Source organism: Cryobacterium shii (genome assembly GCF_004402595.1).
GTDB classification, from domain to species: Bacteria; Actinomycetota; Actinomycetes; order Actinomycetales; family Microbacteriaceae; genus Cryobacterium; species Cryobacterium shii.
This window is the reverse complement of sequence record NZ_SOFY01000013.1, coordinates 57,092-114,218: the sequence shown is the minus strand read 5'-3', so window position 1 is coordinate 114,218 and position 57,127 is coordinate 57,092. Positions and strand designations below refer to the sequence as shown.

Below are 57,127 nucleotides of genomic sequence, written 5' to 3'. Positions count from 1 at the left end.
CCACGGAGGCCGGCGCGAGCTACACGCTCGACCACGGAGCGGTCGCCGTCGCGGCCATCACGTCGTGCACGAACACGTCCAACCCGAGCGTCATGCTCGCCGCGGGCCTGCTCGCCCGCAACGCGGTCAAGAAGGGCCTGACCAGCAAGCCGTGGGTCAAGACCACTCTGGCTCCGGGGTCGAAGGTCGTCACCGACTACTACGAGAAGGCCGGCCTCACCGGCGACCTGGAGGCCCTCGGCTTCTACACCGTCGGCTACGGCTGCACGGTCTGCATCGGCAACACCGGTCCGCTGATTGACGAGGTCACGGCCGCGATCAACGAGAACGATCTCGCCGTCACCGCGGTGCTCTCGGGCAACCGCAACTTCGAGGGCCGGATCAGCCCCGACGTCAAGATGAACTACCTGGCGAGCCCGCCGCTGGTCATCGCCTACGCCCTCGCGGGTTCGATGAACTTCGACTTCGAGACGGATTCCCTCGGCACCGGTTCAGACGGCAACGAGGTGTTCCTCAAGGACATCTGGCCTGACTCCGCCGAGGTGCAGGCCACGATCGACAGCTCGATCGACACCGCCATGTTCACGAAGCAGTACGGCGGCGTCTTCGAGGGCGACGAGCGCTGGCGCTCCCTGCCGACGCCGAACAGCGAGGTCTTCGAGTGGGACCCCGAGTCCACGTATGTGCGGAAGCCCCCGTACTTCGAGGGCATGACCATGGAGACCACCCCGGTGGTCGACATCGTCGGCGCCCGCGTTCTGGCCAAACTGGGTGACTCGGTCACGACCGACCACATCAGCCCCGCCGGTTCGATCAAGGCGGACAGCCCGGCCGGCGCCTACCTGCTCGAGCACGGCGTCGAACGTGGGGACTTCAACTCCTACGGCTCGCGCCGCGGCAACCACGAGATCATGATTCGCGGAACCTTCGCGAACATCCGTCTGCGCAACCAGCTGCTTGACGGCGTCGAGGGCGGCTACACCCGCGACTTCACCGTCGACGGGGCTCCGCAGGCGTTCATCTACGACGCCGCCCAGAACTACCAGGCCCAGGGCACGCCGCTGGTCATCTTCGGCGGCAAGGAGTACGGCTCGGGTTCGTCTCGTGACTGGGCTGCCAAGGGCACGAGCCTCCTCGGGGTGAAGGCCGTCATCACGGAGAGCTTCGAGCGCATCCACCGCTCCAACCTGATCGGGATGGGCGTCGTTCCGCTGCAGTTCCCCGCGGGGCAGAGCTGGGCGACGCTCGGCCTGGACGGCACGGAGGTCGTCACGATCACCGGGCTCGACGAGCTGAACAACGGCACCACCCCGAAGACGGTCCACGTCACGGCCGTGCCGAGCGAGCAGTCGCCGGCCGGCAAAGCGACGGTCGAGTTCGACGCGGTCGTCCGCATCGACACCCCGGGTGAGGCCGACTACTACCGCAACGGCGGCATCCTGCAGTACGTGCTGCGTTCGCTGGTCGCGTAGCCTCCCTGAGTCGGCTTTCGGCTGGCTCTCGAAACCGGCGCGTAGACTCGGTCTGACCGAATCTATGCGCCGGTTTCTTTTTTTGGCGGCGGATGGCGCAACGCGAAAGGTGTTAACGATGGCACTGCTGGACACGATCTCCGGACCCAGGGACCTTGACGGTCTTTCGAAGGATGAACTGGTCCAGCTCGCGGCCGAGGTGCGGGAATTCCTCGTGCGCGAGATCTCGAAGACCGGCGGCCATCTGGGGCCCAACCTCGGCGTCGTCGAGCTGACCATAGCCATGCACCGGGTCTTCGACTCGCCCAGGGACGCGATCGTCTTCGACACCGGGCACCAGTCCTATGTGCACAAGCTGCTCACCGGCCGCCAGGACTTCAGCGGGCTGCGCCAGTCCGGCGGCCTGGCCGGCTACCCCCAGCGCCGGGAATCCGTGCACGACATCGTGGAGAGCTCGCACGCGTCCAGCTCCCTCTCCTGGGCCGACGGCATCTCCCGCGCGTTCGAGATGACGGGGCAGAGCGACCGCAACGTCATCGCCGTCGTCGGCGACGGTTCCCTCACCGGCGGCATGACCTGGGAGGCGCTCAACAACATCAGCGACGACAACACGCGCCGGCTGATCATCATCGTCAACGACAACGGGCGCTCGTACGCGCCCACCATCGGCGGAATGGCGCGGTTCCTCAACACGGTGCGCACCCGGCAGGCGTACCACAGCGCCTACCTGACCAGCCGCCAGGCCTTCGAGCGGATGGGGGCGCCGGCGCGGGCGTTCTTCCGCGGCGTTCGCGGCGGCATGCACGGCTTCCTGGCCCGGTTCTCCAACAACGAGGCCCTCTACTCGAACCTCGACATCAAGTACATCGGACCGGTCGACGGCCACGACCTGCAGGCCATGATCGAGGCCCTGCGGCAAGCGAAGGGCTACGGCGCGCCCGTGATCGTGCACGCCATCACCCAGAAGGGCAAGGGCTACGACCCGGCCGTCCAGGACGTCGCGGACCAGTTCCACGCGGTCGGGCAGATCGACCCGGAGACGGGGGAATCCACCGAATTCTCCAGCGCGCCGTCCTGGACGTCCGTCTTCGCCGACGAGCTGCTGCGGCTGGCCACCCTGCAGCCGAAGATCGTCGGCATCACCGCGGCGATGCTGCGCCCCACGGGCCTGCACAAGATGGCGGAGCGTTTCCCCGCCCGGGTGCACGACGTGGGCATCGCGGAGCAGCACGCCGTGGCCAGTGCCGCCGGGCTCGCGTTCGGCGGCCTGCACCCGGTCGTCGCCCTGTATGCCACGTTCGTCAACCGGGCGTTCGACCAGGTCCTGATGGACGTCGCCCTGCACCAGGCGGGCGTGACATTCGTTCTCGACCGGGCCGGGGTCACCGGACCGGACGGTCCCAGCCACCACGGAATCTGGGACCTGGCCATCCTGCAGGTGGTGCCGGGCATCCGTCTCGCCGCGCCCCGCGACTCGGTTCGCCTGTGCGAGGAGCTCGAGGAGGCCGTCGCGGTCGACGATGCGCCCACCGTGCTGCGGTTCCCGAAGGGGAGCGTCAGCGCCCCCCTCGACGCCGTGCGGCGGCTGGACGACGGGGTCGACGTGCTGCTTGAAACGGCCCAGAAAGATGTCCTGATCGTCACCGTGGGCCCGATGGCGGCCATGGGCCTGGATGTGGCGGAGCGGCTGGCGGCCCAGGGCATCGGCGCCACGGTTGTCGACCCGCGCTGGGTCGTGCCGGTGCCCCGGAGCATCATCTCCCTGGCCGCGGAGCACCGGATCGTGGTCAGCATCGAGGACGGCATCCGGGTCGGCGGCATCGGCACGCGCATCCGTCAGGACCTGCGCGAGGCGGGCGTGGACACGGCCGTGACCGAGCTCGGCCTGCCGGACGAGTTCCTCGACCACGGCACGCGCGCCGAGATTCTCGAACGGGTGGGACTCACCCCCCAGCACATCGCCCGCGACGTCGTCGCAATGGTCCTGGGCAGCAAGATCCCGCATGCCCGGGCTCTGCCGTCAGATCGTACCGACAGCGGCAGCATCCCCGCGAACCGGGCCGGCCAGGACTGACCCCGGCTGACCCCGGTCCTGACTGACCCCGGAGCGCGAAAAACCCCGCCGAACCGTGAGTTCGGCGGGGTTTTCCGGCCTGAAAAGCGGTAAAGCTCACGGCTCGGTGAACCGCGACTGCCGGGTTACTCGCGGACGGCGGACTGCACCGGGGCTGCCCCGACGCCGCGAATCAGCGGCGTGTGGAAGGTGCCGCCGAAGACCCGCTCGCTCGCACCGACACGGTCGAGATACGGGGTCACCCCGCCCATCTGGAACGGCCAGTTGGCGCCGAGGATCATGCACAGGTCGATGTCCTCGGCCGCGTGCACGACGCCGTCGTCCAGCATCCGCTTGATCTCGTCCGCGAGGCCGTCCTCGACCCGGCGCAGGATCTGCTCGCCGGTCATAGGGGCGGTTCCGCCCGCGACGATCTTGATCGCGCCCTTGTCGAAGCCCTTGGCCTTGCCCTTGGCGTCCCGCTCGATGACGGTGCCGTGCTCGGCCAGCCGGTGCAGGTTCTCGCTCTCGAAGAACCGGTCGGGGAAGGCGGCGTGGTGGGTGTCCAGCACGTGGGCGCCGACCTTGAGGCCAACGAGTTCGAGCAGCTCGAACGGGGTCATCGGCATCCCGAACTTGGCCAGGGACCCGTCGACGACCTCGAACGAGGTGCCGGTGTCGACGGCGTGCATGGCCTCGCCGAGCAGCTTAGCCAGCAGCCGGTTGACCACGAACCCGGGGGTGTCCCGGGTGATGACCGCGTTCTTGCGGAGCTTGGCCGCGACGACCATCGCCGTCGACAGGGTGACGTCGTTGGTCTCGGGTGTGTTCACTACCTCGATCAGCGGCATGACGGCCACCGGGTTGAAGAAGTGGAAGCCGACCAGGCGTTCCGGGTGGGCCAGCTTCGCACCGATCTGTTCGACCGAGAGCGACGAGGTGTTGGTGGCCAGGATCGCGTCGGGGGAGATGTGCTTCTCGATCTCCGCGAAGACGTCCTGCTTCACGCCGAGCTCCTCGAACACGGCCTCGATCACCCAGTCGGCGTCGGCGAACTGAGCCTTGTCCGTGGTGCCGGTGACCAGGGCGCGGAGCCGGTTCGCCTCGTCGGAGGAGATGCGCTTCTTGATCTCGAGGGCGAGGATCTCGCCGTGGATGTAGGCCACACCCTTGTCGACCCTGGCCTGGTCGAGGTCGGTGATGACTACAGGCACCCGCAGCCGACGCACGAAGAGCAAGGCGAACTGGCTGGCCATCAGCCCGGCGCCGATGACGCCCACCTTCTTGATCGGGCGGGCGAGGGCCTTGTCCGGAGCTCCGGCCGGCCGCTTGGCCCGCTTCTGCACCAGGTTGAAGGCGTAGATGCTGGCCTGCAGCTGGTCGCCGGCGATGAGCTCGGCGAGGGAATCGTCCTCGCGTTCGAATCCCTCCTGGCGGGTGCCGCTCTTGGCGGCCTTGACGAGATCGAGGGCGATGTAGGGCGACCGTGCGACGGTGCCGATGCGGCTCTCGAGCATCTTGCGCGCGATGCCGACGGCGACGTCCCATTTCACGAGCCGCTCGACCTTGCCGGGCAGGTTGGGCCGGGCGACCTTGATGGTGCCGGAGATGACCCCGTCGGCCCATTTGATGGACTGTTCGAGGAACATGGCCGAGTCGAACTGCACGTCGGCGATGCCGAGCTCGAGGGCATCCGCGGCCTTGAGCACGCGGTGCTTGAGCGGATTTTCGATGATCACCTTGAGCGCGTTCTCGATGCCGATCAGGTTGGGCAGCAGGTACGAGCCGCCCCAACCCGGGATCAGCCCGAGTGAGACCTCGGGCAGCCCGATCGCCGGAGCGGTGGCGTCGACGGTGCGGAAGTCGGCGTTCAGGGCGATTTCGAGCCCGCCTCCCAGGGCCATCCCGTTGATGAACACGAAGGAGGGAACGCCCAGTTCGGCCTGCTTGCCCAGCGCGTAATGGCCCAGCTGGGCCAGCAGCTTGCCCGTCGCGAGCGACGGGATCTCGCTGACCTTGCTCAGGTCGGCGCCGGCGGCGAGGTAGAACGGCTTGCCGGTGACGGCCACACCGTGGATGTCGCCGAGGGCGGCACGCTCCCGGAGCAGGTCCATCGTCATGCCGAACTCGAGCAGGGTGACCGGGCCGAGGGTGTTCGGACGGGTGTGGTCCCTGCCGTTGTCGAGCGTGACGAGCGCCAGGGTCCTGCCCCCGGACAGTGGGACATCCCGCACGTAGGAGTGGGTGACGACCTCATCGGCCGACAGCTCGACCAGCGGGGTGAAATCGAGTTCTGAATAGTTGCTCATCGCTTGCTTGCCTTCCGGTTGAAGTTCGGGTTCTCCCAAATCACGGTGCCGCCCTGGCCGAGGCCGATGCACATGGCCGTCAGACCGTAGCGGACCTCCGGGTGCTCGCTGAACTGGCGTGCGAGCTGGTTCATCAGGCGCACGCCGGAGGAGGCGAGCGGGTGTCCGATGGCGATCGCGCCGCCGTACTCGTTCACCCGCGGGTCCTCGTCGTCGATGCCGAAGTGGTCGAGGAACGAGATGACCTGAACGGCGAAGGCCTCGTTGAGCTCGAACAGGCCGATGTCGGTGATGCTCAGGCCTGCCTTGCGCAGCGCCTTCTCGGTGGAGGGGACGGGGCCGAGGCCCATGACTTCCGGTTCGACGCCGGCGAAGGCGAAGCTGACCATTTTCATCTTGACGGTCAGGCCGAGGTCCTTGGCGGCCTTGCCGCTGGCGAGCAGGCAGGCGCTGGCGCCGTCGTTGAGCCCGGATGCGTTGCCGGCCGTGACCCGTCCGTGGGGGCGGAACGGGGTCTTGAGGGACGCGAGGCCCTCCAGCGTAGTCTCGGGGCGGGGAGCCTCGTCCTGGGTCGCGAGACCCCACCCGGCGTCGCTCCGGATCGCCACCGACACCAGGTCGGGCTGGATCTTGTCGGCGGCGTAGGCTGCGGCGACCTTCTGCTGGCTGCGCAGGGCGAACCGGTCGGACCGCTCCTTGGTGTACGACGGGAACCGGTCATGGAGCCGCTCGGCCGTGGCGCCCATGTTGAGGGCGTCTTCGCTGACGAGCCGCTCGAGCAGGAAGCGCGGATTCGGGTCTGCTCCGGAACCCATCGGGTGGCGACCCATGTGCTCGACGCCGCCGGCGATGGCCAGGTCGTAGGCGCCGAAGCCGATTCCCGCGCCAAGGGTGGTGACGGCGGTCATGGCGCCCGCGCACATCCGGTCGATGGCGAACCCGGGTACCGACTTCGGCAGTCCGGAGAGAAGTGCCGCCGTGCGGCCGAGGGTGAGTCCCTGGTCGCCGGTCTGGGTGGTGGCGGCGATCGCCACCTCGTCGATCCGTTCCCCGGGGACCGACGGGTTGCGTTCAAGCAGCCCGATCATGGCCTTGACCACGAGATCATCCGCCCGGGTGTTCCAGTACATGCCCTTTTCGCCGGCGCGTCCGAACGGGGTGCGAACCCCGTCCACAAACACGACTTCTGCTCTATCGGCCACTTTGCCTCCATCAATCGATCAGGTGTCGGTCGATCCTAAGGGGGAGCAGAAGGGGGGTCGAATCCTTGGACGGTTTCTACGAATCCGTTTCCGGGGGGACCTCGATCGTTTGGTGGACTTCGACAAAGGCATCGGCGATCCGTTGTGCAGTCACGTCAATCTGCCAGGCGCGGGCGCCCAGCCTCCCGAGCGCCTCACCGATGGATTCGGGGTCGATGGTCTCGGGCGGCGTCCAGGCCACCCGGCGCACGTAGTCGGGCGTGATCAGGTTTTCGAGGGGGATCGCCAGCTGTTCCGAGACCTCGGTCAGGGCAGTGCGGGCGGCCTTGTAGCGCAGGTCGGCCTCCGGATTGCGATCGGCCCAGGCGCGCGGCGGCGGGAGCAGGTCCGCGTTGCCGCGCAGGGAGGGCAGGTCGGTCGAGGCCACCCCCTCGAGGATGGCGCCCCACCAGCGATCGAGTTCGCTTCGGCTGGCACGACCGCTGAACTCCCGGAGGTCGGCGAGGGCCTGTTTGGACGCGGGCATCGCGCGTGCGGCGGCGGTCAGGGATGCGTCCGGTACGAGCCGGCCGGGGGAGATGTCGAGCTCCTGGGCCAGACGGTCGCGGGCGAGCCAGAGCTCGCGGGCCACAGCAAGGCCTCGCTGGCCGCGGATCGAGTGCACGCCGGAGAGCCGCCGCCAGGGTTCGGGGCTGACGGCTTTGACCTCGCGGGCGAGCACGGCGGCGAATTCCTGGGCGGCGATGTCGGTTTTCAGGTCCGTTTCGAGCATCTCGGTCATGCGGTCACGCAGATCGGGGAGCAACTCGACGTCGAGCGCGCCGTACACCAACCAGGCTTCCGGCAGCGGCCGGGTCGACCAGTTGGCGGCGGAATGTTCCTTGGCCAGGTGGATGCCGAGCAGCTCTTCAACGACTGTGCCGAGACCGACCCTCGGAATGCCCAATAGGCGCGCGGCCAGCTCGGTGTCGAAGATGCGCTTCGGGTCGAGGCCGACCTCGCGCAGGCAGGCGAGGTCCTGGCTCGCGGCGTGGAAAATCCATTCCTCGCCGCCGAGGGCCTCGTTGAGTTCGCGGAAGTCGCCGATCGCGGGCGGGTCGAACAGGAAGGTGCCGGCACCCCTGCGGAAGATCTGGATCAGGTAGGCACGCTGGGAGTACGTGAACCCGGAGGCGCGCTCGGCATCGATGCCGATCGGTCCGGTGCCGCCGCGAATGGCTGCGGTCGCCGTCAAGTAGGCATCCCGCGTGTCGATCACTGTGTGATCAGCCACGACCGGTTCGGCGTGTGGACAACATGCTGACTCCTTCGCCAGTGGGGGGAAGGCCTGCGAGCATGCAGAGCAGCTCGCCCCATCCTTCGACGTGGGCGGCGAGATTGTGGTCCAGCGGCGTCCACGAGGCGCGCAGTTCGATCTGCGCACCATCGCCCTGCCTGGCAAGTTCGCCGAAGCCTGACGAAATAATCTTAGTCGCCGTGCCTGATGCCGCGGAATACCGAGCTCCGTGGGCGGCCAGTGCATCGACTAGCCACGCCCAGGCGACCTCGGCCAGGAACGGGTCCAGGCCGATGTCCGTCTCCAGGGGAGCCTGCGCAAAACAGACCACACGGAAGGGTCCGCCCCAGGCCTCGGGTTCCTCCGGGTCGTACAGCAGGATGAAGCGACCGGTGCCCAGGTCCGAGTTGCCGCCGTGGCGGGCCGGCGTGACGTCGGCCGAGAATGCCACCGCGTGTGGGGCCAGGCTTCCCGGGGCCGTGATCTCGTTCACCACGAGTTCCGCCCGGATGCGTGCGCGACGAATCGACGTCAGGGCAGCGGCAAACTCCGGGGGGAGCGTTTCCTGTGTTTCGGGCACGTGTGCAGACTAGAGTTTTTTCCGGGCGGTGTCTGCGAGGCACGCCGGGCAGGGGCAAGAGCTATGCGAGCATCACACGGGCGGGCCGAAAGTGCGGTGAAGGTCATCGCGACCGCCGGGTTGATCGTCGCGGGCGTCGGCGTCGCAGCCGGCGTTGGAATCAGCGCCCTGATGGCCGTGATGGCCCGCCGGATCGTCACGCCGTCGACGAAGAGCGACGAGGATGTGCGCGTGTACGCCGTCGACCTCGCGGCCGGGACCATCGCGTTGCAGTCGACTCCGGACTCCGTTCTTCGCGGGGACTACAGCTTCTGGTTCTCGGCCAGCAGCGGCCACGCCCACGTGGGGGAGATCCTGCGGCAGACGTCCGATCGGGTGACCCGGCGCATCCTGCGCGTCGACTACGGTGATCTCGCGGCGGCCGTGCGAGGCCGGCTGGCCGGGTACTCCTTCCTCGGCCCGTGGGACCTCGGCGTCGAGTTCGAAGACGTGAGCGTTCCCACCGGCGCGGGTGAGGCGCCGGCCTGGCTGGTGGTTCCGCCCGAGCCGGACGGTCGCTGGGTGATCCAGGTGCACGGTCGTGGCGTTCAGCGCCAGGAGACGCTTCGCGCGGTGCCGGTGTTCCGATCCCTCGGCTACACCTCTCTTCTGGTCTCGTACCGCAATGACGGGGAGGCACCCGGCAGCGCGGACGGCCGGTACTCCCTGGGCGACACGGAATGGCTCGACATCGAGGCGGCGATCGCGTTCGCCGCGGGCCGGGGCGCCACCGAGATCGTGCTGATGGGCTGGTCGATGGGAGGCGCCATCGTGTTGCAGGCCGCGACTCGATCGATGCTGCGCCACCTGGTGGTGGGCATCGTGCTCGATTCGCCCGTCATCGACTGGGCCGACGTCGCCCGGTTTCAGGGCGGCACCCTCGGGCTGCCCGCCGTTGTCGCCAGCGGGGCCCTGGAGGTTCTCGGCCGGCGTTGGGGCGGCCTGGTCACGGGCCAGGCCGGCCCGATCGACTTCGCCCGGCTGGACTTCGTGACCCGCGCAGCCGAGCTGGACCTGCCGGTGCTGCTGATGCACAGCGATGACGACGGATACGTGCCGGCGACCGGTTCCCGGGCCCTGGCGGAGCGGCGCCCCGACATCGTGACGTTCTTGCCCTTCGCCGTCGCCCGGCACACGAAATTGTGGAATTACGACCGCGAGGGGTGGAATCAGGCGATCACGAACTGGTTGGGCGAGATCTCTCCCACCGGGCGTACGTCGCACCCTGATCGTCCAGCAGGAGCTGCCGAAGGCTGAAACGGCTCGTAACGGCCTGATCCGACTCGAGCAGCGCGCGGCTGCCGAGCACGATCTGGGGGCTGGTGGACAGGCAGAGTTCGTCGACGAGGTCTGCGGCGAACAGACGCCCAGCCAGGACGGGCCCTCCCTCGCACACGATCCGGGTGAGGCCTCGGGAGTGCAGGGCGTCAACGATGGCGGCCGGGCGAAGGAGCCCGTCCACGTCGTCGACCACAACGATGGTGGCGCGGTTCGTCCCGTCGACGGCCTCCACCCGGCCGACCGCGGAGCGGGGGCAGAGGATGTACACCGGCCGGTCCGACGTGGTGGCTGAGGCGTGGAGTCGGTGCCCGCCGAGGTTTCCGGTGGACGTGACGACGGCGAGGGCAGCCCGGGCCGGCACGACGTAGCCTTCCGCCCGCACGCTGCCCGCGCCGACCAGGACGACGTCGGACAATTCCCGGATCACGCCGAGGATGCGGCGGTCCTGCTTGCTCGAGAGGGACTCCGAGGTCCCGTCCGCGCCGGCGACGCTGCCGTTCAAACTGCCGATCATATTGACTCGGAGGTAGGCATCCGTTTCAGGCGCGTAGCGTGCCAGCAGCCAGTCGCGGCCCGCGGGGTCGAGCCCGTCGACCGCGCCGGCGATGTCCTCGGCCGCGCGGGGCTCCGGGAAGACCCGGGTCAGGGTCACGCAGGGTCCTCACGCAGTCGCCGCTTGGTGCGGGCGAGCATGGCGGTCATGCCGCGGATCCGCAGGGGCGATACGGCCTTCGTCAGGCCGATCGAACTCGGGTAGTCGTCTGGAACCAAGAGCACTTCCGCCCGGCTCAGACCCGACAGCCCCTGGGCCAGGATCGACGCGAAGCCTCGGGTCGTCGGGGACTCCCGGGGTGCCGTGGCGTACAGGTGCACCGCGTCATCCTCCACCTCGACGAACATGAACACGGGGGACTGGCACTCCACGACGCGTTCGAGCAGGTCGGGGTGTTCCTCATACCGTTTGGGCAGCGCCGGCAGCGCATCGGCGAATTCGAGCAGCAGCAGCAGGCGGTCCTGCTCCTCGAGTGCGAGGAAGTCGTCGCGGATCTCGGCCAGTTTCTCAGGCAGTTCGGTGGAAGTCATCGAAGACAAGTCTGCCATGCGCCCGATTCAGCGGGGCCGGGCGGGGAGGTACACGAGGGTGCGGGGTTCGGCGACTTCCGTGCCGTCGAGGTAGGTCTCCCAGGGCGGACCCGTCGCTTCCGTCACAGTCTGGGAGCCGGCTTCCCCGAACGAATTCGACGGAGATTTTGCCCGTATCGGCCCGGAAGCTCCGTAAATCACTGTTTTAGGACAAGATCTCCGTCGAATTGGTTCTACGCCGGATAGTCCGCTCCGCTGTGGAACGGCGGCCCCACCTGGGCGCGGCGGGTCCGACTGTGCGTGGACCGCGCAATCGCCCGTCGGCTCCGGCGGGTTCAGCTCCTAGCGCGGGGCGGGGGCCGCGCCCGGCTCGGCGCCCACGGCGATCGGCACGTGCACGGCATTGCCCCACTCGGTCCAGGATCCGTCGTAGTTGCGCACGCCCTCGAATCCGAGCAGGTGCGTCAGGACGAACCAGGTGTGGCTGGACCGCTCCCCGATCCGGCAGTACGCGATGATGTGGTCGCCGTCGGTGAGGCCGGCCTCGCTGCGGTAGATCTCGTCCAGTTCGCTCCGAGCCCGGAATGTGGCGTCCGGGGCCGCGGCGCGGGCCCAGGGCACGGATGCCGCCGACGGGATGTGGCCGCCGCGGAGGGCGCCTTCCTCGGCGTAGTCGGGCATGTGGGTGCGTTCGCCGGTGTACTCCTCGGGGGAGCGCACGTCGATCAGGGGGTTGCCGAAGTGCGCGAGGACGTCGTCACGGAAGGCGCGGATGGGCGCGTCGTTGCGCTCCACCACCGGGTACTCCGCGGGAGTGATGACCGGACGGTCGCGGGTCAGTCCGCGTTCCTCCGCGATCCATTTCTCACGTCCGCCGTCGAGGAGGCGCACGTCCTCGTGTCCGAAGAGGGTGAACACCCACAGGGCGTAGGCCGCCCACCAGTTGCTCTTGTCGCCGTAGATGACCACGGTCGTATCGCGGGAGATTCCCTTGCCGCCGAGAATCGCGGCGAAGGCCTCGCTGCCCACGAAATCACGCTCAACGGAGTCGTTGAGGTCGGTGTGCCAGTCGATCTTGACGGCGCCCGGGATGTGTCCGGTTTCGTAGAGCAGCACGTCTTCGTCGGACTCCACGACGACCAGGCCGGGACTGCCGAGGTGGGCCTGCAGCCACTCCGTGCTCACCAGCCGCTCGGGATGGGCGTAGGCAGCGAACTTCGGTGCCGGATCGAGATCAACGGGCATGGGGAAACCTCCTGGCGAGCGTCCGAAGACACCGGAATGGATTGAGCGCGGTTTAGGCTGGTCAGCGGCCCGCGTTCGAATCTACGCGGTATGGGTTGTGATCGCATTCGCGCCGCAGTACTTCGACGCCGACGCTCCGACCGTGACGAATCCGACCAGAAAACGGGTATTCCAGCATGGCTCCACACGCCCTCCGTCAGGTGCACCGTTTGGCTGACCGCTCTCCGAGCATCACCGGGTCGGAGATCGTGGTGGAGCTCGTGCCGCCGCCCCAGTTCGAGCACGCCTCCTTCGAGTCGTACCGTCCGGACCTGAATTTCCCGTCGCAGCTCGAGGCGGTCGGACGCCTGAACACGTTCGCGGGGGCCTGGCTGCCCCAGCGGCCCAGCGGGTTCTTCTCCCGCACCCGCAAGGCCAAGCCCGAACTCCCGGGGATCTACCTGGACGGCGGGTTCGGTGTGGGCAAGACCCACCTCCTCGCCGCGCTCTGGCACGCTGCACCCGGCCCCAAATACTTCGGCACCTTCATCGAGTACACCGCGCTGGTCGGGGCCCTCGGCTACGCGGCGACCGTCAAGCAGCTGTCCGGCGCCAGACTGATCTGCATCGACGAGTTCGAACTCGACGACCCGGGCGACACGATGCTGATGACCCGGCTGCTGGGCGAGCTCGTCGCCTCGGGCACCCGGGTCGCGGCCACCTCCAACACGCCGCCGAACTCCCTCGGCGAGGGCCGATTCGCGGCGATCGATTTCCTGCGCGAGATCCAGGCGATGTCCGCCAATTTCGAAATCGTGCGCATCGACGGGCTGGACTATCGCCGCCGTGACATCGAGGGCCATGCCATCGCCGTGAGCCGGGACGAGCTGGACCAGATGGTGCCGGCGCTGGTCGAACGCGGCTCCGCGGTGACCCTGGACGATTTCGGCGCGTTGATCCGTCATCTCAGCACGGTGCATCCGTCGAAGTACATCAAGATGATCCACGGAATCGACGTCATTGCCCTGTCCGACGTCTACCTGCTGACCGATCAGACGGATGCGCTGCGCCTGGTGGCCTTCATCGACCGCGTTTACGACGCGGAGATTCCGATCATCGCCAACGGACAGCCCCTGAACGAGGTCTTCGACCAGGAAATGCTCTCCGGCGGCTATCGCAAGAAGTACCAGCGGTCCCAGTCGCGCCTGGTGGCGCTGACCACGGGAGAGCTTCCGCCGCACGACTGACCCGGGCCGGCCCGGTGGCCGTCTGGCGGGAAACGCGATGTTAACACCGTCGCACGGCGCGTAACGCGGCCGAAACATACCGGCGCACTTCCCGAAACCTGACAACTCCAAACTGACTCTGTACCCGCCGAGACACGATCAATGCTCACCCTGTGCACGTCGACGGCAATCACTGTTAGTTAGAGAGAGGTAACCATATCCATGGTTGAACTGTCAGTCCTGATGAACGCCACAACAGACGAAATAAGCCTGAACGTCAACTCCCTGTGGCTTCTCGTCGCGTCAGCCCTCGTGCTCCTGATGACTCCCGGTGTTGCCTTCTTCTACGGCGGCATGGTCAAGGCCAAGAGCGTCATCAGCATGATGATGATGAGCTTCGGCGCCATGGGCGTCGTCGGCGTGCTGTGGGTCGTCTTCGGTTACGGGCTCGCCTTCGGGCCTCCGCTCATCCCCGGCTTCCTCGGCGACCCGACCAGCTTCCTCGGCCTGACCGGCCTGCTCGGCGCCGGCGAAGACGGAACGCTGAACCCCGACCTGAACGGGCTGGCGTTCGCCGGCTTCCAGGCCACCTTCGCCATCATCACTGTGGCCCTGATCTCCGGAGCGATCGCCGACCGTGCGAAATTCGGCGCCTGGCTCATCTTCGCCGCCGTCTGGTCGACGCTGGTCTACTTCCCCGTCGCATACTGGGTCTTCAACCTCGCCGACGGCTGGGCTCCGGCCGCCCTCGGAGTCAACGACTTCGCCGGTGGAACCGCCGTGCACATCAACGCCGGTGCAGCCGGCCTCGCTCTGGCCCTGGTGCTCGGAAAGCGCGTCGGCTTCAAGAAGGGCATCTCCAAGCCCCACAACGTTCCGCTGACCCTTCTCGGTGCGTCGCTGCTGTGGTTCGGCTGGTTCGGCTTCAACGCCGGCTCGGAAGCTGCCGTCGACGGTGTTGCCGCCCTCGCCTGGGTCAACACGCTCGTCGCACCCGCCGCCGGCATCCTCGGCTGGCTGATCGTCGAGAAGATCAAGGACGGCAAGCCCACCTCGATCGGTGCGGCATCCGGTGCTGTTGCGGGACTCGTCGCCGTCACCCCGGCCTGTAACATCCTCACCCCAGGCTGGGCGATTGTCCTCGGCGTTCTCGTCGGCGCGGTGTGTGCGGTCGCCATCGACCTCAAGTTCAAGTGGGGCTTCGACGACTCCCTCGACGTGGTGGGCATCCACCTCATCGGCGGCATGATCGGCACCCTGTTCATCGGCATCGTCGGCTCGGGCATCGGCCTGCTCGACACGGGCAGCTTCGCCCAGCTCGGCGTGCAGGCGCTGGCCGCCTTCAGCATCGCGATCTTCTCCTTCGTGATGGCCTACGCCATCGGCTGGGTGATCCAGAAGACGATCGGCTTCCGCATCAACAACGAAGACGAGGTTGCCGGAGTCGACACGATCGTGCACGGCGAAGAGGGCTACGCGCTCGACACCGTGTAGCGGCAGCTCCACTCACCGCACCTGTCGTTCCACGGGCGGCGGCGCATCCGGTTCCTTCGGCTGCGCCGTCGCCCTTCTACACTCCTTGACTGGCTGGCAGAACTGAGCCATGCTCACGATGCTCGCACTGACCCGAACGGTGCGAGCGCTCCGCTCCGGTCCCGTTCAGTCGAGACCGGGGCGGGCCCTCTTTTTTCCCCGGCCCCCAGTTCCATTTTTGATCCGGATGCCGCCGGTGCCGATAGCGTGGACTCACGCACGTCACCGCCGCACCGCCCAGCTCATTCCCGTGCCCGCGCCCACCGGCGCCGGCACGAACGGAAGGATTCCATGTTCGAGTTCCTGCTCAGTCCCATCCCCGGCTTCATCGCCCTGGCGGTCGTCGTTTTCCTGATCGGACTGATCTACGCCAAGACCGTCTACAAGAACGCCGGGCCGGACGAGGCCCTCGTGATCACCGGCAAGAAATCCAAGAAGACCATTGTCGACGGCCAGGCCCTGGAGGAATCCGGTCAACGGGTCGTCCATGGCCAGGGCGTGTTCATCACCCCGTTCTTCCAAAAGGCGTTCAAGATCAGCCTGCGCAGCCGTGCGATCGAGATCACGGCCGTCGCCCAGGACCAGAACGGCGTCACCCTCACCGTCGAGGCCGTCGCGATCGTGAAGGTCGGCGACGACCCGGCAGCGATCCGGGCCGCCGCGCAGCGCTTCCTCGGTCAGGACAAGAACATCGACGGCTTCGCGCAGGAGGTGCTGTCGGGGTCGCTGCGCTCCTCGATCGGTGGCACGAACGTCATGACGATCATCCAGAAGCGGGACGAGCTCGGCTCCTCCGTGCTGGCGACCGCCCGTGAATCCCTCGCCAACCAGGGCGTCGACGTCGACTCCTTCGAGATCAAGGGCATCACCGACGAGAACGACTACATCCGTGACCTCGGCCGGGCCGAGCAGGCCAAGGTGCGGCGCCAGGCCGAAGTGGCCGAGCACCAGGCGAACCGGGAAGCTCAGGAGGCCGCGATCCTGGCCGAGCAGGCCATCGCCGAGGCGCAGAACACGCTCGCGCTGCGCAAGGCCGCCCTGCAGCTGGACACAGACAAGGCCTCCGCCGAAGCCGCCGCGGCCAAGCCGCTGGCCGAGGCCAAGGCCCAGCAGTCCATCGTGCAGCAGCAGGAGCTCACCGCTCAGCGCCGGGCCTCCCTGCGCAAAGCCGAGCTGGAATCCGAAGTGAACGCCATCGCCGATGCCGACGCCTACCGCATCCGGGTGACTGCCGTCGCGGCGGCCGAGGCCGCGGTGGCCGCCGCGAACGCCGATCGGGACAGCCGCATCGCGAATGCCGAGGCGATCCGCGCCGAGGGTCAGGCCAACGCCGACGCCATCCTTGCCCGCGGTACGGCGGAGGCGACCGCCACCCGCCTGTCCGCCGAGGCTGTGGCTGAGCAGAGCGAGGCGCTCATCCAGTTGCGCATGGTGGAGATGCTGCCCGAGATCGCCCGTGAGCTGGCCGCCCCGATGTCGAACATCGACAACCTCACCGTCATTTCCACGGATGGCGCCAGCCAGCTGACCAAGAACGTCGCCTCCGGTTTCACCGAGGTCGACGGGGTGCTGAAGTCGACGATGGGCGTCGGTATCCGGGAGCTTCTCGGCAACCTGGTCGGCGGTGTCGCGGCCGGAGCAGCCGCGGTGAAGGTGTCCACGCCGGTGCCTGCCCTCACGACCGCCCAGCAGGCCGACGTCGACCACGCCCTGGCTGCTCCCGCCGTCGAGGCCTAGCCGCAGAGCCCAGGGGAGACTGTTCGATGACGGATGCTGCGATGGACCCGATCTCGGCGATCGCGCCGCTCCTGGCGGGGCGGGCGGCCGCCAGTCAGCGCTGGTCGCATCTCATGTTCTTGCACTGGCGCGTGGACGCCGCCCTGGTGGCGCCCCTGCTCCCGGCCGGGCTGGTCCCGGACGAGTTCGACGGCACGAGCTGGGTCGGTCTGATCCCGTTCGTGCTCGACCGCGCCACCGTCTTCGGCAGCCCACCGATCCCGTATTTCGGCACGTTCGTCGAGGTGAACGTGCGGCTGTACGCCGTGGACGAACAGGGTCACCGAGGCGTCGTCTTCGTATCCCTCGAAGCGTCCCGCCTCGCAGCCGTGCTCGCGGCCCGCGCCCTGTTCTCGATCCCCTACATGTGGTCCCGCACGCGCCTCGAGGTGTCGTCGGGTCCGGGGAGCACCGGGCAGGGGAGTGCCGGGCCGGAGTTTCACTACACGTCCAGGCGCCATCTGACCGGGTCGGCCCACACGGACATCGTGGTGCGTCCCACCAACCGTCCGGTCGTCGGGGACCTCCTCGCCGATTTCCTGACCGCGCGCTGGGCATTGTTCACCCGCACCCGCGGTCGCACGGTGCACCTGCGCAACCACCACGAGCCCTGGGCGCTCTACGAGGCCGAACTCCTGCGGCTCGACGACACCCTGCTCGCCGTGGCGGGCTTCCCCGGGTTGGCCGAGCGCCCGCCGGATTCCGTGCTCTACGCGCCTGGGGTCACGACCTGGTTCGGGTCGGCCGGCTGAGAGTCGCCGGGTCTGAGTGCAGTGACCGCCGCCGGTGTCGGCAGTTTCAGTATTTCGACTTCTCCTCCACACTACGGGTCTGATCGGTTTATCCACGGTGTCCACGGATGCCGGGCGAGTGTCGGTGGGTGCACATAGCGTGTTCCCCATGAAGCCGTCAATCATCGAAGAGCGAGAGGCCATGGGCCGGCATTTCGACGCGATCGCGGAGGCCGAACGGGACATCGCCGTGGCCTTCGCCCGGCGGGCCGAACGGGTCGAGGAGGCGCGCCGGTTCGGGCAGGCGATCGCCCACCACAAGGCCCGGGTGCCGGGTGCCCGCTGGGATGCCCGCGAGGTGGCCGAGCGGGAGTTCTCCAGCGAGCTGGCCTGCACGATCCGGGTGCCGCAGCGCACGGCGGAGAACCTGGTCGCGGAGTGCCGGGCCCTGGCCGTGGAGCTGCCCGCGACCCGGGCTGCGCTGGCTTCGGGGGAGATCAGCTACCGGCATGCGCAGGTGGTGGTCAATCAGGCGTGGTCGGTGCCGGAGGAAGGGCGCGCGAAATTCGAAGCCGCGGTGCTGAAGTCCGCGGGCACGCTCACCGCGTCGAAGCTGAAGTACAACGCGCGGATTCTGCGGGAGCGGTGGCACCCCGAGACGATCAGGGCCCGGCATCAGAAGTCGGTGAAGGACCGGGCGGTGTTCTTCGAGCCCGAGCCGGACGGCATGGCCTCGCTCACCTTCTACGCGAGTGCGGAGAAGGCGCAGGCCGCCCACGAACGGATCACGCTGATGGCCCTGAGCCTGCAATGCGCCGAGGAAGACCGCACGCTGACCCAGTTGAAGGCGGATGTGTTCGAGGATCTGATCCTGGATGGGGTCACGCCGTCGGGCCTGGGAAAGGGGATCCGGGGTTCGGTGAACATCACGGTCCCGGTGTTCAGCCTCATGGGCCTCAACGACGAACCCGCCCACATGGAGGGTTACGGCCCGATCGACGCGGACACGGCCCGCCGGATCGCTGCCGGCGCGCCGAGCTTCACGCGGCTTCTGGTGCATCCGGAGACCGGGGTGGTGCTCTCAGTGGGCCGGGACAGGTACAAGGTGCCGAAAGACCTCAAGAAGTACTTGCGGGTGCGGGACGAGACGTGCCGGTTTCCCGGCTGCAACCGGTCGGCGGCGCATTCCGACATCGATCATTCGCTCGATTGGCAGTTCAACGGTTTGACCGCGGAGGACAACCTCGCGCACCTGTGTCCGCCGTGCCACGCGCTCAAAAGCGAAACCGGGTGGACCGTGAAACACCTCGAAGATGGTGTCCTCCAGTGGAGGTCACCGAGTGGGCGGGCGTTCATGAGTGAGCCGGCCACGGTCATCCGTGCGGTGGAACCCGAACCTCCGCCGGGGGAGTCCGCGAAGACATCTGTGCCTCAACCCTCGCCGTTCTGACAGTCGCCTTGAGAATCGTTCGAGACCCGGTGCCCGGTTCGCTGGCGTGGCGGCCGGATCAGGCGAGCAGACCGAGGAAGCGTCCGGCGAACCCAGCGCACGCGACCGTCGCGACGAGGAACACGGCCACCCAGATGACACCGGGGATGTGCGTCAGACGCGCCAGCTGGTCGGCGTCGGAGGCGCTGCCGCGGCTCCGTGACCGGGAGCGGTGCAACTCCGCCACGGTGCGCACCGCGCCCAGCAGCAGGAACGCCGTGATCAGCAGGGCGAAGACGCCCTGCACCGGGGGAGAGGCGAACCAGGTGATGCCGAAGATGACGGCCGCCGTGACCAGGACCGACCAGAGCCCGAACCAGTTGCGGATCTGTACCAGCAGCAGTGCCAGGGCAACCAGCAGCAGCCAGAGCAGGCCGATGTCGTAGCCGAGGCTGAGCATCCGTGCAGCGCCGAGCCCCAGGAGAGCGGGCGCCGGATACCCGGCCAGGAGAGTCAGCACCATTCCGGGCCCGCGGGGGCGTCCGCTGCTGACCGTCAGCCCCGAGGTATCCGAGTGCAAACGGATGCCGCCCAGCCGACGCCCGCTCAGCGTCGCCACGACGGCGTGCCCGCCCTCGTGCGCGATCGTGATGACATGGCGCCCGATGCGCCACAGACCCGGCACCAGCACGAGCAGGGCGGCGGCCGCGATGGTCAGCCAGGCCGTGGCCGCCGGCAGCGGTTCGTTGCGTGCGGAGAGTTGCCCCCAGAGTGCGACCAGCCCGTCCATGGTTGTCAGCCTAGGTCACGAAGCGAACCCCCTAAACTTCTCCGTGGGGGGTCATCAAGCAGGCTGATGAGGCTAGTCCCCATATCTCTGGAGACGCCCATGCTCGCGAACCTCATCATCGCCGTCGCAGCCAACCCCGGCCCCTTCGTCGAACCCAACCAGACTGCCGGCGAGTCCGCCCCGGTGCACGCTGCTCTGATCGCGTTGATTCCTCTCACTGGCCTGCTGGTCATCGCGGTCCTGCTCTGGTACCTCGTGCATAGCAGCTACGTCAAATTCCAACGGGCCACACTCATCGCCATTGGCGTGCTCGCCGTCCTCATCGCCGCCAACATCGTGGGCCTCTCCGTCGCCTACAACGCTGAGGTCCGCGGGATCGCCGCAGCGACCGCGCAGGCTGAAGCCGACTACAGGGAATCGGTGATCACGTTTCTCTCAGAGGACTACGGGATCACCGTCGGCGGCAAGGCGGCCGGGGAGCTCATCGCCGGACACAGCGTCACGGTGCTTCACGAGGGCGTGGACACACTGGTTGAAGTCGACGTGGACGGCAGCGACAAAATGGTGGTGTACCTGCCCGATAGACGGACGCTGGCACCGGTCCAGTAGGCCGCGGCAGGGTGGAAACAAAAAAACCCCGGAGAACCGGGGTTTTTTGTTGTGGGCGATACCGGACTCGAACCGATGACCTCTTCCGTGTGAAGGAAGCGCGCTACCAACTGCGCCAATCGCCCATTGTGGTAAAAACTGTGAAAGAACTGCAACCACGAGTCTTGATACTAGCCCAGAGCGGGGACGCGGCGCACATCGAGAGGGCCGCAACACGCCGGGGCGGCTCGGTTTGAAAATGCACGGGAGTATCGGCTAGAGTCTTCAAGCGCGCAGAAATGCGCGCAGTTGCGGATGTGGCGCAGTGGTAGCGCATCACCTTGCCAAGGTGAGGGTCGCGAGTTCGAATCTCGTCATCCGCTCGAATTGGATCGGTCGCAAGTCCGGTTCTTTTTGATATGTACCCTATGTGGTGGGTTGGCCGAGAGGCGAGGCAACGGCCTGCAAAGCCGTGTACACGGGTTCGAATCCCGTATCCACCTCCAGACTTGAGAAAATTCAAGATCTGGGCGATTGGCGCAGCGGTAGCGCGCTTCCCTGACACGGAAGAGGTCACTGGTTCGATCCCAGTATCGCCCACAGATGAACCCCCGGCTCGCCGGGGGTTTTTTCTTTGCCCCTGGACGTCCTGGGGAACACCGGTCGCGCCCGCGTCGATCCTGATCGACGGGCGACCGGCACGAGTTCGCAAGCCGACCGGCAACAGGAAAAGGCCTGGTTAACCTTTGTTTTTTCTGCCTCACCGGGCAGAATCACCGGGGAGGGTGCGGCGGGCGCGGCCGGAATCGGCTAGAGTCTTTCAAGTCAGCGGAAACGCAGACACAGTGCGGATGTGGCGCAGTGGTAGCGCATCACCTTGCCAAGGTGAGGGTCGCGAGTTCGAATCTCGTCATCCGCTCGAATTGAATCGGTCGAAAGGCCGTTTCTTTTTGGTATGGACCCTATGTGGTGGGTTGGCCGAGAGGCGAGGCAACGGCCTGCAAAGCCGTGTACACGGGTTCGAATCCCGTATCCACCTCCAGACTTGGAGAAAATTCAAGATCTGGGCGATTGGCGCAGCGGTAGCGCGCTTCCCTGACACGGAAGAGGTCACTGGTTCGATCCCAGTATCGCCCACAGATAAACCCCCGGCCCGCCGGGGGTTTTTTCATCCCACGATGTTGTTTTCCGCGCGCTGCGCTGGCCCAGGGCGCGATGGTGTCATCCGGACGGGGGATACCGCTCCGGCCGGCCGTGCACCAGTCTCGACGGGGAGGATCGTTCATGGAGTGGTTGGTGCCGTTTGTGCTCCTCGCAGTTTGCGTCCTCGTCGTCACGGCGTGGCTGACGCGAGTGGCCAACTACGCTCCGGTGAGCCTGAGGCCTCCCAGTCGCCGGATCTCGGACGCGCCGGTGCGGCAACGGGTTCCCGCACTGCCCCCGCAGCAGCCGGCCCCCCTCCGCAGCTCCGTCGCCGGCGACCTTCTGTCCAGCCAGGACGGCGACCGCCTCCTCGTCGCTGACATCCGCGGCCTCCCGCCGCTCTATCTGCAGCACCGTGCCGGGGAACTCTGGCTGACCGAATCGACGACCGGCCGGCTCGTCGGTCTCGGCGACCGTAGCCTGGCGGGACTGGGAATCTGGATCATCTGGCTACGCAACATCGACTCCCGCACGATCGTGGCGAGGGAAGGGCTGCTGCACCCCGGGGCGACCGTGCGTCTCCAGCGGGACCCGGGCCCGCTCTGCGGTGCGAACGGCATCTCGGTGCATGCGGCGACCGGCCGGCGGGTGGGCTGCGTCAGCCCGCTGATCGCAGCCAGGCTCACCCGCGTACTCGATGCAGGCACCACGCTCCAGGCGGTGGCGGTCGCGTCCACCCCCAGCCCGCCGCAAGCGGGCCCGCCGAAAGCCGGCCTGGACTGATCAAGGTTCTGGCCGCGTCCCCGGACACCCTCGCCCACCTGTCCCGCCGGCTGCCCTGACCCGCGGGAGGAGGGACCGGGCCACGTGCGCCGCTAAAGTTGGAGGGGTTCGCACAATATTGAGGAGTTATACACGTGGTTGACGGCTTTGAGCTTTTCACCGACCGGTCCGTTGTCGCAATGCGCGTCAATGGCGAGCTCAAGGATCTCGCCACCACGGTGACTCCGACGGATGCCGTCGAACCGGTGACGATCGGCTCGCCCGATGGCCTCAGCATCCTGCGCCATTCGGCCGCCCACGTGCTCGCGCAGGCCGTGCAGACCGTGAATCCCGCCGCGCGCCTGGGCATCGGCCCGCCCGTGACCGACGGTTTCTACTACGACTTCGACGTGGCCGAGGCGTTCACCCCGGACGACATCAAGGCCCTCGAGAAAGCCATGGACCGCATCATCCGCCAGGGGCAGCGGTTCGTGCGCCGGGTGGTGACCGACGACCAGGCCAGGGAAGAACTCGCCGCGGAGCCGTACAAGCTCGAACTGATCGGGCTCAAGGGCGGTGCGGCCGAGAGCGCCGACAACGAGTCGGTCGAGGTCGGCGGCGCCGAACTCACCATCTACGACAACGTGGACCCCAAGACCGGGGAGACCCTCTGGAAGGACCTCTGCCGCGGCCCGCACCTGCCGAACACTCGCATGATCGGCAACGGGTATTCCCTGACCCGCCTCGCGGCCGCCTACTGGCGCGGCTCCGAGAAGAACCCGCAGCTGCAGCGCATCTACGGCACCGCCTGGCCCACCAAGGACGAACTGCGCGCCTACCAGGCCCGCCAGGAAGAGGCCGCCAAGCGCGACCACCGCAAGCTCGGCGCCGAACTCGACCTGTTCAGCTTTCCCGAGGAGATCGGCTCCGGCCTGCCCGTGTTCCACCCCCGTGGCGGCATCATCCGCCAGGAGATGGAGGACTACTCCCGCAAGCGCCACACCGAAGCCGGCTACGACTTCGTGTACACGCCGCACATCACCAAGTCGAACCTGTTCGAGACCTCGGGGCACCTGGACTGGTACGCCGACGGCATGTTCCCGCCGATGAAACTCGACGCGGAATACGACGCCGACGGTCACATGACCCGCCAGGGCGTCGACTACTACCTCAAGCCGATGAACTGCCCGTTCCACAACCTGATCTTCCGTTCCAGCGGCCGCAGCTACCGCGACCTGCCGATGCGCCTGTTCGAATTCGGCTCGGTCTACCGCTACGAGAAGTCCGGCGTCGTGCACGGGCTCACCCGCGTGCGCGGCATGACCCAGGACGACGCCCACATCTACACGACCCGCGACGGCATGAAGGAGGAGCTCACCTCCACGCTCAACTTCGTGCTGAAGCTGCTCGCCGACTACGGGCTCGAGGACTACTACCTGGAGCTCTCCACGAAAGACCCGAAGAAGTTCGTGGGCAGCGACGAGGCGTGGGCCGAAGCGACCGAGACCCTGCGTGAGGTCGCCGAAGCATCCGGTCTCGACCTCGTCGCCGACCCGGGCGGGGCGGCGTTCTACGGGCCGAAGATCTCGGTGCAGGCGCGCGACGCGATCGGCCGCACCTGGCAGATGTCCACCATCCAGCTGGACTTCAACCTGCCCGAGCGTTTCGACCTCGAGTACACCGCGCCCGACGGCTCGCGTCAGCGCCCGGTCATGATCCACCGAGCCCTGTTCGGGTCGATCGAACGCTTCTTCGCGGTGCTCACCGAGCACTACGCCGGGGCATTCCCGGTCTGGCTGTCCCCGGTGCAGGTCGTCGGCATCCCGGTGTCCGAGCAGTACGGTCCCTACCTCGACGAGATCGTGGGCCGGCTGAAAGCCGCCGGGGTGCGCGCCCAGGTCGACCACTCCGACGACCGGATGCAGAAGAAGATCCGCAACCACACCAAGGCCAAGGTGCCGTTCCAGCTGATCGTCGGCGAGGACGACCGGAACAACGAAGCGGTCAGCTTCCGCTTCCGCGACGGCACACAGGAGAACGGGGTGCCCGTGGACGACGCCATCCGCCGCATCGTCGCCTCGATCGAGACGCGCGCCCAGGTCACGACGCAGGGCCAGGCCTGAGATGAACCGTGACGCCGGGGGGTTCGAGGGAACCGAACAGTCGTCCGACTTCGCAGCCGTGCCGGATGCGTTCCAGCGGCTGTGGACTCCGCACCGCCTCGTCTACATCCAGGACGGCCAGCAGCCGCACGCCGACGACTGCCCGTTCTGCCTGGCGCCGGAGATGGACGACGAGAAGGCCCTGATCGTTGCCCGCGGTCGTTATGCCTACGTCCTGCTCAACCTGTTCCCGTACAACAGCGGTCACCTGCTGGTATGTCCGTACCGGCATATTGCGACGTATGACGAGGCGTCGCCGGAGGAGGTCGCCGAGATTGGTAGCCTGACCCAGATCGCCATGGGCGTGCTCAAGGCGGTCTCGCACTGCGACGGCTTCAACATCGGTATGAACCAGGGCCGAATCGCGGGGGCGGGCATCGCCGGCCACCTGCACCAGCACATCGTCCCGCGGTGGGCGCTCGACTCGAACTTCTTCCCGATCATCGCCGGAACTAAGGCCATTCCCCGACTTCTGGGCGATGTTCGCCGCGAAGTGGCCGAGGGCTGGCCGCAGAGCACGAACTAGCGCAGAGCACGAACTAGCGCAGAGCACGAACGAGCAACACTTTCCCGCCCGGCCCCTGCCGGGCGGAACCCATCCAGTGCAAGGAATAGAATTACAGCCATGACTGAAACCACACCCGCCGAGCAGTTTGGGTCGAGCCGCGTCAAGCGCGGACTCGCCGACATGATGAAGGGCGGCGTCATCATGGACGTCGTCAACGCCGAGCAGGCGCGCATCGCAGAGGACGCCGGCGCTGTCGCCGTCATGGCCCTCGAGCGTGTGCCGGCCGACATCCGTTCCCAGGGCGGCGTCGCCCGCATGAGCGACCCCGACCTGATCGACAGCATCATCGCCGAGGTCTCCATCCCGGTCATGGCCAAGGCGCGCATCGGCCACTTCGTCGAAGCGCAGATTCTGCAGGCCCTGAACGTCGACTACATCGACGAGTCCGAGGTGCTGAGCCCCGCCGACTACGTCAACCACATCGACAAGTGGAACTTCACGGTTCCCTTCGTCTGTGGTGCGACGAACCTGGGTGAGGCGCTGCGCCGCATCACCGAGGGCGCGGCCATGATCCGGTCCAAGGGCGAGGCCGGCACCGGCGACGTCTCCGAGGCCATGAAGCACATCCGCACCATCAAGGGCGAGATCGGCCGCCTGTCGTCGCTGAGCAAGGACGAGCTGTACGTCGCCGCCAAGGAACTGCAGGCCCCGTACGAGCTCGTCGCCGAGATCGCCGCCACCGGCAAGCTCCCCGTCGTGCTGTTCGTCGCCGGCGGCGTGGCCACCCCGGCTGACGCGGCCATGATGATGCAGATGGGCGCGGACGGCGTGTTCGTCGGCTCCGGCATCTTCAAGTCGGGCAACCCGCAGGCCCGCGCGAACGCCATCGTCAAGGCCGTCACGTTCTACGACGACGCCAGCGTCATCGCCGCCGTCTCCCGCGGTCTCGGCGAAGCCATGGTCGGCATCAACGTGTCCGATCTGGCCGCACCGCACCGCCTCTCTGAGCGCGGCTGGTAGTCACTCGTCCGTGAGCGTTGGAGTTCTCGCCCTTCAGGGTGATTTTCGGGAGCATGCCGAGGTTCTCCGGTCCCTCGGCGCCGACGTCGAACTCGTTCGCCGCCCGGAGGAACTGGCCCGCGTCAGCGGGCTGGTGATCCCGGGCGGCGAGTCCAGCGTGATGGACAAACTGGCCAGGGCGTTCGGCCTGGCCGAACCGCTGGCCGCCTTCGTCCGGAGCGGGCTGCCCGTCTACGGCACCTGCGCCGGCCTGATCATGCTCGCCGACACCGTCATCGACGGGATCGCCGGCCAGGAGAGCATCGGCGGTCTCGACATCGCCGTGCGCCGAAACGCCTTCGGTTCCCAGACTCTCTCGTTCGAGACCGACCTCGACGTGCCTGTCCTCGGCGACGCTCCCGTGCACGCCGTGTTCATCCGGGCCCCGGTCGTGGAGACCGTGGGCCCCAGGGCCCGGGCGCTGGCCACTCTCGCCGACGGCCGGTGTGTCGCCGTCGAGCAGGACAACCTGCTCGGCACGTCTTTCCACCCCGAGATCACCGGGGAGAACCGTTTTCACGAGTACTTCCTGGGCAAGGTGGCCGCGGCCGGTTTTCGCGGCTAGGGTCCGTACATGACCCGGTCGGTTGCTTTCCTGCGCGGCATCAACGTCAACGGCATCAACATCAGGATGGCGGCCCTGCAGTCCGTCTTCCGGGAACTCGGATACACCGGGATCAGCACGGTGCTTGCCAGCGGCAACGTTCTGTTCACGACGAGTGAGACGGATGCGGCGGCCACGAAGGCGCGGATCGAGCGGGCGCTCTCCGACACCTTCGGCTACCGGGCCTGGATCATCCTCGTCGACGTCGAGTGGCTCGACCGGGTCGTGCGGGCGTTCCCGTTCGACGCGGACCGCGAGGGGTGGCATCCCTACGTCGTGCTCGGGTCAGACCGGTCCGTGCTGGACGAGCTCCTCGGCGCGGCCGGCGACGCGGACCCCGACACGGAACAGATCAGGTCAGGCGCCGACGTGTTGTACTGGCAGGTTCTGCGGTCGGTGGGCGTGGGCAGCCCGTTCAGCAAGCTGAGCGGCAAGGCCCGGTACCGGGCGAGCACGACCACGCGCAACCTGCGTACGCTGCAGAAAATCCTGGACCAGCCCCCGGGCGCGTGAAGCCTGCTCCGCCGGACACCGCGGGTTAGAATGTGGGGTACCTCAGGGTGCGACGACCAGAGAGCCAAGCGAGACAACGGGAGATTCATGTCCGGACATTCCAAGTGGGCGACAACGAAGCACCAGAAGGCGGTCACCGACTCTCGTCGGGCCAAGGCGTTCGCCAAGTTGATCAAGAACATCGAAGTGGCTGCCCGCATGGGCGGCGCCGACTTGTCGGGAAACCCGACGCTGGTGGACGCGATCCAGAAGGCCAAGAAGACCTCCGTCCCGAACGACAACATCGACCGCGCCGTCAAGCGTGGTGCAGGCCTGTCCGGTGAGGTCGTCGACTACACGACCATCATGTACGAGGGCTACGCCGCGCACGGCGTCGCCATCATGATCGAGTGTCTGACCGACAACAAGAACCGGGCCGCCGCCGAGGTGCGCACGACCGTCTCCCGCAACGGCGGCAACATGGCCGATCCCGGCAGCGTGGCCTACAACTTCAACCGCAAGGGCATCGTCGTGGTGCCCAAGGGTGACAACGTCACCGAAGACGACGTGCTCGCGGCCGTGCTCGACGCCGGTGCCGAAGAGGTCGTCGACGACGGCGACAAGTTCGAGGTCTTCAGCGAGGCCCATGACCTCGTCGCCACCCGCACGGCGCTGCAGACCGCCGGAATCGACTACGACTCCGCCGACATCGCATTCGTGCCCCAGCTCAAGATCGAGGTCGACGCCGAAACCGCCCGCAAGGTCTTCAAACTGATCGACGCGCTCGAAGAGCTCGACGACGTGCAGAACATCTACAGCAACTACGACGTGTCGCCCGAGGTCATCGCGGAGCTTCAGGCCGAAGCCGAGTAGAGGCCGTGTCAGTCCGGGTCCTGGGCATCGATCCCGGGCTGACCCGTTGCGGCGTGGGCGTGGTCGACGTGAACCCCAACCGCACCGCGACCCTCGTCGACGTGGCCGTGCTCCGCAGCGCGGCGGACCTGCCGCTCGAGCAGAGGCTCCTGCTGATCAGCCGGGGTCTCGAGGAGATGCTCGACCGGCACCAGCCCGAATTCGTGGCGATCGAGCGGGTGTTCGCCCAGAACAACGTGAGCTCCGTCATGGGCACGGCGCAGATCAGCGGGGTCGCCCTCCTCCTCGCGGCTCAGCGCGGGCTGACCGTCACCCTGCACACCCCCAGCGAGGTCAAGGCCGCGATCACCGGTTACGGGTCCGCCGACAAGGCGCAGGTCGGCACGATGGTCGCCCGGGTGCTCGGCCTGGCCGAAGTGCCCAGGCCGGCGGATGCCGCGGACGCGCTGGCCATTGCGATCTGCCACGCCTGGCGCACCGGCGCATCCGGTGGCACCCTGCCGACCGGCGCCGCCGTCCCGGTCGGAACGCTGACCCCGGCCCAGAAGGCATGGCGCGCCGCCGAACGCGGCTCCGTGTCGCCGGTGACCCGTAGTGTTAAGCGGTGATTGCATCCGTACGTGGCCTCGTCCTGTCTGCCCTGGGTTCGACGGCCGTGATCGAGGTCGGGGGAGTGGGGCTGGCCCTGCAGGTCACCCCCGCGACCGCGCTGACGCTGCGGGTCGGCACCGAGGCCCGCCTCTCCACCACGCTGATCGTGCGCGAAGACTCACTCACGCTCTACGGGTTTCCGGCCACGGACGAACTCGAGGTGTTCGAGCTGCTGGTCGGGGTGACCGGCGTCGGACCGAAATCGGCCCTCGGTGTGCTCGCCGTGCTCAGCCCGAACCGGATCGCACAGGCGGTCGCCTCCGAGGATGACGCCGCTTTCCGCAAGGTCAGCGGCATCGGCCCCAAGACCGCCAAGTTGATCGTGCTCTCCCTGGCCGGCAAGGTCTTCGTCTCGGCCGCCGCCGCCACCGCCGCGGCTCGCCCGGCCCCCACGAGCGCGTCCGCGAACGTGCAGGCCGCCCTGATCGGCCTGGGCTGGTCTGAGCGGGTGGCCGCTCAGGCGGTCGAGGAGACCCTCGCCGACACGGCCGATCCCGAGCAGGTCGGGGTGGCCAGTCTCCTCCGGCTGGTCCTGGCCCGGCTCGGCCCGGCCCAGCAGGCTTCGGAGCGCCGCTCATGACACCCGAACCGCGCCTGGCCGGCGACCCCGGGGTCGAGCTGACCAATCCCGTTCTGGAAGGCGACGCGGAACTCGCGTTCGAAGGCGCCCTCCGGCCCCGGAGCCTGGCGGAGTTCGTCGGCCAGCAGAAGGTGCGCAGCCAGCTGCAGCTGCTGTTGACGGCGGCGACCATGCAGGCCCGCACGCCGGACCACATCCTGCTGGCCGGCCCGCCCGGGCTGGGCAAGACCACCCTGGCCATGATCATCGCGTACGAGGGCAACCGGCCGCTGAGGATGTCCAGCGGCCCGGCCATCCAGCACGCGGGTGATCTGGCCGCCGTGCTCTCCTCACTGATCCCCGGCGAGGTGCTCTTCATCGACGAGATCCACCGGATGGCCCGCTCGGCCGAGGAAATGCTCTACCTCGCGATGGAGGACTTCCGGATCGACATCATGGTGGGCAAGGGTGCCGGCGCCACCTCGGTGCCGCTCGAGCTCGCCCCGTTCACGCTGGTGGGCGCCACGACCCGGTCCGGGCTGCTGCCCAACCCACTGCGCGACCGGTTCGGGTTCACCGCCCACCTCGAGTTCTACGCGGACCACGAGCTCGAGGAGGTGCTGGCGCGTGCCGCCGCACTGCTCGACTTCAGGATCGACCGGGAGGCCCTCGCCGAAATCGCCGGTCGGTGCCGCGGCACGCCGAGAATCGCCAACCGGCTGCTCCGGCGGGTGCGCGACTACGCCCTGGTGCACGGGGGGGACGCCGACCTGGCCGCCGTCCACGCGGCCCTGGAACTCTACGACGTGGACGCGATCGGGCTCGATCGGCTCGACCGGGAAGTGATGCGCATCATCCTGACCCGTTTTGGGGGTGGGCCGGTTGGCCTGAACACACTGGCGGTGTCCGTGGGGGAAGAGTCGGAGACCATCGAGGCTGTCGTGGAGCCGTTCCTGGTGCGGATAGGCTTCCTCACGCGCACCCCGCGCGGGCGCGTGGCGACCCCCGCAGCGTGGCGGCACTTCGGTCTCGTCAACCCGCAGGACGGCGCTCCGAAGGTCCCATAACCTCGATGACCTATAATTCGAGTTGGTTCGTAAGGAATCAGACGCACAAGCTTCGGCCATCGCGCCGCAATCGGAAGGTTTCACAGTTTTATGGATCCGTTGACTCTTGTCATGCTCGTCGTTCTCGCGGCGCTCGTTTTCTTCATGTTCCGCAACAGCCGCAAGCGCCAGAAGGACCAGGCCGCGCTGCAGGCCCAGATGGTTGCCGGCGCGGAGGTCATGACCAACTTCGGGATGTACGGAACCATTCTCTCGATCGACGAGGAAGCGAACAAGGTCGCCCTTGAAATCGCACCGGGAACGGTCGTGCAGCTGCACCGCCAGACCATCGCCCGTGTGATCGAGCCGACCGTGGCCGAGTCCGAGGACGCACCCGTTGCCGAAATCGGCCAGGACACCGCCGGCGTCATGAACGAACCCGAGTTCGGTCAGCGAGTCGCTGATGCAGACACCGACGAAGAGCCCAAAAAGGGCGATGCGTAACCAATCCCTCTCACATGCCCGCGCCGTGACGGCGCGGGCATGAGCACAGAAAGCTGAGTTCACAGGTGGCAAAGTCGTCTCCGGCCAAAAAGGCCTGGCGTTCCCTCACGTGGCTGGGGGTGATCATCGTCGGTCTGATCGCTCTCAACACCGCCGGCGTCCTCACCGGCGGCGGTTCCTGGACGCCCAAGCTGGCCCTCGACCTCGAGGGTGGCACGCAGATCATCCTCGCGCCGAAACTCGAATCCGGTCAATCAGTTTCGCAGGAACAGCTGAACAATGCCGTGTCGATCATCCGGCAGCGCGTTGACGCGTCCGGCGTCTCCGAAGCGGAGATCAACACGCAGGGCGGCCAGAACATCGTCGTCTCGATCCCGGGCATCCCCGACGACGCCACCATCAACCGGATCGAGTCCTCAGCGAAACTCGAATTCCGCCCCGTCCTTCTGGCCGACGCCCCGTCGGCGGCCAGCGTGGGCGCGGACGGCGCGGCGACCCCGGCCCCGAGCGTCGACCCCGACCTGTCGAGCACGCCGACCGCGGTACCCACCGACGCCAGCGACCCGAGCTGGATCACCCCGGCGCTCCAGGCCCAGTACGACGCCTTCGACTGCACGAAGCTCGACACCAGCAACGTCGCCCCGGCGGACAAGCCACTCGTCACCTGTGAGACCGACGGCTCGGTCAAATACATCCTCGGCCCGGTCGAGGTCAGCGGCGAGAACGTCTCGGACGCCACCAGCGGCCAGGAGACGAACCAGAGCGGCGCGACCACCGGCCAGTGGGTCGTCAACATGAAGTTCGACAAGACCGGGACCAAGGCGTTCGCCGACGTCAGCACCCGGTTGAACGGCCTCGAGGGCGTGCGCAACCAGTTCGCCATCGTTCTCGACGGCCAGGTCATCTCCGCGCCCCGCACGAACGCGGCGATCACTGACGGAAACGCGCAGATCAGCGGAAACTTCACCAAGGAATCGTCCAAGACGCTCGCCGACCAGCTCAAGTTCGGCGCCCTGCCGATCAGCTTCACGGTGCAGAGCCAGGACACCATTTCCGCGACGCTCGGCTCCTCCCAGCTCCTCGGCGGTCTCATCGCCGGTCTGATCGGACTGATCCTGGTCGTGATCTACTCGCTGATCCAGTACCGGTTGCTCGGGGTGGTGACGATCGCTTCCCTGACCGTCGCGGCCCTGATCACGTACCTGATCATCACGACCCTGTCCTGGCGGGAGGGTTACCGACTGTCCCTCGCCGGGGTGGCCGGGTTGATCGTTGCCATCGGAATCACCGCCGACTCCTTCATCGTCTACTTCGAGCGCGTGCGCGACGAGCTGCGGGACGGTCGCGGACTCGAGTCGGCCGTCGAGGCCGGCTGGAAGCGCGCTCTGCGCACCATCCTCGCCTCGGACGGCGTGAACTTCCTCGCCGCCGGCGTGCTCTTCATCGTGGCGGTCGGCAACGTCAAGGGCTTCGCCCTGACCCTCGGCCTCACCACGATCGTCGACGTCGTCGTCGTCATCCTGTTCACCCACCCGATGCTCCAACTGCTGGCGCAGACCCGGTTTTTCAACGAGGGTCACCGCTTCAGCGGACTCGACCCCCGGGCGCTCGGTGCCACCTACCGCGGCCGTGCCAAGTTCCAGCCGTCCACGCAGGTCGCAACAGGCAAACTGTCGTCGGCCAGTAAAGAAGCCGCCAAACGTCAAACCATCGCCGAACGCAAGGCGCAGGACCTCGTCGGTTCCAGCACCGATCGCTTCTCGAACGGGAAGGAATCCTAATGGCCAGCTTCTCCCAGTTCGGCAATGACCTGCACACCGGCAAGCGATCGTTCAACATCATCGGCCGGCGCAACACGTGGTATCTCGTCGCATCCGTCATGCTCCTGATCGCCCTGGTCGTCCCGCAGCTCCGCGGCGGGTTCGTCTTCGGCATCGAGTTCACCGGCGGATCCGAGTTCGTGGTGTCAGACCTGCCGAAGCAGGACCAGGCCACGGCGTCTGACGCCGTCAACGCCGTGGTGCCCTCCGCGGTCCCCAAGGTGTCCAACGTGGGCAACAGCGGCATCCGGGTGCAGACCGACCAGCTCAGCGCCCAGGACAGCCGCGATGTGCGCACCGCCCTGGCCGACGCCTACTCGGTTCCGAAAGACCAGGTCACCGCGTCCTTCATCGGCCCGTCCTGGGGTGCCGACATCACCGGCCAGGCTCTGCGCGGGTTGGCGATCTTCCTCGTCCTCGCCGGGATCGGCATGGCCCTGTACTTCCGCACCTGGAAGATGGCCCTGGCTGCCATGGTCGCGCTCCTGCACGACCTCGTCATCACCGCCGGGTTCTACGGCATCACCGGGTTCGAGATCACCCCCGCCGCCGTGATCGGCTTCCTGACCATCCTCGGCTACTCGCTGTACGACACCGTCGTGGTGTTCGACAAGATCCGCGAGAACACCGCTGAGGACGTCACGGATTCGCGCCGCACATTCGGAGAATCGGTCAACCTCGCCGTCAACCAGACCCTGGTGCGTTCGATCAACACCTCCGTCGTGGCGGTGCTCCCGGTCGGATCGATCCTGTTCATCGGTGCCCTCGTGCTCGGCGCCGGCACCCTGCGGGACATCTCGCTGGCGCTCCTGATCGGAATCATCGCCGGGGCATACTCGACGATCTTCATCGCGTCGCCGCTGTACGCCCAGCTGCGGTCCAGCGAGCCGGATATCCGCAAACGGGACCTGAAGGTTCTCTCCCTTCGGGCCAAGGCCGACGCGACGACGACAAAATCCGCGGAGAAGATCACCGCCTAGGCCGGGAGTCGGTCCCCACCTGGCGCCGGTGGTATCAGGCCCGGGTGGCGAACAGCCATAATTGTTGTGAGGGATGGAGGTGACGGATGACCGATCTGACGTCTCCTCCTGCCTCCCCGGCTCCGGTTCCGCCCGCCTCGCTCCGGCGCCTCGTGCCGCGCATCTTTTCGCGGGCTCAGCCGGTCGGAGCTGTCGACACCCTCTTGAAGACCGTGCGGATGCACCACCCGAAGGTCGACCTGTCGATCATCGAACGCGCGTACACCACGGCGGAACGGGCTCACGAAGGGCAATTCCGGCGCAGCGGTGAGCCGTACATCACCCACCCGGTCGCGGTGTCGCAGATCCTCGCCGACCTCGGCATCGGCCCCAAGACGGTGGCCGCCGCGCTCCTGCACGACACCGTGGAGGACACCGAGTACACCCTCGATCAGCTGCGGAGCGATTTCGGCGACGAGATCACCATGCTCGTCGACGGGGTGACGAAGCTCGACAAGGTCAAGTACGGCGACAGCACGCAGGCCGAGACCGTGCGCAAAATGATCGTGGCGATGTCGAAAGACATCCGGGTGCTGATCATCAAGCTCGCGGACCGGCTGCACAACGCCCGCACCTGGGGCTTCGTGCCGGCGGAGTCAGCCGTGCGTAAAGCCACCGAGACCCTTGAGATCTATGCCCCGCTCGCGCACCGGCTGGGCATCCAGACCATCAAGTGGGAACTGGAAGACCTCTCGTTCGCGGTGCTCTACCCCAAGCTCTACGCAGAGATCGACAGCCTGGTCAAGCAGCGCACCCCTCAGCGCGAGGAATTCGTTCAGCACGTCATCGACTCCATCGTCGACGACCTCAAGGCGGCCCGGATTCGCGGCAAGGTGGCCGGCCGGCCCAAGCAGTACTACTCGATCTACCAGAAGATGGTCGTGCGCGGGCGCGAGTTCGACGAGATCTACGACCTGGTCGGCATCCGCGTGCTGGTCAATTCCGTGCGCGACTGCTACGCGGTGCTCGGGGCGATCCACGCGCGCTGGACCCCGCTGCCCGGCCGGTTCAAGGATTACATCGCCACCCCCAAATTCAATCTCTACCAGTCGCTGCACACCACCGTCCTCGGGCCGAGCGGGCGCGCGGTGGAAATCCAGATCCGCACCCAGGAGATGCACCAGCGCGCGGAATTCGGCGTGGCCTCGCACTGGAAGTACAAGGAGCAGACCACCGGCAAGACCTCCGGGCCGGGCCCGCAGAGCGACACCGACATGGCCTGGCTGGCGCACATCTCTGACTGGCAGGCCGAGACGGCAGACCCGGGGGAGTTCCTCGATTCGCTCCGGTACGAAATCGGTGCCAAAGAGGTCTACGTCTTCACACCCAAGGGCCGCGTCATCGGCCTGCCGGCCGATGCGACCCCGGTCGACTTTGCCTACGCCGTGCACACCGAGGTCGGCCACCGCACGATGGGTGCCAAGGTCAACGGGCGTCTCGTGCCTCTCGAGAGCCCGCTGATCACCGGCGACGTCGTGGAGGTCTTCACCTCCAAGAATCCGGACTCCGGGCCCAGCAAAGACTGGCTCAACTTCGTCAAGAGCCCACGGGCGCGCAACAAGATCCGCCAGTGGTTCACCAAGGAGCGCCGGGACGAGGCGATCGAACAGGGCCGCGACGCCATCGCCCGCGCCATGCGCAAGCAGAACCTGCCGCTGCAGAAGCTGATGAACCAGGACTCCTTCGCCGAGGTGGCCGCGGTGATGAAGTACGAGGACGTCTCCGCCCTCTACGCCGCCGTCGGCGAGGGTCACGTGTCCACCCAGTCCGTGTTGGAGAAGGTCGTCGCCACGCTGCAAAGCGTCGAGGAGAGCGATGCCACCGATCTCCCGTTCGCACCGAACGGGCGCACGCAGACGCTCCGGAACAGCGATTCCGGCATCCTGGTGCGTGGAGCCCCGGACATCCTGGTCAAACTCGCCCGCTGTTGCACCCCGGTCCCGGGCGACAAGGTCGTCGGATTCATCACCCGCGGCGCCGGCGTCTCGGTGCACCAGGCAACCTGCCGCAACGTTCAGTCCCTGCTCAAGGAACCTGAGCGCATGATCGACGTGGACTGGGCGCCGACCTCCAAGAGCCTCTTCCTGGTTCAGATCCAGATCGAGGCCCTGGACCGCTCCGGACTCCTGTCGGACGTGACCCGGGTGCTGTCCGAGCACCACGTCAACATCCTCTCCGCCACGGTTCACACCTCGACCGACCGCTTGGCGATCAGCCGGTTCGTTTTCGAGATGGGGGATACCACCCACCTCGACCGGGTGCTCAACGCCGTGCGGCGCATCGACGCCGTGTACGACGTCTACCGCGTCAACGACGGCTAAACCGGCAGCGTCGGCTGAACCGACAACGTAGGCTCAGCCGGCAGGGTGTCCAGTAGGACCTGCGCCTCGTCGAGGCGGGCCAGGGCCTGGGCCTTGTACGGCACGTTGGGGCCGGCGCAGAGCCGGCGGGCCGGATCGGCGCTGCTGTGGCCGGCGAATCGCAGGAGCGCGGCGATCAGTGGCGGCAGGGCGCACGCCCGCAGCGAATCCCCATCGGCATCCGGGTCCAGGTTCCACCGCGCCAGGTCCACGACGGTCCGGAGGGGGCGAGTGACCCGCAGGCCGGAAATCGTCTGCACCTGGTCCGGGCTGCAGCTGACCTCGCGGATCCGCAGCCTCGGTGAGGGAGCCAGATGCATCCGGGCGGCCGTGTGGACGCAGAACTGGTGCTGTCGCGGCTCCGGGGTGAGGCCGTAGATCCACGCGGCGGTCAGCCGCTCCGCGATCGCCCGTGGAGACACGAGGAGGCCCGCCGCGCGAGCCCGGCTCGGGGCGTCGCCCGGCTCGTCGACCGGGCACCAGAAATCGCCCAGCTTGAACACCTCCCCGTCGAGGCGCGCGCAGCACAGTTCAGCGAGTGGAAGGTCCCGGGCGGAAAGCACCGGCTGCAATCTGAAGCTCATCGGACCAGCGTGCGGTCCGGTCGCGGGCCGGATACAAGAAGAACGGGGATCTGTGGACAGATCCCCGTTCTCACTTCTGTTGACGAACCCGGTTCGAGCCGGGGCGCGTTACTGGCCGATGGCCTTCAACCACGCCTTGCGGGTCTCCAGGGCCTCGGTCGCCTCGGCGATCGCGCGAGCGTCCTTGCTGTCCTGGGCCGTCGCGAGCTCGGCCTCGAGCTTGGCGATGGCGTCGTGCAACTGACCGGCCATGCCCTCGGCACGTGCCTTGGTCTCCGGGTTGTTGCGCTTCCAGTGGTCGTCGTCGAGCTTGCGAACGGCGGCCTCGACCTTGCGCATGCGGTCTTCGACCAGCTTGACGGAGTCGCGCGGAACCTTGCCGATCGCATCCCACCGGCGCTGGATCGCGCTGAGGGTCGTGCGGGCCTTCGTGCGGTCCGTTTCGGTCAGGAGCAGTTCGGCTTCGGTGAGCAATTCGAGCTTCTGCTCCAGGTTTCCGGCGAACTCCTCGTTGTCCTGCGCGTCGATTTCCGACTTCACGGAGTACAACACGTCACCGGCGGCCTTGAACTTCGCCCACATGGCGTCATCCTGCTTTTTGCCGCTGCGGCCGGCCAGCTTCCACTCGTCGAGAAGGTTGCGGTAGGCCGGGATGCCGTCCGCGCCCTTCGGCGCGAGGGCTTCGGCCTGCTCGATCAGGTGCTGCTTGCGGTTGCGGACGTCCTTGTGGGCGCTGTCCAACTCGGCGAAGAACGCCTTGCGGTTCTGTTCGATCGTGGTGCGGGCGGCCCGGAATCGCTTCCACAGGTCGTTGGCCTCACCCTTGGGGATGCGGGGGGCGTCGTGCTGGTGAGCCTGCCACTTGGCGAAGAGCGCCTCGAGGGCAGCACTGGTCTGCTTCCACTGCGTCTTGGCCGGGTCTTCGGCCGCGAGGGCCTCTGCTTCGGCGACGATGGCGGCGCGCTCGGCGATGGCGGCGACAGCAGCGGCCTTCGACTCGGCGCTCTGCTGCTCCGTGAGCTCGCTCACGGCGCCGCCCAGGGCGCCCAGGCGGGCTGCCAGTGCGGCCAGGTTGCCGACCGCGTTGGCGTTGGCTACCGTCTCGGTCAGGTGAGCGACGGACTTCGCGATGTCGGCCGCGGGCGCGCCACCCTTTGCACGCTGTTCCAGGAGCGTGACCTGTCCGTTGAGTTCAACGTATTTGCGTTCGAAGTAGGCCAGCGCCTCTTCCGGCGTCGCGTCGGGATACTGTCCCACGGCGCGTTCACCTGTCGCTTCGCGCACGTAAACCGTGCCGGATTCGTCTACGCGACCCCATGGTTGCTGATCTGTCGTAGTCAAGAGCCTCACCTTAATGATGTCGTCGGGCGCTCACGAGGGAGCCGATACTGCGTCTAGAGCCAATACTGCGTCAAGCCTATTGCAAGCCCGCGCATGGTTTAGGTGATTCTACTGAACTGATACCTGTGTGATCGTCGTCGGCACCGCGGGAGCGCCGTCCGCGGAGCCGCCGGTGACGCCGGCATCCGTGATCTGCGCCTTGATCTGGTCAAGTCCGCCGGTGACCTTGCCCAGCACCGTGTAGCCGCCGACCGCGTCGGCGGGGATGGTGGTGTCGTCGTAGACGATGAAGAACTGGCTGCCCATGCTGTAGGCGTTGCCGCCCTGTCGGGCCATGGCGAGGGTGCCGGCCGGGTACACGTTGTCCGCGGGGGCGTTCTCGACCGGGCCATAGCTGTAACCGGGCCCGCCGGCACCGGTGCCTTCGGGGTCGCCGCACTGCAGCACGAAGAATCCGCCGGTGGTCAGACGGTGACAGGTCAGGTCCTGGTAGAACCCCGAATTGATCAGACTGATCGTGGACGACACGGCCTGCGGTGCGGCGGCGCCGTCCAGTTCGATCTCCAGTGGAATGCCGTTCAGGGCCATCGTGCCGGTCCAGGTGCGGCCCTCGGCCAGGGTCGTGGGCGGGACATCGCCCGAGTTCGCGCCGGCCGGCGCCGTCTCACTCGCCGACGGGGTCGGGGTGGCCGGCGTGGAGGGCGCGACCTTCCCGGAGCCGCCGCTGAAGAAGGCCAACTGCGCGCCCACGGCGAGGGCGAGCACGGCCGTCACCGCTATACCGGCAAAGATGTTGTCCCGCAACCGACGCTTCTGCTGGTGCTCGTGCACCGCCCGCCGGGCCTGGAAGGCACGAACCCGCACACGCGCCTCGCGGGATTCGCGGTCTTGTTTCTTGTTCACTACCACGTCGTATCCTCCAGGGGGCCGCGCACGGCCAGATCACGCAGGGACGGCCCGGCGCGATTGACGCCCGAACCACGTTGAACTCTACGCAACCGAGTGAATCCAGACAAACAGGGTCGCGGGCCCGTCGCCCGGCACTGTTCGCCCGGTCACCGGCACAAACTACGCTGGACCTATGGCTGATGTTCAACCGGGACTACGCAGCGGTGCCACACCGCTCGCCGTGCGGATGCGCCCGAAGAGTCTCGACGAGGTCGCCGGCCAGAAGCACCTGCTGACTCCCGGCTCGCCGCTGGTGAGCCTGGCGAGCGACAAGACGGGGGAGCAGGGCGCCGTCTCCGTCATCCTCTGGGGCCCGCCCGGCACAGGCAAGACCACGCTCGCCCAGGCCATCGCACACAGCTCCGGTCGTCGGTTCGTGGAGTTGTCCGCTGTCTCGGCCGGCGTGCGTGACGTGCGCCAGGTGATGGAGGAGGCGCGCACGAGTCGTGACCTCTACGGGCTCTCCACGGTACTTTTCCTGGACGAGATCCACCGTTTCAGCAAGGCCCAGCAGGATGCCCTGCTCCCGGGTGTGGAGAACGGGATCATCATCCTGGTGGCCGCGACCACCGAGAACCCGTCGTTCTCGGTCATCTCTCCGCTGCTGTCACGGTCCCTGCTCCTGACCCTCGAGACCCTCAGCGACGACGACCTCGGCATCGTCGTCGACCGTGCCGTGGTCGAGCCGCGCGGTCTGGCGGACCGGTTCGTTCTCGACCCCGAGGCCCGGGCGGCGATCATCCGGCTCGCGTCGGGGGACGCCCGCCGGGCGCTCACGGCGCTGGAGGCCGCATCCGTGTCGGCGGCGTCGGCGGTCAGGCCGGCGGAATCCGAACCGGGAGCGGACGAGCGGCCGGTCATCACCACCGAGATCGTCGCCCTCGCCGTGGACCGGGCGTTGCTTCGCTACGACCGCAACGGCGACGAGCACTACGACGTGATCAGCGCGTTCATCAAGTCTGTTCGAGGATCCGACGTCGACGCGTCCCTGCACTACCTCGCGCGCATGATCGAGTCCGGCGAAGACCCGCGATTCATCTGCCGCCGCATCATCGTCCTGGCCTCGGAAGACATCGGCATGGCCGATCCGCAGTCCCTCCTGATCGCCATCGCCGCCGCGGACGCCGTGCAGTACATCGGCATGCCGGAGGGTCGCATCCCACTGGCCCAGGCGGTCGTGCACCTGGCCACGGCGCCGAAATCCAACGCCTCTTATATGGCGTTGGACAAGGCCATCGCGGATGTTCGCGCCGGCAAGACGGGCCGCGTCCCCAAACATTTGCGCGACGCCCACTATTCCGGCGCCAAACGGCTCGGTCACGGCCGGGGCTACCGGTACCCCCACGACGACGTCCTCGGCGTGCTGGCCCAGCAGTACCCGCCGGACGAGATCGCCGACGCTCGCTACTACGAACCCACCGAGCACGGCAACGAGCGCGAGGTCTCGGCCCGGCTCGCCAAGCTCCGCAAGATCATCCGCGCCCGCTAGCAGCCCGCAGCCCTCCTCCTCCCTCGTGCCTCCTCCCTCGTGCCTCCTCCCTCGTTCCTCGTGCCTCGTGCCTCCTCCCTCGTGCCTCCTCCAGCCTCCAGCCCCCAGCCCCTCGCCCTCGCCCCGCTCCGCTGTGCCCCGCCCGATGAACGAATTCGACGGAGATTTTGGCCAAACCGGCCCGAAACAGTCGGTATGAGCCGTTTTAGAGCAGAATCTCCGTCGAATTGGTTCGGGCGGGGTCGGGCGGAGGGGGCGGGCAACGGAGTGGGCAGCGGGGCCGATGTGGTAGCCTGAACGGGCCTACAACTGGAACGGCATGCGGCTGCGTCCGTCTCCAGATTTGGATGGGTTTCGCTCTGTAGCCGGGCGTCCCGTGGCAACCACCCCTCTGAACTCCCATGACGCCGGTCTGTGCTTTTGCACACCAGGCTCGCGCCCTGGTTTCCCCTGTTTGCAGTTCCATCGAAAGGACACCGTGTCTACCAAGTCACGCACCCGCAGTAAGACCCGCCTGTCGCGGGCCCTGGGCATCGCCCTGACCCCGAAGGCCGCCCGCTACCTCGAGAAGCGTCCGTACGCACCGGGGGAGCACGGTCGCACCAAGCGCAAGACCGACTCCGACTACGCCGTTCGTCTTCGCGAAAAGCAGCGCTTACGCGCCCAGTACGGCATCCGCGAGGCTCAGCTCAAGATCGCCTTCGAGGAAGCTCGCCGCGCCCAGGGACTGACCGGTGAGAACCTCGTCGAGATTCTCGAGACCCGTCTCGACGCTCTTCTCGTGCGTTCGGCCATCGCCCGCACCACCGCCCAGGCCCGTCAGATGATCGTGCACCGTCACATCCTCATCGACGGCCAGCTGGTTGACCGGCCCTCCTTCCGCGTGAAGCCGGGTCAGCTCATCCACGTCAAGCCCAAGAGCGAGGGCATGGAGCCGTTCCAGGTTGCAGCCGCCGGCGGTCACGTCGACGTTCTCCCGAAGCTCCCGCCGTACCTCGAGGTCGAGATCGACAAGCTGCAGGCCCGCCTCGTGCGCCGCCCCAAGCGCATCGAAATCCCGGTGACCTGTGAAGTCCAGCTCGTCGTCGAGTACTACGCGGCCCGCTAGGTTTTTTTACCTGCGCCGCCGTCAGGCAGCGCTTCTGAACTACGCTGGAGAGCGGATCACCCTTGGGGTGGTCCGCTCTTTGCGTTTCTGCACGCCGAATGTCGGTGCATGCCGATCGAGGAATGGATGGTTGGTCAATGTCTGGTGCAGATATCGTCGGTCTGGTTTTTGCGGGCGGCTTCGCCGTCCTGGTGCTCTTCCTGTCCGTCCCGCTGTTCAAGCTCGGGCGCGTCTTCGATGAGACGACCCTGGCCATCCGAGACCTGAGCCACAACGTGACACCGCTGCTCGAGGAATCGACGAAGACCCTGCAGGAGACCAACGCCCAGCTCGCCCGGGTCGACACCATCACGTCGAATGTGGCGGATGTCACGGGCAATGTCTCCGCGATGGTGGCCCTGGTCGCCGCGACCGTCGGCGGTCCGCTGGTCAAGCTCGCGGGCTTCTCCGCCGGCGTGCGCGCCGCCCTCGGGGCCGCCCGACCGGCCCTCACCCGTCGGCGCCGGTAGTCCGGCGCAGGGAGTCGGCTATTCTGGAAAGAAGCCGTTCGAGTCTCGGATCCGGGTCTCCACACACGTCAGGGAGCATTGTCATGAAGAACTTCATCTGGTTCGTCGTCGGTCTGGCCACGGGGCTGCTCCTCGCCCGTGAGGGCGGTAAGACGCGTCAGGGCAAGCAATTCTTTGCCGATCTCGACACCAAGGCCCGCGAATTCGGCGAGGCCATCTCGGACGGTTACCGCAAACGCGAGGCCGAACTGCGGGACGCCATCGGCGATATCGCTGCGGAAGCCGACGACTCGATCGAAAAGCTCACCCAGCCGTAAATTTCCATCTTTTTCCCGCTACAACGAACTACGGAACTAATGCAGACTGCTGAAATTCGCGGGCGCTGGCTCGACTTCTTTGCCGATCGCGGACACACCGTTGTCCCCTCCGCTTCGCTCGTCAGCGACGACCCCACACTCCTCTTCACGGTGGCCGGCATGGTTCCGTTCGTGCCCTACCTGACCGGTCTCGTACCGGCCCCGTACCCGCGCGCGACGAGCGTGCAGAAGTGCATTCGCACCAATGACATCGAAGAGGTCGGCAAGACGCCGCGTCACGGCACCTTCTTCCAGATGAACGGCAACTTCTCATTCGGCGACTACTTCAAAGAAGAAGCCATCGGGTACGCCTGGGAGCTGCTCACCACCTCAGAGGCCGACGGCGGCTACGGCTTCGCGGAGAAAGACCTCTGGGTCACGGTCTACGAAGACGACGACGAGGCCTTCCGCTACTGGCGCGCCCTCGGCCTGCCCGAGAACCGGATCCAGCGCCTCGGCATGGACACCAACTACTGGTCGACCGGCCAGCCGGGCCCCGCCGGACCCTGCTCCGAGATCTTCTTCGACCGCGGTCCCGCCTACGGCATCGACGGCGGTCCGGCCACCGACGACGACCGTTACGTCGAAATCTGGAATCTCGTCTTCATGCAGTACCTGCGCGGCGAGGGCACCGGCAAGAACGACTTCATCATCCTCGGCGACCTGCCGAAGAAGAACATCGACACCGGAATGGGCCTCGAACGCGTCGCCTTCCTCAAGCAGGGCGTCGAGAACATGTACGAGATCGACCAGGTGCGTCCGGTCCTCGACCGTGCCGCGGAGCTGTCCGGTCGCCGTTACGGCGCCGTGCACGATGACGACGTGCGGATGCGCATCGTCGCCGACCACGTGCGGTCGTCCCTGATGCTGATGAGCGACGGCGTCATGCCGTCCAACGAGGGCCGCGGGTACATCCTGCGCCGCCTCATGCGCCGGAGCGTCCGCGCCATGCGCCTCCTCGGCGTGGAGGGCTCCACCTTCCCCGAGCTCTTCCCGGCCTCACGCGACGCCATGGCCGGGGCCTACCCCGAGGTCAAGGCCGACTACTCCCGGATCAGCCAGGCGGCGTACGCGGAGGAGGAGACCTTCCTCCGCACCCTCGCCAGCGGCAGTGCGGTCCTGGACCTCGCCGTGGCGAAGACCAAGAAGGCCGAGAAGGTCGTTCTCCCGGGCGACACCGCGTTCCTCCTGCACGACACCTACGGCTTCCCGATCGAGATCACCCTCGAGATGGCCGAGGAGGCCGGCCTCAGCGTCAACCGCGACGCCTTCGACGCCCTCATGGCCAAGCAGCGCGCAATGGCCAAAGCCGACGCTAAGGCCAAGAAGACGCACCTCGCCGACCTGTCGGTCTACAGCGCCTTCCGCGCGGCGGGGGAGACGCTCTTCACCGGCTACGACGCCCTGCAGACCGAATCCAGCGTGCTCGGCATCATCGTGAGCGGACAGTCCGTCGACCGCGCCGTTTCCGGTGAGATCGCCGAGGTCATCCTGGCCGAGACGGCGCTCTACGCGGAGTCCGGCGGCCAGGAGGCCGACGCCGGCCTGATCGTGGGAACCGGCTACGAGCTCGAGGTCCTCGACGTGCAGAAGCCCGTCAAGGGGCTCATCAGCCACAAGGTCCAGGTCCGGTCCGGCGAGGTCGGTGTCGGAGACGCGGCCACCAGCGTCGTCGACCCCGATTGGCGCCGCGGCGCGCGCCAGGCCCACTCCGGCACGCACGTGCTGCACGCAGCCTTGCGCCAGGTGCTCGGCCCGAACGCGCACCAGTCCGGCTCCTACAACAAGGCCGGTTTCTTCCGCCTCGACTTCTCCTGGAACCAGGCTCTGTCCCCGGCGACCCGCAGCGAGATCGAAGAGATCTCGAACAACGCCATCCGGGACAACCTGCCCGTTCAGACCCGCGAGCTTCCCCTGGCCGAGGCGAAGGCCCTCGGAGCCATGGCCCTGTTCAGCGAAAAGTACGGCGACCGCGTGCGGGTGGTCGACATCGGCGGCCCCTGGTCACGTGAACTGTGCGCGGGAACCCACGTCTCTTCCAGCGCGGAGATCGGAATGATCAGCCTCGTCAGCGAGGGCTCCGTCGGATCCACGAACCGCCGGGTGGAATCGCTGGTCGGCCTCGAGGCCTTCCGCGACCTGGCCGCCGAACGCGCCCTCGTCTCCCAGCTGACCGCGAACCTGAAGACCCCCCGGGATCAGCTGCCCGAACGCATCAACGAGCTCGTGCAGAACCTCAAGGCCGCCGAGAAGAAGATCGCGGCCTTCGAAGCCCGTGCACTCACGGACAAGGTGCCGGCCCTCGTCGCGTCCGCCTCCACGGCAGGTTCGGTCAAGGTCGTCGCCGAGAACGTCGGCACGCTGAATTCCGCCGACGAACTGCGGATGCTGGTGACCGCCACGCGCACCCAGCTGGGAAGCGGCCCGGCCGTCGTCGCCCTCGCCGCGGTGGTCGGCGAGAAGCCGGTCGTTATCGTGGCCACCAACGCCGCGGCGCGCGAGTCCGGCCACCGGGCCGGCGCGCTGGCCAAGCAGGTCGCCGGGATCCTCGGCGGCGGCGGCGGCGGCAAGGACGACCTCGCCCAGGGCGGCGGCACCGATGTCGCGGCCATTCCGAACGCCCTCGCAGCCGTCACCTCAGCCGTAGCGGGCTGAGCAGCATGCGTCACGGCGTGAGAGTGGGAGTCGACGTCGGGACAGCGCGGATCGGGCTCGCCCGAAGCGACCCGCACGGCATGCTGGCGACGCCGGTCGAGACCGTGAGTCGCGACCAGTCCGGCAGCCTGGACGTGGTGCGGATCGCGGCCGTGGTGGCAGAGCTCGACGCCATCGAGGTCGTGGTCGGCCTGCCCCTGGCGCTGTCCGGAAACCGGACAGCATCGACCAACGACGCGGTGGGTTTCGCAGAGTTGCTCGCCCGGACCCTGTCGATCCCGGTGCGACTGGTCGACGAGCGCCTGTCCACGGTCGCCGCCCAGTCGGTGCTGCGCGCCGCCGGGCGCAAGGCCAGGACCCAGCGCCCAGTGGTCGATCAGGTCGCCGCCACTATAATTCTTCAACATGCCCTCGACACCGAACGTGCTCTGGGAACGCCACCCGGCTCGGCGGTGGCTCCGACCGAAGGGCCGCCACAGTGACGAATCCCCCCGCTGATCCCGACAGAGTGCCGGTCGAAGTCACGCCGTCGGGCTGGGACGCCCTGCTCAGTGGCGGCGTGAACAGCAGCGGCGGCGTGAACACCAGCGCCAGCGCGCCCCGCGACCCCGCCGTTCCGGGAGCGAACGCATCCGCGTCGCCGACGGTACCGTCGCGCCGGGCCCTGGGGGAATCGCAGCAGCCGGGCACGCGTTCCAGCCGGCGCACCCAGCTCGGCACCGAACCGCCGCGGAAGAAGAGGCGGCGGGGCGCCTGGGTCGGGCTGATCATCACCCTGGTCGTGGTCGCGTTGCTGGCTGGCGGCGTCCTGCTGCTGCAGGAACCCCTCTCGAAGATCGTCGCGGCCGTGCAGGGGCCCGCAGACTACGCCGGGAAGGGCACCTCGAAGGTCGTGGTGATGATCCATGACGGCGAAACCGGGCAGGACGTGGCAGACTCCCTCGTCGACCAGGACGTGGTGAAGAGCTATGAGGCCTTCTACTCCCTGCTCCTGAAGGAGTCGCCCGCGCCGGTGTTCCAGCCCGGCGCCTACCGGCTGGCCAGCAAGATGAGCGGCCGCGCGGCCCTCGACGCGCTGCTCGACCCCGCCAGCAAGCTCGAGCAAACCGTCGTGATTCCCGAGGGCACCGCCGCGGTGGACGTGCTCCAGCTGGTCTCCGAAGGCACCAGCATCCCGCTGGCCGACCTGAAGGCCGCCGCCAAGGACGTCGTCGCCTACGGGCTTCCGGCCGAGGCGACCTCCCTCGAGGGCTTCCTGTTCCCGGCCACCTACACCTTCGCGCCCGAACTGTCGGCCGCGGACGCGATCAAGACCCTCGTCGATCGTCAGTTCCAGGCCCTCGACGACGCCGGGGTGGCTCCGGAGAACCGCTGGAAGACCATCGTGTTGGCCTCCCTGATCCAGCGCGAAGCCGGCCTGACCGAGGACTACTACAAGGTCTCCCGGGTGTTCCTGAACCGGCTCGACCCGGCGCAGTGGGAAACCGGGCTGCTCCAGTCCGACGCCACCGTCGCCTACGGCACCGGGGAGACCCACCGCGTGACCACGACGGACGCCGAGCGGGGCGACCCCGCCAACCCCTACAACACCTACCAGCACCCCGGCCTGCCGATCGGGCCGATCTCCAACCCGGGCGACGCCGCGATCGACGCCGCCGTGCACCCGGCCGACGGCCCCTGGCTCTACTTCGTGACCTGGAACCTCGACACCGGCGAAACGATCTTCTCCGCCACGGCGGCGGAGCATGACGCGGCGGTCGCCAAGTGGCTGGCCTGGATGGACGAGCACCCCGAATATGGCTAGGCACGCGGCATCCGTTGCCCCCCGGCGCCTCGCGGTGCTGGGGTCGCCGATCGCGCACTCGTTGTCACCAGCGCTGCACCGGGCCGCCTACCGGGCGCTCATGCTGGACTGGAGATACAACACGGTCGAGGTCACCGCCGACGGGCTGGCCTCCTTCGTCGGCTCGCTGGACGCCGACTGGCTGGGCCTCTCCCTCACCATGCCCCTCAAGCACGAGATCCTCCCGCTCCTGGACGGCGTCGACCGGGTGGCAGCCCAGACCGGTTCGGTGAACACCGTGCTGTTCGGCCAGGCCGACGGCCGTCGGACCCTGCAGGGTTTCAACACGGATGTCCCCGGCCTGGTACGCGCTCTGGCCGAAGCCGGGGTGCGTCGGGCCGACCACGTGACCGTGCTCGGCGCCGGCGCCACGGGGGCGTCCGCTCTCGTCGCGGCGGCGGACCTGGGCGCCGAATCGGTCGACGTCCTGGTGCGAACCCCGGCGAAGGCGGCCGACCTGATCGAGCTGGGCCGCAGCCTCGGCGTGGTCGTGACCGTCGGGGAGCTCGCGGATCTCGCCGATCCGAGCCGGCACAGCGAACTCGTGATCAGCACCCTTCCGGGCGGGACCGCCCTCGGCGGCGAATTCCCCGCCGACCTGCGCCGCCGGGCGCCGCTCTTCGATGTGAGCTACTCGCCGTGGCCGAGCGAACTTGCCCGGTCGTGGGCCTTTGCGGGAGGCAGCGTGTCATCCGGGCAGGGGATGCTGCTGCACCAGGCCCTGATCCAGGTGCGCATATTCCGTTCGGGCGATCCGTTCGAACCGCTTCCCGGCGAGGACGCCGTGCTGCAGGCCATGCGCGGCGCCCTGACCGGACAGGCTGTGACAGGATAGTGGGCATGCTTCGTTGGCTCACTGCCGGAGAGTCCCACGGCCCCGAACTCATCGCCATTGTCGAGGGTTTGCCCGCTGGAATCCCGGTCACTCTTGATGCGATCCGCCTCGATCTCGCGCGCCGCAAACTCGGCTACGGCCGAGGCGCGCGGATGAAGTTCGAGCAGGACGAACTCAACATCTCCGGTGGTGTGCGCTACGGGCTCACCCTGGGCGGACCGGTCGCCCTGCGCATCGGCAACACCGAATGGCCCAAGTGGGTCGACGTGATGAGCCCCGACGTTCCGAAGGAGACGCCCAGCGGTCGAGGCCGCGGCGCGCCCCTGACCCGGCCCCGGCCCGGTCACGCCGACCTCGCCGGCATGCAGAAGTACGGTTTCGACGAGGCCCGCCCTGTGCTCGAGCGCGCCAGCGCCCGAGAGACCGCCGCCCGCGTCGCCCTCGGCGCGATCGCGCGTTCTTTCCTGTCGGAACTGGGCATCGGCCTGGTCAGTCACACGCTGTCCATCGGACCGGTGCGGGTGCCGGACGACGCCCCGCTCCCCGTTCCGGGAGACGTGGACGCCCTCGATGATGACCCGCTGCGCTGCTTCGACGAGGCCACCTCCGCCCGGATGGTGGCCGAAGTCGACCTGGCGCACAAGGAGGGCGACACCCTCGGCGGCGTCGTCGAGGTGCTCGCCTACAACCTTCCTCCCGGGCTCGGCTCCTTCGTGCACTGGGACCGCCGGCTCGACTCGCAACTGGCTGCCGCGCTGATGGGCATCCAGGCGATCAAGGGTGTCGAGGTCGGCGACGGCTTCCTCACCACGACCAGGCGCGGCTCGGACGCCCACGACGAGCTTGTCCAGTCCGACGGCCGCATCCAGCGGGTCAGCGACAAGGCCGGCGGCACCGAGGGCGGCATGAGCACCGGGACCGTGCTGCGCGTGCGGGCCGGCATGAAACCCATCGCGACCATCCCGCGGGCCCTCCGCACGGTGGATGTGACGACGAGTGAGGCGGCGCCCGCTCACCACCAGCGCTCCGACGTCTGTGCTGTCCCGGCGGCCGGCGTGGTGGCGGAGGCGATGGTGGCTCTCGTGCTCGCGAACTCGGTCCTGGAGAAATTCGGCGGGGACTCGATCGAGGAAACCCGTCGCAACCTGGAGTCGTACCTGGCCCACATCCCGGCGAACCTCAAGACGAGCGCGTCCAGCGACGCCTCCCTGTAGTAATGCGGGATGCAGCGAAGCCGACGCAGCAGCACCAGAAGCAGCAGCACCAGGAGCAGCAGCACCAGGAGCAGCAGCATCCAGCCAAACCGCTGTTCCCGCTCGTGTTCATCGGTCCGATGGCCGCCGGGAAGACCCGGATCGGCCGTCTCGTGGCCCGCACCCTCGACGTGCCGTTCGTCGACACCGACGCGCGTATCGTCGCGGACCACGGTGCGATCAAGGAGATCTTCGAGCAGCACGGTGAGGAGCACTTTCGTGCCCTCGAACGCGAGGTGGTGGCGCAGGCGCTGACCGAGAAAGCCGTCGTGTCCCTCGGCGGGGGAGCCGTGCTCGACCCCGACACGCAGGCGGACCTGGCCCGCTGCAGCGTCGTCTACCTGAGCGTGTCGGCCCAGGCCGTGCGCAGACGGCTCGGCGGCGGCAAACGCCCCCTGCTGCGGGGCGGCATCGCCGATTGGAAACGCATCTACAACCAGCGGCGCCCCACCTACGAGGCGCTGGCCAGCATCCGCTTCGACACATCGCACCGTCCGTTGGACGCCATTGCCGATGCCGTCGTGACCTGGACCACAACGAGAACGTGACCGGAGCCATCGTGTCTGAAAATACAGAATCAAAAAACACCTCCCCTGAAAGCGTCGAGCCCGCCACCACTGTGATCACGGTGAACGGAGTCGACAGCTACCCCGTGTTCGTGGGCCGGAACCTCCTGGACGAGGTCGTGGAACAGCTCGGCCCGAAGGTGGCCAAGGTGCTGATCGTGCACACCTCCCACCTCGGTGCCCGCGCGGCCGCCCTGCGCGAGAGCCTGCTCGGCCGGTACGAGGTGCTGATCGCGGAGGTGCCCGACGCGGAGGGCGCCAAGCGGGTCGAGGTGGCGGCATTCTGCTGGCAGGTGATGGGCCAGGCCGACTTCAGCCGGACCGACGCCGTGATCGGCTTCGGCGGCGGCGCCGTCACCGACCTGGCCGGTTTCGTGGCCGCCACCTGGCTGCGCGGGGTTCGCCTGGTGCAGATCCCGACAAGCGTACTCGCCATGGTCGACGCGGCCGTCGGCGGCAAGAACGGCATCAACACCGCCGAGGGCAAGAACCTCGTCGGCACGTTCTACGCCCCGGCCGCCGTGATCTGCGACCTGGACACCCTGGCCGACCTCCCGCGCAACGAGATCCTGGCCGGCTTCGCCGAGATCGTGAAGGCCGGCTTCATCCAGCTGCCCGAGATCCTCGACATCGTCGAAGCGGATGTCGCGGCCGTCACCGACCCGGCCACGCCGCAGTTCCGGCGTGTGCTCGAGCTTGCGATCGGGATGAAGGCCGAGGTCGTCGGGCAGGACTTCAAGGAGTCCGGACTGCGGGAGATCCTGAACTACGGGCACACCCTCGGTCACGCGATCGAGCACGCGGAACGCTACGGATGGCGTCACGGTGCCGCCGTCGCGGTGGGCATGATGTTCGCCGCCGAGGTCGCCCGGCTGAGCGGGCGCCTGTCGGACGCGGCCGTGGACCGGCACCGCAGCATCCTGGAATCGCTCACCCTGCCGACCACCTACCCGGTCGGGCGGTGGAGCACCCTGCTCGCGACCATGCAGCGCGACAAGAAGACGCGCAGCGGCATGCTGCGTTTCATCGTCCTGGACGACATCGGCAAGCCCACCGTGCTCGAAGGCCCCGACGCCTCGCTGTTGTTCGCCGCCTACCAGGAGATCGGCTCCTGACCGGGTGCTGCGCCTATACTGACGTCTGATCCGGGTACATCCCGATCGCCCCTGACCACAGTTGTTCAAAGGTTGCATGACGAGTCCGTGGACCGTTGGTTCTGCGTCGGATCTGAGCGAGGGCAGCTTCGTCAAGCTGGCGCGGGCGCACGAGGCCGCGGTCCTGGACAAGGTGGCGCGGCCGGGTGTGCGCAAGCTGGTGCAGGAATCCTGGGACCGGTCCCTGTCACTGCGACTCGACCCGTCGAGGCTCGCCCCGGAGCGGGAGCTCACGTTCGACGAACTGCGGGACAAACGAGACCAGCACCCCCTGGCGTCCGTCCTGGCCGTGGTTCACAACCTGCTGATCCGTCACTCCTTCGATTCCGGGCTGATCGTGGCGATCGGGGACGAATTCGGCCGGCTGCTCTGGATCGACGGCGACCGGGAGGTGCGCCGGCGTGCCGAGGGGATGCTGTTCGTCGAGGGCTCCGACCGGTCGGAGCGACGGGTCGGCACGAGCGTTCCGGGAACGGCCCTGGCCCTCGACCACGGCATCCAGATCCAGCGCGCCGAGCACTTCAACCACCTCGCGCATCCGTGGAGCTGCACCGCCGTGCCCATCCACGACCCGGACTCCGGTGACATCCTCGGCGTCATCGACATCACCGGCGGAGCCGAGGCGGTGGCCCCCCAGACCCTCCCGCTGGTGGAGGCGGCCGTCGCCGCGATGGAGGCGGAACTGCGCATCCAGCGCCTGAGCGCCTCCGCGGCGGCGCCCACGGTGGCGCGGTTCTTCGGCCGGGCGCTGCCGGCACCCCCGGTGCGCACCTCTCCGGCCCGGTTGGAGGTGCTCGGCCGGGACCACGGTCAACTGGAGAACGACGGCGGCGCCGGGGAGGTCAGCCCGCGCCACGCCGAAATTCTGACCCTGCTGGCGTGGAACCGGGACGGGCTCTCGGCCGACCGGTTGTCGCTGCTGCTCACCGACCAGGCGAACGGGGTCGACAACCTCAGGGCCGAAATGGTGCGGCTGCGGAAGGTGCTGGAACAGACCAGCCCCCGGATCGGCATCGCCTCCCGCCCCTACCGCCTCGAGACCCCTCTCGAGCTCGACGCCCAGCGGGTGCTCGCCTTCCTCGAGCGGGGCGCGCACCGGGTCGCCCTGGGCGCCTACCGCGGACCGGTGCTGCCCGGTTCCAGCGCGCCCGGCATCATCGAGATCCGCACCGAGGTCTCGGCCAGACTGCGCGAAGCCATGCTCAGCGACGCCTCCGCCGAGTTGCTGCTCGAGTACGCGCGCACCGACGAGGCCACCTATGACAGCGAGGTCTGGCGGGCCTGCCTCGAACTGTTGCCGGCCCGGTCGCCGAAACGGGCATCCGTCGTGGCCCGGCTCAAGCGGATCGACGCCGAAATGCAGCAGAGGGGCACCGAGGCCGAGCCTCGCAAGATCCCGCAACGCTGAAGCAACGTTCTCCTTCCTAGGCTCAAGGCCAGGTCCGCAGCAGGCGGACCCCACCGACAACGTCGTCGACGAGGAGAGATCATGACCGTCTATTCCAACCCCGGAACCCCGGGCGCCCTAGTCACCTTCAAACCCCGCTATGAGAACTGGATCGGCGGCGAGTGGGTGAAGCCCGTCCAGGGCCAGTACTTCGAGGACATCTCGCCCGTCAACGGAAAACCATTCGCCGAGGTCGCCCGCGGAACCGCCGAAGACATCGAGCTGGCACTGGATGCCGCCCACAGGGCCGCGCCGGCCTGGGGGAAAACCTCGTCGACCGAGCGCGCGGCCATCCTGAACAAGATCGCCGACATCATCGACGCCAACCTCGAACTGCTGTCCGTCGCCGAGACCTGGGAGAACGGGAAGCCGGTCCGGGAGACCTTGAACGCCGACCTCCCGCTCTCCTCGGACCACTTCCGGTACTTCGCCTCGGCGATCCGGGCCCAGGACGGCGAGCACGCTGAGCTGAACGGCGACATGGTCTCGTACCAGTTCCACGAGCCGCTCGGCGTCGTCGGGCAGATCATCCCGTGGAACTTCCCGCTCCTGATGGCCGTCTGGAAGCTGGCCCCGGCCCTGGCAGCCGGCAACGCGATCGTGCTCAAGCCGGCCGAGCAGACCCCGGTGTCGATCCTGGTGCTGATCGAACTGGACGGCGACATCCTGCCTCCGGGAGTGCTCGACGTCGTCAACGGGTTCGGCATCGAGGCCGGCAAACCGCTCGCCTCGTCGTCGCGGATCCGGAAGATCGCGTTCACGGGGGAGACCTCGACCGGGCGCCTGATCATGCAGTACGCGAGCGCCAACATCATCCCGTCGACCATGGAACTCGGCGGAAAGAACCCCAACATCTTCTTCAGCGACGTCGCCCAGGAAAAGGACGCCTTCTACGACAAGGCCCAGGAAGGCTTCGTGCTGTTCGCGTTCAACCAGGGCGAGGTCTGCACGGCCCCCAGCCGGGCGCTGCTGCAGAAGCCGATCTACGACGACTTCCTCGGCGACGCCGTCGAACGCACCCGCAAGGCGATCCAGGGCAACCCGCTCGACACGAACACGCAGGTCGGCGCGCAGTCCAGCAACGACCAGCTCGAGAAAATCCTGTCCTACATCGACATCGGCAAGAAGGAGGGCGCGAAGCTGGCCCTCGGCGGCGAACGGGTCGACCTCGGCGGCGAGATCAGCGGAGGCTACTACGTGGAACCGACCATCTTCGAGGGACACAACAAGATGCGCCTCTTCCAGGAGGAGATCTTCGGCCCGGTGCTCGCAGTGACGAGCTTCACCGACTACGACGACGCCATCTCGATCGCCAACGACACCCTCTACGGGCTCGGCGCCGGTGTCTGGTCCCGCAACGGCAACATCGCCTACAAGGCCGGCCGGGACATCCAGGCCGGCCGGGTCTGGGTGAACAACTATCACGCCTACCCCGCCGGAGCGTCATTCGGCGGTTACAAGAGCTCGGGGATCGGCCGGGAGAACAACAAGCTCGCGCTCGGCGCGTACCAGCAGACGAAGAACCTGCTGGTGTCGTACTCCGAGGACGCGCTGGGCTTCTTCTAAACCGCACGCCGTATTCGAACAGCCCGGGCCCACCCGGAGCATGCGGGGGACCGCCGCGACGAGCAATGGCCGGTGGTCCTCCGCCCCAGGACTCGACCGATCAGAAGGGAACGGCCATGCCGCAGGAAAGCGTCATCGCATCGATCACCATCCCGGGGGAAACCAGTGCTCGGGTGGAGTTGACCCCGGTCGCGGTCGAACTAGTGCGGAGCCTCTGGGACGAACACGGGCCGCTCATGTTCCACCAGTCGGGGGGCTGCTGCGACGGTTCCTCGCCCTGAGCTACCCGGCGGGGGAGTTCATCACCTCCGACCGGGATGTGCTCCTCGGCCGGCTGGACATCGCGCCGTCCGCAACGGAACCACGCGTGATCGATTTCTGGATGTCTGCCGAGCAGTTCGAGTACTGGAGCCACACCTTCCTCAGCGTCGACGTGGTGCCCGGCCGTGGCGGCGGCTTCTCCGTCGAGGCCCCGCGGGGCGTGAGGTTTCTGCTGCGATCCCGGCTGATGGAGTCGTTCGGGTAACCGGTTGCCCGGCGGCCCTGGCGGGGATTCCTCCCCAGGCCCGACGGCCGACCTGAGCCTGTGCAGACCCGCCCCAGGCCTCCACGCTCGGGCACTCTGGTGCACATGACCAGCCCACTCCGAATCGAAGACGCCGCTCCCGTGACCACGATGACCGAGGCCAGGGAGCGAGTCGCCGACCTGATCGGCCACGCCATCCGCCGGCAGCTCTGGTTCATGATGCTCGATGCCCAGGGATGGCAGATCCCCCTCCTGATCCCCGTGGACGGGATCCCCCTCCGGCCGGATCCGGGTAGCGTCACCGGGATGGCTGCGGCGATCACCGAGGTACTGCGCTGCCACGGGCCCGGAGGCAGCGTCATCCTGACCCTGGAGCGTCCCGGCGCGGCCGCCCTCACCGCCCCCGACCAGGCCTGGGCACGAGAGCTCAGCGTTTCGTTCGGCAAGGTGGTCCGAATCACGGGCATGTTCGTCGCCCACGACGAGGGGGTCTGCGAACTCGTCACCGGCCCTTCGGCTGGAGCGGCAGCCCCGCCAGGTGAGCCCTCGGTCAGGGCGCGAAACCGGGTGTGAAGATGCTGCGGATCAGCAGCACGAGCTGAACGATCAGGCCGATTCCGGTGCCGACCATGGCCGCGATCAGGACCGCCCGGATGAGCACGGTCCAGTCGAAGGAATAGTCCTGGAAGTCGAACGGGACGACCTCCCACAGGCCGACCAGCACGGCGAGACCGATTCCCAGGGTGATCAGATCGCCCAACGCCCTGATCGGGGGGAGGTCGAGCACCAGATACACGGCGTTCACGATGATGCCGACGATCAGGGAAAGATTGAAGATGCCCAGCACCTGGCTGGTTTCCGGGGTGAGGAAAGGGACGGACTGCCACCCCGGCCAGGCGTTGACCAGATACAGAATCACGGCGTTGACCGCGATCGCAATTGCGAACCCCGCTTTGCGCGCGGCGGGACTCGTCGTGCGTCGTGGAACGGTATCGGTCACGGTGTCTCCATCCCGGGTCTCCCACGTCCGCCTCAGCGTCGCCGGCCCGGCAACCTCAGTGCGTGTCCATCTCCGTGGCCGCCTGGGCCAGTTGGGTCTGGAGTTCTTCGGCATCAACGTCGAGTTGCTTCTCGGTTCGCTTGTCGGCACGGATTCCGGCCTTCTGGAGTTCCGCGGTCACCTCCTCCTTGCCGATGATGATGAGCACCGCCTGACCGGAATCGAGGGCTTCCCCGAGTTCCTTGACGTCGTTGCGGGACAGCGCGCGAGTGAACCGATCAGGCCGCCGGCCGCACCGCCGGCCGCCGTCATCCCGATGATCGAGGGCGGAAACAGCAGGCCGACCACGGCCCCCGCGGCGACTCCCGTCCAGCCCGCGTGCCTCGTCTCCGACCTCTTGATCGTCACGCTGCCTTCAGCCTCCTTGGTGGCGATTGCGGCGTCGTAGGTGCCGATGACCTTGGCATCGTGCATGTCACGCACGACCTCAAGGTCGTCCTTGGCGATCTCCGGATCGTCACATACGCCGAGGAAGAGGAATACCGGCTCTTTTTCTTTAGACATTTTCGGGTACCTCCGTGGTTGAGTGTTTTGGGTGAGTGCTGGACGCCCTCGGTGAGTCCGAGGTCATCGCCCCGCAAAACCCGTTGGTGACGGTACCGACGCGGTCATGGCCTGTCAACCATCAGATGTCGCCGCTGTGAGCGTTCAGGGCGTCGGTCTCAGGCGCCCTTCTCGCCCGGGTGGAGCATGACGCGGCAGTCGATGCACCACCACGCGCCGAGGATGGCTTCCGTCGGCCCCAGACAATCGGGACAGTAGGGGGCGCTCAGATAATCGGGGGAGGAATCCATACCCTGAGTGTGCCGCCGACTCCCGGAACGGGCCAAGAGGATTGCGCGCGGGTGACGGTCTAGCTGGGTCCGGCGGCCGTCCTCGCAGACCTCAGTGTCCTCGCAGACCTCAGTGTTCTAATATCGACCGTATGGCACTCCTGTATCAGGCCGAGTTGAGGCCGTCCAAGATCGAACTCATCGAGGCGTGGGCTCCCACCCAGCCGTGGTTTGCGGGGAGCGCCGGTGCGACCTTCTCGAACGTCGGGTCATTCCGCTTCGACGATCCCGCCGGCGAGGTGGGAATCGAGACAATACTTGTCCGCGCAGGGGACGGCCCACTGCTACAGGTTCCCCTGACCTACCGCGGGGCGGAGCTCGAGGGCGCAGACGAGTGGCTCATCGGCACCATGGCTCACTCGGTGCTCGGCCGGCGGTGGGTGTACGACGGGGCCGGCGACCCGGCCTACCTGACCGCGGTGGCGACGGCGGCGCTCACGAGCGGCGGCCAGGCCCAGCTTCACATCGACATCGACGGCGAGCGGGTCGTGCGGGAGCCGACGGCGTTTGTCGTCGGAAGCGGGACGCCGGCCGCATCCGTGCCCGTGGTGCCCGCGGGCACACGGGTGTCCACCCGGTCTGAGCAGGGAAGGACCGTGGTGGAAGCGAGTGATCTTCGCCTCGTCGTCCTCCGCGTGCTCGGCGCCCCGGGAGCAACGATGCGCGCATTCAGCTCACAGGAGGTGCTCAGCGGCACCTGGTCGGGCCAGGCCGAGCCCCGAGCGCTCGTGCTGGTTCAGGCGGCCCCGGTGGAGACATCCGTGCCCGCGGATGACTGAACGCACCCTGATCCTGCTGCGACACGCCAAGTCGGACTGGTCCGGCCCCGGATCTGACGTCGACCGGCCGCTGGCCGGTCGCGGGCTGCATCAGGCGCCTTCAGCTGGGCGCTGGCTGGCC

The 57,127-nt window shown here is 67.6% G+C and carries 53 protein-coding genes, 7 tRNA genes and 1 pseudogene (2 of these 61 cut by a window edge); 46 read left to right on the top strand and 15 right to left on the bottom strand.

Annotated features, from left to right (window positions below; translation table 11 throughout):
- Both acnA and dxs read left to right on the top strand, forming a co-directional pair.
- Positions 1-1,472, top strand: partial view of an aconitate hydratase AcnA gene (gene acnA, locus E3O49_RS03475; RefSeq protein WP_370263863.1) — the 3' portion only. 1,354 nt of this gene lie to the left of the window's left edge; the window shows 1,472 of its 2,826 coding nt (coding positions 1,355-2,826); its start codon lies beyond the left edge, outside the window; the stop codon is at positions 1,470-1,472.
- 118 nt (positions 1,473-1,590) lie between these two features.
- A complete protein-coding gene (gene dxs / locus E3O49_RS03470; protein ID WP_134366741.1) occupies positions 1,591-3,546 on the top strand; it encodes a 1-deoxy-D-xylulose-5-phosphate synthase in 1,956 nt (651 codons plus the stop codon).
- 125 nt (positions 3,547-3,671) lie between these two features.
- Here dxs and E3O49_RS03465 read toward each other — a convergent pair whose 3' ends face one another.
- From E3O49_RS03465 to E3O49_RS03450, 4 genes are all read right to left on the bottom strand, one after another.
- Positions 3,672-5,834: a 3-hydroxyacyl-CoA dehydrogenase NAD-binding domain-containing protein gene (locus tag E3O49_RS03465; RefSeq protein WP_134450999.1), complete on the bottom strand. Its 2,163-nt coding sequence runs from the start codon at positions 5,832-5,834 to the stop codon at positions 3,672-3,674.
- Positions 5,831-7,036, bottom strand: coding sequence for a thiolase family protein (locus E3O49_RS03460; protein ID WP_134366739.1), 1,206 nt, complete (start codon positions 7,034-7,036; stop codon positions 5,831-5,833). The genes E3O49_RS03465 and E3O49_RS03460 overlap by 4 nt, the downstream gene beginning before the upstream one ends.
- Positions 7,037-7,112: 76 nt before the next feature.
- The gene (locus E3O49_RS03455) at positions 7,113-8,309 is read right to left on the bottom strand and encodes an HRDC domain-containing protein (RefSeq protein WP_134366738.1); all 1,197 of its coding nucleotides are present in this window, start codon (positions 8,307-8,309) and stop codon (positions 7,113-7,115) included.
- Positions 8,302-8,892 carry a DUF3000 domain-containing protein gene (locus E3O49_RS03450; protein ID WP_134403141.1) on the bottom strand — a complete coding sequence of 197 codons (591 nt, stop codon included), beginning with the start codon at positions 8,890-8,892 and terminating at the stop codon, positions 8,302-8,304. The genes E3O49_RS03455 and E3O49_RS03450 overlap by 8 nt, the downstream gene beginning before the upstream one ends.
- A 63-nt stretch (positions 8,893-8,955) precedes the next feature.
- Here E3O49_RS03450 and E3O49_RS03445 point away from each other — a divergent pair, with 63 nt between their 5' ends.
- Positions 8,956-10,188, top strand: coding sequence for an alpha/beta hydrolase (locus tag E3O49_RS03445; protein WP_134450997.1), 1,233 nt, complete (start codon positions 8,956-8,958; stop codon positions 10,186-10,188).
- Here E3O49_RS03445 and E3O49_RS03440 read toward each other — a convergent pair.
- From E3O49_RS03440 to E3O49_RS03430, 3 genes are all read right to left on the bottom strand, one after another.
- Complete coding sequence (locus E3O49_RS03440; protein ID WP_244285241.1) at positions 10,109-10,864, bottom strand: dihydrofolate reductase family protein; 756 nt, start codon at positions 10,862-10,864, stop codon at positions 10,109-10,111. The genes E3O49_RS03445 and E3O49_RS03440 overlap by 80 nt on opposite strands.
- Positions 10,861-11,295, bottom strand: coding sequence for a SufE family protein (locus tag E3O49_RS03435; RefSeq protein WP_134366735.1), 435 nt, complete (start codon positions 11,293-11,295; stop codon positions 10,861-10,863). The genes E3O49_RS03440 and E3O49_RS03435 overlap by 4 nt, the downstream gene beginning before the upstream one ends.
- Before the next feature lie 342 nt (positions 11,296-11,637).
- A complete protein-coding gene (locus tag E3O49_RS03430) occupies positions 11,638-12,540 on the bottom strand; it encodes a sulfurtransferase (RefSeq protein ID WP_134404288.1) in 903 nt (300 codons plus the stop codon).
- A gap of 176 nt (positions 12,541-12,716) precedes the next feature.
- On the opposite strand from E3O49_RS03430, the gene zapE reads away from it, so the two are divergent.
- From zapE to E3O49_RS03405, 5 genes are all read left to right on the top strand, one after another.
- Positions 12,717-13,766: a cell division protein ZapE gene (gene zapE / locus E3O49_RS03425; RefSeq protein WP_134450996.1), complete on the top strand. Its 1,050-nt coding sequence runs from the start codon at positions 12,717-12,719 to the stop codon at positions 13,764-13,766.
- Positions 13,767-13,967: 201 nt separating this feature from the next.
- Positions 13,968-15,239 (top strand): ammonium transporter, encoded by a 1,272-nt coding sequence (locus E3O49_RS03420; protein WP_241976145.1) that lies wholly within the window; start codon positions 13,968-13,970, stop codon positions 15,237-15,239.
- 330 nt (positions 15,240-15,569) lie between these two features.
- Positions 15,570-17,015 carry a flotillin family protein gene (locus E3O49_RS03415; protein WP_134366732.1) on the top strand — a complete coding sequence of 482 codons (1,446 nt, stop codon included), beginning with the start codon at positions 15,570-15,572 and terminating at the stop codon, positions 17,013-17,015.
- Positions 17,016-17,041: 26 nt separating this feature from the next.
- Complete coding sequence (locus tag E3O49_RS03410; protein WP_134366731.1) at positions 17,042-17,806, top strand: YqjF family protein; 765 nt, start codon at positions 17,042-17,044, stop codon at positions 17,804-17,806.
- Between the two features lie 148 nt (positions 17,807-17,954).
- Entirely contained in the window at positions 17,955-19,235 is a 1,281-nt protein-coding gene (locus E3O49_RS03405; protein ID WP_134403140.1) for an HNH endonuclease signature motif containing protein, read from the top strand.
- A gap of 58 nt (positions 19,236-19,293) precedes the next feature.
- On the opposite strand, the gene E3O49_RS03400 is transcribed toward E3O49_RS03405, so the two are convergent.
- Positions 19,294-20,004 carry a M50 family metallopeptidase gene (locus E3O49_RS03400; protein WP_134366729.1) on the bottom strand — a complete coding sequence of 237 codons (711 nt, stop codon included), beginning with the start codon at positions 20,002-20,004 and terminating at the stop codon, positions 19,294-19,296.
- Between the two features lie 99 nt (positions 20,005-20,103).
- Here E3O49_RS03400 and E3O49_RS03395 point away from each other — a divergent pair, with 99 nt between their 5' ends.
- Positions 20,104-20,613, top strand: a complete 510-nt coding sequence (locus E3O49_RS03395; RefSeq protein ID WP_134366728.1) for a hypothetical protein — start codon at positions 20,104-20,106, stop codon at positions 20,611-20,613.
- A 52-nt stretch (positions 20,614-20,665) separates the two neighbouring features.
- On the opposite strand, the gene E3O49_RS03390 is transcribed toward E3O49_RS03395, so the two are convergent.
- Positions 20,666-20,738, bottom strand: a tRNA-Val gene (locus E3O49_RS03390).
- Positions 20,739-20,903: 165 nt separating this feature from the next.
- Here E3O49_RS03390 and E3O49_RS03385 point away from each other — a divergent pair.
- The 20 genes from E3O49_RS03385 to E3O49_RS03290 all read left to right on the top strand — a co-directional run bounded on the left by E3O49_RS03385 (position 20,904) and on the right by E3O49_RS03290 (position 36,115).
- Positions 20,904-20,975, top strand: a tRNA-Gly gene (locus tag E3O49_RS03385).
- Positions 20,976-21,024: 49 nt separating this feature from the next.
- A tRNA-Cys gene (locus E3O49_RS03380) sits at positions 21,025-21,098 on the top strand.
- A 22-nt stretch (positions 21,099-21,120) separates the two neighbouring features.
- Positions 21,121-21,192: transfer RNA gene (locus E3O49_RS03375), tRNA-Val, on the top strand.
- 247 nt (positions 21,193-21,439) lie between these two features.
- A tRNA-Gly gene (locus tag E3O49_RS03370) sits at positions 21,440-21,511 on the top strand.
- Between the two features lie 49 nt (positions 21,512-21,560).
- Positions 21,561-21,634, top strand: a tRNA-Cys gene (locus E3O49_RS03365).
- Between the two features lie 23 nt (positions 21,635-21,657).
- Positions 21,658-21,729: transfer RNA gene (locus E3O49_RS03360), tRNA-Val, on the top strand.
- Between the two features lie 147 nt (positions 21,730-21,876).
- The gene (locus tag E3O49_RS03355) at positions 21,877-22,518 is read left to right on the top strand and encodes a hypothetical protein (protein WP_134404292.1); all 642 of its coding nucleotides are present in this window, start codon (positions 21,877-21,879) and stop codon (positions 22,516-22,518) included.
- Between the two features lie 179 nt (positions 22,519-22,697).
- Complete coding sequence (thrS, locus tag E3O49_RS03350) at positions 22,698-24,620, top strand: threonine--tRNA ligase (protein ID WP_241976173.1); 1,923 nt, start codon at positions 22,698-22,700, stop codon at positions 24,618-24,620.
- 1 nt (position 24,621) lies between these two features.
- On the top strand, positions 24,622-25,185 hold the full coding sequence (locus E3O49_RS03345) for an HIT family protein (protein WP_134366725.1): 564 nt from the start codon (positions 24,622-24,624) through the stop codon (positions 25,183-25,185).
- Positions 25,186-25,284: 99 nt separating this feature from the next.
- A complete protein-coding gene (pdxS, locus tag E3O49_RS03340) occupies positions 25,285-26,187 on the top strand; it encodes a pyridoxal 5'-phosphate synthase lyase subunit PdxS (protein ID WP_134366724.1) in 903 nt (300 codons plus the stop codon).
- Positions 26,188-26,197: 10 nt separating this feature from the next.
- A complete protein-coding gene (gene pdxT / locus E3O49_RS03335; RefSeq protein ID WP_241976143.1) occupies positions 26,198-26,791 on the top strand; it encodes a pyridoxal 5'-phosphate synthase glutaminase subunit PdxT in 594 nt (197 codons plus the stop codon).
- A 9-nt stretch (positions 26,792-26,800) separates the two neighbouring features.
- Positions 26,801-27,343, top strand: coding sequence for a DUF1697 domain-containing protein (locus E3O49_RS03330; RefSeq protein ID WP_134366722.1), 543 nt, complete (start codon positions 26,801-26,803; stop codon positions 27,341-27,343).
- A gap of 87 nt (positions 27,344-27,430) precedes the next feature.
- Positions 27,431-28,195, top strand: coding sequence for a YebC/PmpR family DNA-binding transcriptional regulator (locus E3O49_RS03325; RefSeq protein WP_134366721.1), 765 nt, complete (start codon positions 27,431-27,433; stop codon positions 28,193-28,195).
- A gap of 5 nt (positions 28,196-28,200) precedes the next feature.
- Positions 28,201-28,803, top strand: a complete 603-nt coding sequence (ruvC, locus tag E3O49_RS03320) for a crossover junction endodeoxyribonuclease RuvC (protein ID WP_134366720.1) — start codon at positions 28,201-28,203, stop codon at positions 28,801-28,803.
- On the top strand, positions 28,800-29,426 hold the full coding sequence (ruvA, locus tag E3O49_RS03315) for a Holliday junction branch migration protein RuvA (protein WP_134366719.1): 627 nt from the start codon (positions 28,800-28,802) through the stop codon (positions 29,424-29,426). The genes ruvC and ruvA overlap by 4 nt, the downstream gene beginning before the upstream one ends.
- On the top strand, positions 29,423-30,472 hold the full coding sequence (gene ruvB / locus E3O49_RS03310; RefSeq protein WP_134366718.1) for a Holliday junction branch migration DNA helicase RuvB: 1,050 nt from the start codon (positions 29,423-29,425) through the stop codon (positions 30,470-30,472). The genes ruvA and ruvB overlap by 4 nt, the downstream gene beginning before the upstream one ends.
- A gap of 111 nt (positions 30,473-30,583) precedes the next feature.
- Positions 30,584-30,955 (top strand): preprotein translocase subunit YajC, encoded by a 372-nt coding sequence (gene yajC / locus E3O49_RS03305; protein WP_241976141.1) that lies wholly within the window; start codon positions 30,584-30,586, stop codon positions 30,953-30,955.
- Between the two features lie 65 nt (positions 30,956-31,020).
- Positions 31,021-32,736, top strand: a complete 1,716-nt coding sequence (gene secD, locus E3O49_RS03300) for a protein translocase subunit SecD (RefSeq protein WP_134366716.1) — start codon at positions 31,021-31,023, stop codon at positions 32,734-32,736.
- Entirely contained in the window at positions 32,736-33,755 is a 1,020-nt protein-coding gene (gene secF / locus E3O49_RS03295; protein WP_134366715.1) for a protein translocase subunit SecF, read from the top strand. The genes secD and secF overlap by 1 nt, the downstream gene beginning before the upstream one ends.
- 86 nt (positions 33,756-33,841) lie before the next feature.
- Positions 33,842-36,115, top strand: coding sequence for a RelA/SpoT family protein (locus E3O49_RS03290; protein ID WP_134366714.1), 2,274 nt, complete (start codon positions 33,842-33,844; stop codon positions 36,113-36,115).
- Here the strand turns inward: E3O49_RS03290 and E3O49_RS03285 are convergent.
- The 3 genes from E3O49_RS03285 to E3O49_RS03275 form a co-directional block, all read right to left on the bottom strand.
- Positions 36,112-36,738, bottom strand: coding sequence for a hypothetical protein (locus tag E3O49_RS03285; RefSeq protein ID WP_134366713.1), 627 nt, complete (start codon positions 36,736-36,738; stop codon positions 36,112-36,114). The genes E3O49_RS03290 and E3O49_RS03285 overlap by 4 nt on opposite strands.
- Before the next feature lie 108 nt (positions 36,739-36,846).
- Positions 36,847-38,079, bottom strand: coding sequence for a DUF349 domain-containing protein (locus E3O49_RS03280; RefSeq protein ID WP_134366712.1), 1,233 nt, complete (start codon positions 38,077-38,079; stop codon positions 36,847-36,849).
- Positions 38,080-38,187: 108 nt separating this feature from the next.
- Complete coding sequence (locus tag E3O49_RS03275) at positions 38,188-38,982, bottom strand: peptidylprolyl isomerase (RefSeq protein WP_420898179.1); 795 nt, start codon at positions 38,980-38,982, stop codon at positions 38,188-38,190.
- Between the two features lie 178 nt (positions 38,983-39,160).
- On the opposite strand from E3O49_RS03275, the gene E3O49_RS03270 reads away from it, so the two are divergent.
- The 15 genes and pseudogenes from E3O49_RS03270 to E3O49_RS03195 all read left to right on the top strand — a co-directional run bounded on the left by E3O49_RS03270 (position 39,161) and on the right by E3O49_RS03195 (position 54,907).
- Positions 39,161-40,516, top strand: a complete 1,356-nt coding sequence (locus E3O49_RS03270) for a replication-associated recombination protein A (RefSeq protein ID WP_134366710.1) — start codon at positions 39,161-39,163, stop codon at positions 40,514-40,516.
- A gap of 478 nt (positions 40,517-40,994) precedes the next feature.
- Positions 40,995-41,624, top strand: a complete 630-nt coding sequence (rpsD, locus tag E3O49_RS03260; protein ID WP_134366709.1) for a 30S ribosomal protein S4 — start codon at positions 40,995-40,997, stop codon at positions 41,622-41,624.
- Positions 41,625-41,761: 137 nt separating this feature from the next.
- Positions 41,762-42,133, top strand: coding sequence for a DUF948 domain-containing protein (locus tag E3O49_RS03255; RefSeq protein ID WP_134366708.1), 372 nt, complete (start codon positions 41,762-41,764; stop codon positions 42,131-42,133).
- Positions 42,134-42,216: 83 nt separating this feature from the next.
- Positions 42,217-42,450 carry a hypothetical protein gene (locus E3O49_RS03250; protein ID WP_134366707.1) on the top strand — a complete coding sequence of 78 codons (234 nt, stop codon included), beginning with the start codon at positions 42,217-42,219 and terminating at the stop codon, positions 42,448-42,450.
- A gap of 39 nt (positions 42,451-42,489) precedes the next feature.
- Positions 42,490-45,144 (top strand): alanine--tRNA ligase, encoded by a 2,655-nt coding sequence (gene alaS / locus E3O49_RS03245; protein ID WP_134366706.1) that lies wholly within the window; start codon positions 42,490-42,492, stop codon positions 45,142-45,144.
- A 5-nt stretch (positions 45,145-45,149) separates the two neighbouring features.
- A complete protein-coding gene (gene ruvX / locus E3O49_RS03240) occupies positions 45,150-45,626 on the top strand; it encodes a Holliday junction resolvase RuvX (RefSeq protein WP_134366705.1) in 477 nt (158 codons plus the stop codon).
- Between the two features lie 26 nt (positions 45,627-45,652).
- Entirely contained in the window at positions 45,653-46,948 is a 1,296-nt protein-coding gene (gene mltG / locus E3O49_RS03235) for an endolytic transglycosylase MltG (RefSeq protein ID WP_244285240.1), read from the top strand.
- Positions 46,941-47,822, top strand: a complete 882-nt coding sequence (locus E3O49_RS03230) for a shikimate dehydrogenase (RefSeq protein ID WP_134366703.1) — start codon at positions 46,941-46,943, stop codon at positions 47,820-47,822. The genes mltG and E3O49_RS03230 overlap by 8 nt, the downstream gene beginning before the upstream one ends.
- Before the next feature lie 5 nt (positions 47,823-47,827).
- A complete protein-coding gene (gene aroC, locus E3O49_RS03225) occupies positions 47,828-49,036 on the top strand; it encodes a chorismate synthase (RefSeq protein ID WP_134366702.1) in 1,209 nt (402 codons plus the stop codon).
- A 2-nt stretch (positions 49,037-49,038) separates the two neighbouring features.
- Positions 49,039-49,623, top strand: coding sequence for a shikimate kinase (locus tag E3O49_RS03220; RefSeq protein ID WP_134366701.1), 585 nt, complete (start codon positions 49,039-49,041; stop codon positions 49,621-49,623).
- A gap of 11 nt (positions 49,624-49,634) precedes the next feature.
- Entirely contained in the window at positions 49,635-50,756 is a 1,122-nt protein-coding gene (gene aroB, locus E3O49_RS03215) for a 3-dehydroquinate synthase (protein ID WP_134366700.1), read from the top strand.
- Positions 50,757-50,832: 76 nt separating this feature from the next.
- The gene (locus tag E3O49_RS03210) at positions 50,833-52,203 is read left to right on the top strand and encodes a sigma-54-dependent transcriptional regulator family protein (protein ID WP_134366699.1); all 1,371 of its coding nucleotides are present in this window, start codon (positions 50,833-50,835) and stop codon (positions 52,201-52,203) included.
- 81 nt (positions 52,204-52,284) lie between these two features.
- Complete coding sequence (locus tag E3O49_RS03205; RefSeq protein ID WP_134450991.1) at positions 52,285-53,808, top strand: aldehyde dehydrogenase family protein; 1,524 nt, start codon at positions 52,285-52,287, stop codon at positions 53,806-53,808.
- A gap of 116 nt (positions 53,809-53,924) precedes the next feature.
- Positions 53,925-54,334 (top strand): annotated as a pseudogene (locus tag E3O49_RS03200) (DUF779 domain-containing protein).
- A gap of 105 nt (positions 54,335-54,439) precedes the next feature.
- Positions 54,440-54,907 (top strand): hypothetical protein, encoded by a 468-nt coding sequence (locus tag E3O49_RS03195; RefSeq protein WP_134366697.1) that lies wholly within the window; start codon positions 54,440-54,442, stop codon positions 54,905-54,907.
- Here the strand turns inward: E3O49_RS03195 and E3O49_RS03190 are convergent.
- From E3O49_RS03190 to E3O49_RS03185, 3 genes are read right to left on the bottom strand one after another with little or no spacing between them, the layout of a single operon-like run.
- Positions 54,885-55,334: a hypothetical protein gene (locus tag E3O49_RS03190; RefSeq protein WP_134450989.1), complete on the bottom strand. Its 450-nt coding sequence runs from the start codon at positions 55,332-55,334 to the stop codon at positions 54,885-54,887. The two genes, E3O49_RS03195 and E3O49_RS03190, sit on opposite strands and share 23 nt — an antisense overlap.
- A 55-nt stretch (positions 55,335-55,389) precedes the next feature.
- Positions 55,390-55,542, bottom strand: coding sequence for a hypothetical protein (locus tag E3O49_RS16460; protein WP_160141011.1), 153 nt, complete (start codon positions 55,540-55,542; stop codon positions 55,390-55,392).
- A complete protein-coding gene (locus E3O49_RS03185; protein WP_134403134.1) occupies positions 55,512-55,898 on the bottom strand; it encodes a hypothetical protein in 387 nt (128 codons plus the stop codon). The genes E3O49_RS16460 and E3O49_RS03185 overlap by 31 nt, the downstream gene beginning before the upstream one ends.
- Positions 55,899-56,319: 421 nt before the next feature.
- On the opposite strand from E3O49_RS03185, the gene E3O49_RS03180 reads away from it, so the two are divergent.
- Positions 56,320-57,006 carry a CG0192-related protein gene (locus E3O49_RS03180; protein WP_134366694.1) on the top strand — a complete coding sequence of 229 codons (687 nt, stop codon included), beginning with the start codon at positions 56,320-56,322 and terminating at the stop codon, positions 57,004-57,006.
- A protein-coding gene (locus E3O49_RS03175; RefSeq protein ID WP_134366693.1) for a SixA phosphatase family protein crosses the window boundary here: on the top strand, positions 56,999-57,127 show its start. 369 nt of this gene lie beyond the right edge of the window; only the first 129 of its 498 coding nucleotides appear in the window; its start codon is at positions 56,999-57,001; its stop codon lies off the right edge, out of view. Before E3O49_RS03180 ends, E3O49_RS03175 begins: the two co-directional genes overlap by 8 nt.

Bases quoted from the DNA above. Each gene is read 5' to 3' on its own strand.
- dxs (WP_134366741.1), top strand. From the start codon at position 1,591: ATGGCACTGCTGGACACGATCTCCGGACCCAGGGACCTTGACGGTCTT.
- E3O49_RS03465 (WP_134450999.1), bottom strand. From the start codon at position 5,834: ATGAGCAACTATTCAGAACTCGATTTCACCCCGCTGGTCGAGCTGTCG.
- E3O49_RS03445 (WP_134450997.1), top strand. From the start codon at position 8,956: ATGCGAGCATCACACGGGCGGGCCGAAAGTGCGGTGAAGGTCATCGCG.
- E3O49_RS03435 (WP_134366735.1), bottom strand. From the start codon at position 11,295: ATGACTTCCACCGAACTGCCTGAGAAACTGGCCGAGATCCGCGACGAC.
- E3O49_RS03430 (WP_134404288.1), bottom strand. From the start codon at position 12,540: ATGCCCGTTGATCTCGATCCGGCACCGAAGTTCGCTGCCTACGCCCAT.
- zapE (WP_134450996.1), top strand. From the start codon at position 12,717: ATGGCTCCACACGCCCTCCGTCAGGTGCACCGTTTGGCTGACCGCTCT.
- E3O49_RS03420 (WP_241976145.1), top strand. From the start codon at position 13,968: ATGGTTGAACTGTCAGTCCTGATGAACGCCACAACAGACGAAATAAGC.
- E3O49_RS03415 (WP_134366732.1), top strand. From the start codon at position 15,570: ATGTTCGAGTTCCTGCTCAGTCCCATCCCCGGCTTCATCGCCCTGGCG.
- E3O49_RS03410 (WP_134366731.1), top strand. From the start codon at position 17,042: ATGACGGATGCTGCGATGGACCCGATCTCGGCGATCGCGCCGCTCCTG.
- E3O49_RS03405 (WP_134403140.1), top strand. From the start codon at position 17,955: ATGAAGCCGTCAATCATCGAAGAGCGAGAGGCCATGGGCCGGCATTTC.
- E3O49_RS03400 (WP_134366729.1), bottom strand. From the start codon at position 20,004: ATGGACGGGCTGGTCGCACTCTGGGGGCAACTCTCCGCACGCAACGAA.
- E3O49_RS03395 (WP_134366728.1), top strand. From the start codon at position 20,104: ATGCTCGCGAACCTCATCATCGCCGTCGCAGCCAACCCCGGCCCCTTC.
- E3O49_RS03355 (WP_134404292.1), top strand. From the start codon at position 21,877: ATGGAGTGGTTGGTGCCGTTTGTGCTCCTCGCAGTTTGCGTCCTCGTC.
- thrS (WP_241976173.1), top strand. From the start codon at position 22,698: ATGCGCGTCAATGGCGAGCTCAAGGATCTCGCCACCACGGTGACTCCG.
- E3O49_RS03345 (WP_134366725.1), top strand. From the start codon at position 24,622: ATGAACCGTGACGCCGGGGGGTTCGAGGGAACCGAACAGTCGTCCGAC.
- pdxS (WP_134366724.1), top strand. From the start codon at position 25,285: ATGACTGAAACCACACCCGCCGAGCAGTTTGGGTCGAGCCGCGTCAAG.
- E3O49_RS03330 (WP_134366722.1), top strand. From the start codon at position 26,801: ATGACCCGGTCGGTTGCTTTCCTGCGCGGCATCAACGTCAACGGCATC.
- E3O49_RS03325 (WP_134366721.1), top strand. From the start codon at position 27,431: ATGTCCGGACATTCCAAGTGGGCGACAACGAAGCACCAGAAGGCGGTC.
- ruvB (WP_134366718.1), top strand. From the start codon at position 29,423: ATGACACCCGAACCGCGCCTGGCCGGCGACCCCGGGGTCGAGCTGACC.
- yajC (WP_241976141.1), top strand. From the start codon at position 30,584: ATGCTCGTCGTTCTCGCGGCGCTCGTTTTCTTCATGTTCCGCAACAGC.
- secF (WP_134366715.1), top strand. From the start codon at position 32,736: ATGGCCAGCTTCTCCCAGTTCGGCAATGACCTGCACACCGGCAAGCGA.
- E3O49_RS03290 (WP_134366714.1), top strand. From the start codon at position 33,842: ATGACCGATCTGACGTCTCCTCCTGCCTCCCCGGCTCCGGTTCCGCCC.
- E3O49_RS03285 (WP_134366713.1), bottom strand. From the start codon at position 36,738: ATGAGCTTCAGATTGCAGCCGGTGCTTTCCGCCCGGGACCTTCCACTC.
- E3O49_RS03270 (WP_134366710.1), top strand. From the start codon at position 39,161: ATGGCTGATGTTCAACCGGGACTACGCAGCGGTGCCACACCGCTCGCC.
- E3O49_RS03255 (WP_134366708.1), top strand. From the start codon at position 41,762: ATGTCTGGTGCAGATATCGTCGGTCTGGTTTTTGCGGGCGGCTTCGCC.
- E3O49_RS03250 (WP_134366707.1), top strand. From the start codon at position 42,217: ATGAAGAACTTCATCTGGTTCGTCGTCGGTCTGGCCACGGGGCTGCTC.
- alaS (WP_134366706.1), top strand. From the start codon at position 42,490: ATGCAGACTGCTGAAATTCGCGGGCGCTGGCTCGACTTCTTTGCCGAT.
- ruvX (WP_134366705.1), top strand. From the start codon at position 45,150: ATGCGTCACGGCGTGAGAGTGGGAGTCGACGTCGGGACAGCGCGGATC.
- E3O49_RS03230 (WP_134366703.1), top strand. From the start codon at position 46,941: ATGGCTAGGCACGCGGCATCCGTTGCCCCCCGGCGCCTCGCGGTGCTG.
- aroC (WP_134366702.1), top strand. From the start codon at position 47,828: ATGCTTCGTTGGCTCACTGCCGGAGAGTCCCACGGCCCCGAACTCATC.
- E3O49_RS03220 (WP_134366701.1), top strand. From the start codon at position 49,039: ATGCGGGATGCAGCGAAGCCGACGCAGCAGCACCAGAAGCAGCAGCAC.
- E3O49_RS03210 (WP_134366699.1), top strand. From the start codon at position 50,833: ATGACGAGTCCGTGGACCGTTGGTTCTGCGTCGGATCTGAGCGAGGGC.
- E3O49_RS03205 (WP_134450991.1), top strand. From the start codon at position 52,285: ATGACCGTCTATTCCAACCCCGGAACCCCGGGCGCCCTAGTCACCTTC.
- E3O49_RS03195 (WP_134366697.1), top strand. From the start codon at position 54,440: ATGACCAGCCCACTCCGAATCGAAGACGCCGCTCCCGTGACCACGATG.
- E3O49_RS03185 (WP_134403134.1), bottom strand. From the start codon at position 55,898: ATGTCTAAAGAAAAAGAGCCGGTATTCCTCTTCCTCGGCGTATGTGAC.
- E3O49_RS03180 (WP_134366694.1), top strand. From the start codon at position 56,320: ATGGCACTCCTGTATCAGGCCGAGTTGAGGCCGTCCAAGATCGAACTC.